The 55,863-nt window shown below is 57.1% G+C and carries 56 protein-coding genes and 1 pseudogene (1 of these 57 running past the window's edge); 32 read left to right on the top strand and 25 right to left on the bottom strand.

The features are described 5' to 3' along the window. The first annotated feature begins 3 nt into the window (after positions 1-3). From V1599_RS04060 to rluF, 3 genes are read left to right on the top strand one after another with little or no spacing between them, the layout of a single operon-like run. Positions 4-297: a type II toxin-antitoxin system CcdA family antitoxin gene (locus V1599_RS04060; RefSeq protein ID WP_112012096.1), complete on the top strand. Its 294-nt coding sequence runs from the start codon at positions 4-6 to the stop codon at positions 295-297. Further along, positions 297-614, top strand: coding sequence for a CcdB family protein (locus V1599_RS04065; protein WP_112012097.1), 318 nt, complete (start codon positions 297-299; stop codon positions 612-614). Before V1599_RS04060 ends, V1599_RS04065 begins: the two co-directional genes overlap by 1 nt. Positions 615-668: 54 nt before the next feature. Beyond that, a complete protein-coding gene (gene rluF / locus V1599_RS04070; protein ID WP_112012098.1) occupies positions 669-1,544 on the top strand; it encodes a 23S rRNA pseudouridine(2604) synthase RluF in 876 nt (291 codons plus the stop codon). On the opposite strand, the gene V1599_RS04075 is transcribed toward rluF, so the two are convergent. The 3 genes from V1599_RS04075 to lysC form a co-directional block, all read right to left on the bottom strand. Then, positions 1,545-1,817: a DUF3811 domain-containing protein gene (locus tag V1599_RS04075; protein WP_112012099.1), complete on the bottom strand. Its 273-nt coding sequence runs from the start codon at positions 1,815-1,817 to the stop codon at positions 1,545-1,547. Positions 1,818-1,867: 50 nt separating this feature from the next. Beyond that, positions 1,868-2,812: a ketopantoate/pantoate/pantothenate transporter PanS gene (gene panS, locus V1599_RS04080; protein WP_112012100.1), complete on the bottom strand. Its 945-nt coding sequence runs from the start codon at positions 2,810-2,812 to the stop codon at positions 1,868-1,870. 93 nt (positions 2,813-2,905) lie between these two features. Next, the gene (lysC, locus tag V1599_RS04085) at positions 2,906-4,255 is read right to left on the bottom strand and encodes a lysine-sensitive aspartokinase 3 (RefSeq protein ID WP_112012101.1); all 1,350 of its coding nucleotides are present in this window, start codon (positions 4,253-4,255) and stop codon (positions 2,906-2,908) included. 374 nt (positions 4,256-4,629) lie between these two features. On the opposite strand from lysC, the gene pgi reads away from it, so the two are divergent. The 6 genes from pgi (at position 4,630) to psiE (ending at position 11,011) form a co-directional block, all read left to right on the top strand. Beyond that, on the top strand, positions 4,630-6,279 hold the full coding sequence (gene pgi, locus V1599_RS04090) for a glucose-6-phosphate isomerase (RefSeq protein WP_112012102.1): 1,650 nt from the start codon (positions 4,630-4,632) through the stop codon (positions 6,277-6,279). 366 nt (positions 6,280-6,645) lie between these two features. Further along, on the top strand, positions 6,646-6,888 hold the full coding sequence (gene yjbE, locus V1599_RS04095) for an exopolysaccharide production protein YjbE (RefSeq protein ID WP_112012103.1): 243 nt from the start codon (positions 6,646-6,648) through the stop codon (positions 6,886-6,888). A 63-nt stretch (positions 6,889-6,951) separates the two neighbouring features. After that, complete coding sequence (locus V1599_RS04100) at positions 6,952-7,590, top strand: YjbF family lipoprotein (RefSeq protein ID WP_112012104.1); 639 nt, start codon at positions 6,952-6,954, stop codon at positions 7,588-7,590. After that, positions 7,587-8,324 carry a capsule biosynthesis GfcC family protein gene (locus tag V1599_RS04105; protein ID WP_112012105.1) on the top strand — a complete coding sequence of 246 codons (738 nt, stop codon included), beginning with the start codon at positions 7,587-7,589 and terminating at the stop codon, positions 8,322-8,324. Before V1599_RS04100 ends, V1599_RS04105 begins: the two co-directional genes overlap by 4 nt. Continuing rightward, positions 8,324-10,420 (top strand): YjbH domain-containing protein, encoded by a 2,097-nt coding sequence (locus V1599_RS04110; RefSeq protein ID WP_395301056.1) that lies wholly within the window; start codon positions 8,324-8,326, stop codon positions 10,418-10,420. Before V1599_RS04105 ends, V1599_RS04110 begins: the two co-directional genes overlap by 1 nt. A 180-nt stretch (positions 10,421-10,600) precedes the next feature. After that, on the top strand, positions 10,601-11,011 hold the full coding sequence (gene psiE / locus V1599_RS04115; RefSeq protein WP_112012107.1) for a phosphate-starvation-inducible protein PsiE: 411 nt from the start codon (positions 10,601-10,603) through the stop codon (positions 11,009-11,011). Between the two features lie 93 nt (positions 11,012-11,104). On the opposite strand, the gene malG is transcribed toward psiE, so the two are convergent. The 3 genes from malG to malE all read right to left on the bottom strand — a co-directional run bounded on the left by malG (position 11,105) and on the right by malE (position 14,809). Then, on the bottom strand, positions 11,105-11,995 hold the full coding sequence (gene malG / locus V1599_RS04120; protein WP_395301057.1) for a maltose ABC transporter permease MalG: 891 nt from the start codon (positions 11,993-11,995) through the stop codon (positions 11,105-11,107). A gap of 14 nt (positions 11,996-12,009) precedes the next feature. Then, positions 12,010-13,554, bottom strand: a complete 1,545-nt coding sequence (gene malF, locus V1599_RS04125) for a maltose ABC transporter permease MalF (protein ID WP_395301058.1) — start codon at positions 13,552-13,554, stop codon at positions 12,010-12,012. A 64-nt stretch (positions 13,555-13,618) separates the two neighbouring features. Continuing rightward, positions 13,619-14,809 carry a maltose/maltodextrin ABC transporter substrate-binding protein MalE gene (malE, locus tag V1599_RS04130; RefSeq protein ID WP_395301059.1) on the bottom strand — a complete coding sequence of 397 codons (1,191 nt, stop codon included), beginning with the start codon at positions 14,807-14,809 and terminating at the stop codon, positions 13,619-13,621. 370 nt (positions 14,810-15,179) lie between these two features. Between malE and malK the strand changes: the two genes are divergently transcribed. The 5 genes from malK (at position 15,180) to ubiA (ending at position 20,321) form a co-directional block, all read left to right on the top strand. Further along, on the top strand, positions 15,180-16,289 hold the full coding sequence (malK, locus tag V1599_RS04135) for a maltose/maltodextrin ABC transporter ATP-binding protein MalK (protein ID WP_112012111.1): 1,110 nt from the start codon (positions 15,180-15,182) through the stop codon (positions 16,287-16,289). A gap of 71 nt (positions 16,290-16,360) precedes the next feature. Continuing rightward, entirely contained in the window at positions 16,361-17,704 is a 1,344-nt protein-coding gene (locus V1599_RS04140) for a maltoporin (RefSeq protein ID WP_112012112.1), read from the top strand. A 113-nt stretch (positions 17,705-17,817) separates the two neighbouring features. Continuing rightward, positions 17,818-18,762, top strand: coding sequence for a maltose operon protein MalM (gene malM / locus V1599_RS04145; RefSeq protein WP_112012113.1), 945 nt, complete (start codon positions 17,818-17,820; stop codon positions 18,760-18,762). Between the two features lie 179 nt (positions 18,763-18,941). Then, positions 18,942-19,439 (top strand): chorismate lyase, encoded by a 498-nt coding sequence (ubiC, locus tag V1599_RS04150; protein ID WP_395301060.1) that lies wholly within the window; start codon positions 18,942-18,944, stop codon positions 19,437-19,439. A gap of 12 nt (positions 19,440-19,451) precedes the next feature. Continuing rightward, complete coding sequence (gene ubiA / locus V1599_RS04155; RefSeq protein WP_297122564.1) at positions 19,452-20,321, top strand: 4-hydroxybenzoate octaprenyltransferase; 870 nt, start codon at positions 19,452-19,454, stop codon at positions 20,319-20,321. Between the two features lie 76 nt (positions 20,322-20,397). On the opposite strand, the gene plsB is transcribed toward ubiA, so the two are convergent. Then, positions 20,398-22,818 (bottom strand): glycerol-3-phosphate 1-O-acyltransferase PlsB, encoded by a 2,421-nt coding sequence (gene plsB / locus V1599_RS04160; RefSeq protein WP_112012116.1) that lies wholly within the window; start codon positions 22,816-22,818, stop codon positions 20,398-20,400. Between the two features lie 153 nt (positions 22,819-22,971). Between plsB and V1599_RS04165 the strand changes: the two genes are divergently transcribed. The 5 genes and pseudogenes from V1599_RS04165 to V1599_RS04185 all read left to right on the top strand — a co-directional run bounded on the left by V1599_RS04165 (position 22,972) and on the right by V1599_RS04185 (position 25,786). Further along, positions 22,972-23,340, top strand: a complete 369-nt coding sequence (locus tag V1599_RS04165; RefSeq protein ID WP_112012117.1) for a diacylglycerol kinase — start codon at positions 22,972-22,974, stop codon at positions 23,338-23,340. Positions 23,341-23,448: 108 nt separating this feature from the next. Next, entirely contained in the window at positions 23,449-24,057 is a 609-nt protein-coding gene (gene lexA / locus V1599_RS04170) for a transcriptional repressor LexA (protein ID WP_112012118.1), read from the top strand. A 65-nt stretch (positions 24,058-24,122) separates the two neighbouring features. Beyond that, a complete protein-coding gene (gene dinF / locus V1599_RS04175; protein ID WP_395301061.1) occupies positions 24,123-25,448 on the top strand; it encodes an MATE family efflux transporter DinF in 1,326 nt (441 codons plus the stop codon). Positions 25,449-25,456: 8 nt separating this feature from the next. Further along, a pseudogene (locus V1599_RS04180) lies at positions 25,457-25,528 on the top strand (hypothetical protein); the annotation flags it as partial. 48 nt (positions 25,529-25,576) lie between these two features. After that, on the top strand, positions 25,577-25,786 hold the full coding sequence (locus V1599_RS04185) for a CsbD family protein (protein WP_297122561.1): 210 nt from the start codon (positions 25,577-25,579) through the stop codon (positions 25,784-25,786). Positions 25,787-25,853: 67 nt separating this feature from the next. Here the strand turns inward: V1599_RS04185 and zur are convergent, their stop codons facing one another. Next, on the bottom strand, positions 25,854-26,369 hold the full coding sequence (gene zur / locus V1599_RS04190) for a zinc uptake transcriptional repressor Zur (protein ID WP_112012121.1): 516 nt from the start codon (positions 26,367-26,369) through the stop codon (positions 25,854-25,856). Positions 26,370-26,483: 114 nt separating this feature from the next. On the opposite strand from zur, the gene V1599_RS04195 reads away from it, so the two are divergent. The 4 genes from V1599_RS04195 to pspG all read left to right on the top strand — a co-directional run bounded on the left by V1599_RS04195 (position 26,484) and on the right by pspG (position 29,912). Next, on the top strand, positions 26,484-26,972 hold the full coding sequence (locus V1599_RS04195) for a cupin domain-containing protein (RefSeq protein ID WP_395301062.1): 489 nt from the start codon (positions 26,484-26,486) through the stop codon (positions 26,970-26,972). 195 nt (positions 26,973-27,167) lie between these two features. Next, entirely contained in the window at positions 27,168-28,454 is a 1,287-nt protein-coding gene (locus tag V1599_RS04200) for a conjugal transfer protein TraF (RefSeq protein ID WP_395301558.1), read from the top strand. Between the two features lie 82 nt (positions 28,455-28,536). Then, positions 28,537-29,532, top strand: a complete 996-nt coding sequence (gene dusA, locus V1599_RS04205) for a tRNA dihydrouridine(20/20a) synthase DusA (RefSeq protein WP_395301063.1) — start codon at positions 28,537-28,539, stop codon at positions 29,530-29,532. Positions 29,533-29,669: 137 nt separating this feature from the next. Then, positions 29,670-29,912 (top strand): envelope stress response protein PspG, encoded by a 243-nt coding sequence (pspG, locus tag V1599_RS04210; RefSeq protein ID WP_112012125.1) that lies wholly within the window; start codon positions 29,670-29,672, stop codon positions 29,910-29,912. A 184-nt stretch (positions 29,913-30,096) separates the two neighbouring features. Here the strand turns inward: pspG and V1599_RS04215 are convergent, their stop codons facing one another. Beyond that, positions 30,097-31,080, bottom strand: a complete 984-nt coding sequence (locus V1599_RS04215) for a quinone oxidoreductase (protein ID WP_395301064.1) — start codon at positions 31,078-31,080, stop codon at positions 30,097-30,099. Between the two features lie 66 nt (positions 31,081-31,146). Between V1599_RS04215 and dnaB the strand changes: the two genes are divergently transcribed. Together dnaB and alr are read left to right on the top strand one after the other, a co-directional pair. Further along, complete coding sequence (gene dnaB / locus V1599_RS04220; protein WP_112012127.1) at positions 31,147-32,559, top strand: replicative DNA helicase; 1,413 nt, start codon at positions 31,147-31,149, stop codon at positions 32,557-32,559. Between the two features lie 8 nt (positions 32,560-32,567). Next, positions 32,568-33,647 carry an alanine racemase gene (gene alr, locus V1599_RS04225; protein WP_112012128.1) on the top strand — a complete coding sequence of 360 codons (1,080 nt, stop codon included), beginning with the start codon at positions 32,568-32,570 and terminating at the stop codon, positions 33,645-33,647. A 46-nt stretch (positions 33,648-33,693) separates the two neighbouring features. On the opposite strand, the gene V1599_RS04230 is transcribed toward alr, so the two are convergent. Beyond that, positions 33,694-34,188, bottom strand: coding sequence for a hypothetical protein (locus tag V1599_RS04230; protein WP_146745781.1), 495 nt, complete (start codon positions 34,186-34,188; stop codon positions 33,694-33,696). A gap of 312 nt (positions 34,189-34,500) precedes the next feature. Between V1599_RS04230 and V1599_RS04235 the strand changes: the two genes are divergently transcribed. After that, positions 34,501-35,121, top strand: coding sequence for a response regulator transcription factor (locus V1599_RS04235; protein ID WP_112012130.1), 621 nt, complete (start codon positions 34,501-34,503; stop codon positions 35,119-35,121). Between the two features lie 79 nt (positions 35,122-35,200). Here V1599_RS04235 and V1599_RS04240 read toward each other — a convergent pair whose 3' ends face one another. From V1599_RS04240 to V1599_RS04265, 6 genes are all read right to left on the bottom strand, one after another. After that, a complete protein-coding gene (locus V1599_RS04240) occupies positions 35,201-35,491 on the bottom strand; it encodes a hypothetical protein (RefSeq protein ID WP_112012131.1) in 291 nt (96 codons plus the stop codon). 1 nt (position 35,492) lies between these two features. Beyond that, entirely contained in the window at positions 35,493-35,900 is a 408-nt protein-coding gene (locus V1599_RS04245) for a hypothetical protein (protein WP_112012132.1), read from the bottom strand. Between the two features lie 52 nt (positions 35,901-35,952). Then, positions 35,953-36,435 (bottom strand): ribonuclease domain-containing protein, encoded by a 483-nt coding sequence (locus V1599_RS04250; protein WP_112012133.1) that lies wholly within the window; start codon positions 36,433-36,435, stop codon positions 35,953-35,955. A gap of 25 nt (positions 36,436-36,460) precedes the next feature. Next, positions 36,461-36,910 carry a lysozyme gene (locus tag V1599_RS04255; protein ID WP_112012134.1) on the bottom strand — a complete coding sequence of 150 codons (450 nt, stop codon included), beginning with the start codon at positions 36,908-36,910 and terminating at the stop codon, positions 36,461-36,463. Next, positions 36,910-37,512 (bottom strand): DUF2589 domain-containing protein, encoded by a 603-nt coding sequence (locus V1599_RS04260; protein ID WP_297122554.1) that lies wholly within the window; start codon positions 37,510-37,512, stop codon positions 36,910-36,912. The genes V1599_RS04255 and V1599_RS04260 overlap by 1 nt, the downstream gene beginning before the upstream one ends. Before the next feature lie 75 nt (positions 37,513-37,587). Continuing rightward, positions 37,588-38,145 (bottom strand): DUF2589 domain-containing protein, encoded by a 558-nt coding sequence (locus V1599_RS04265; protein WP_045335167.1) that lies wholly within the window; start codon positions 38,143-38,145, stop codon positions 37,588-37,590. 205 nt (positions 38,146-38,350) lie between these two features. Here V1599_RS04265 and tyrB point away from each other — a divergent pair, with 205 nt between their 5' ends. From tyrB to V1599_RS04285, 4 genes are all read left to right on the top strand, one after another. Next, a complete protein-coding gene (gene tyrB / locus V1599_RS04270; protein WP_395301065.1) occupies positions 38,351-39,544 on the top strand; it encodes an aromatic amino acid transaminase in 1,194 nt (397 codons plus the stop codon). A 952-nt stretch (positions 39,545-40,496) separates the two neighbouring features. Further along, positions 40,497-41,210, top strand: a complete 714-nt coding sequence (gene aphA, locus V1599_RS04275; RefSeq protein WP_112012137.1) for an acid phosphatase AphA — start codon at positions 40,497-40,499, stop codon at positions 41,208-41,210. Positions 41,211-41,323: 113 nt separating this feature from the next. Then, on the top strand, positions 41,324-41,740 hold the full coding sequence (locus V1599_RS04280) for a secondary thiamine-phosphate synthase enzyme YjbQ (RefSeq protein WP_297122552.1): 417 nt from the start codon (positions 41,324-41,326) through the stop codon (positions 41,738-41,740). Positions 41,741-41,742: 2 nt separating this feature from the next. Beyond that, positions 41,743-42,096, top strand: coding sequence for an MmcQ/YjbR family DNA-binding protein (locus V1599_RS04285; RefSeq protein ID WP_112012139.1), 354 nt, complete (start codon positions 41,743-41,745; stop codon positions 42,094-42,096). On the opposite strand, the gene uvrA is transcribed toward V1599_RS04285, so the two are convergent. Then, positions 42,097-44,922, bottom strand: coding sequence for an excinuclease ABC subunit UvrA (gene uvrA / locus V1599_RS04290; RefSeq protein ID WP_395301066.1), 2,826 nt, complete (start codon positions 44,920-44,922; stop codon positions 42,097-42,099). 246 nt (positions 44,923-45,168) lie between these two features. Here uvrA and ssb1 point away from each other — a divergent pair, with 246 nt between their 5' ends. Next, positions 45,169-45,699, top strand: coding sequence for a single-stranded DNA-binding protein SSB1 (ssb1, locus tag V1599_RS04295; protein ID WP_006810470.1), 531 nt, complete (start codon positions 45,169-45,171; stop codon positions 45,697-45,699). 45 nt (positions 45,700-45,744) lie between these two features. Here the strand turns inward: ssb1 and V1599_RS04300 are convergent, their stop codons facing one another. The 3 genes from V1599_RS04300 to V1599_RS04310 form a co-directional block, all read right to left on the bottom strand. Continuing rightward, complete coding sequence (locus V1599_RS04300) at positions 45,745-47,271, bottom strand: EAL domain-containing protein (protein ID WP_395301067.1); 1,527 nt, start codon at positions 47,269-47,271, stop codon at positions 45,745-45,747. Positions 47,272-47,280: 9 nt separating this feature from the next. Beyond that, positions 47,281-48,045 (bottom strand): EAL domain-containing protein, encoded by a 765-nt coding sequence (locus V1599_RS04305; RefSeq protein ID WP_112012143.1) that lies wholly within the window; start codon positions 48,043-48,045, stop codon positions 47,281-47,283. Between the two features lie 73 nt (positions 48,046-48,118). Beyond that, positions 48,119-49,624, bottom strand: coding sequence for a sensor domain-containing diguanylate cyclase (locus tag V1599_RS04310; protein WP_146745782.1), 1,506 nt, complete (start codon positions 49,622-49,624; stop codon positions 48,119-48,121). 772 nt (positions 49,625-50,396) lie between these two features. Here V1599_RS04310 and V1599_RS04315 point away from each other — a divergent pair. After that, positions 50,397-51,389, top strand: a complete 993-nt coding sequence (locus V1599_RS04315) for a lysozyme inhibitor LprI family protein (protein WP_112012145.1) — start codon at positions 50,397-50,399, stop codon at positions 51,387-51,389. A 38-nt stretch (positions 51,390-51,427) separates the two neighbouring features. Here the strand turns inward: V1599_RS04315 and V1599_RS04320 are convergent, their stop codons facing one another. The 5 genes in view from V1599_RS04320 to fliP are tightly spaced (at most 6 nt apart) and all read right to left on the bottom strand, a layout consistent with a single transcriptional unit that may run on beyond the window. Beyond that, positions 51,428-53,524, bottom strand: a complete 2,097-nt coding sequence (locus tag V1599_RS04320) for a flagellar biosynthesis protein FlhA (protein WP_395301068.1) — start codon at positions 53,522-53,524, stop codon at positions 51,428-51,430. Beyond that, the gene (flhB, locus tag V1599_RS04325; RefSeq protein ID WP_297122592.1) at positions 53,511-54,647 is read right to left on the bottom strand and encodes a flagellar biosynthesis protein FlhB; all 1,137 of its coding nucleotides are present in this window, start codon (positions 54,645-54,647) and stop codon (positions 53,511-53,513) included. The genes V1599_RS04320 and flhB overlap by 14 nt, the downstream gene beginning before the upstream one ends. Beyond that, positions 54,644-55,417: a flagellar biosynthetic protein FliR gene (fliR, locus tag V1599_RS04330; protein ID WP_112012148.1), complete on the bottom strand. Its 774-nt coding sequence runs from the start codon at positions 55,415-55,417 to the stop codon at positions 54,644-54,646. Before fliR ends, flhB begins: the two co-directional genes overlap by 4 nt. A 6-nt stretch (positions 55,418-55,423) precedes the next feature. Continuing rightward, complete coding sequence (fliQ, locus tag V1599_RS04335; RefSeq protein WP_045328838.1) at positions 55,424-55,696, bottom strand: flagellar biosynthesis protein FliQ; 273 nt, start codon at positions 55,694-55,696, stop codon at positions 55,424-55,426. A gap of 2 nt (positions 55,697-55,698) precedes the next feature. Next, positions 55,699-55,863, bottom strand: partial view of a flagellar type III secretion system pore protein FliP gene (gene fliP, locus V1599_RS04340; protein WP_395301069.1) — the 3' end only. 588 nt of this gene lie beyond the right edge of the window; only the last 165 of its 753 coding nucleotides appear in the window; the start codon falls outside the window, past its right edge; it ends in the stop codon at positions 55,699-55,701.

Below are 55,863 nucleotides of genomic sequence, written 5' to 3' on the forward strand. Positions count from 1 at the left end.
AAAATGCTCGTTTATTACGCTACACTTCGCCAATTCATGCGCATTCCAATGGGGGTTATCATGCGCACTGCTCATGGCATTAAAAAATCGGTCAATGTGTCGTTAGCGCCGGAGATTCTTGAGGAGGCGCGACGGCTTAAGCTTAATCTCTCCGCTGTACTGACGGCTGCGCTGCAGGAGCAGTTTCGCGCCCATCAGCGCGCAGAGTGGTTAGAAGAGAATAAAGCGTCTATCGAGGCCATTAACCAGTGGGTTGATGAAAACGGCTCTTTTAGTGATTTTCAGAGGTCGTTCTGATGGAGCAATTTTTTGCTTATGCCAATGAAGGTAATGGAAAAAAAGCCTATCCATGGTTAATCAACATGCAGCATTCCGTGGCCAATGTGATGAAGCATGTTCTCGTCGCTCCCGCTGTTGAACTTAGCCTCCTGGGAGGCATCCAGCCGCCTGCAAAAGTGTGCCCCGTGGTTGAGATAGCCGGTCAGCCCTGCGTGGTCATGATGCACATGCTGACAGGCATCCCTTCAAAAGAGCTAGGCGAACGTGTGGCCGATCTCACTGATAACAGCGCGTCGTTGCGGGATGCACTCGATTTTCTGATCAACGGTTACTAAGACTTTTTTGTCAGTCGCAAGGTGAGGTATATTTCGCCCTTCACAGGAGAAACTATGCTGCCAACTCAATCAACCCGATTAAACAAATACATTAGCGAGAGCGGGATCTGCTCACGTCGCGAGGCTGACCGTTACATTGAACAGGGTAACGTGTTTCTTAACGGCAAACGCGCCACGATTGGCGACCAGGTTGTGCCTGGCGACGTGGTCAAAGTCAACGGTCAGCTCATTGAGCCGCGTGACGCGGAAGACCTTGTATTTATCGCGTTGAACAAGCCGGTTGGCATCGTCAGCACCACCGAAGACGGCGAGCGCGACAACATCGTGGATTTCGTCAACCACAGCAGCCGCATCTTCCCGATTGGTCGTCTGGATAAAGACTCGCAGGGGCTGATTTTTCTCACCAACCACGGCGATCTGGTGAACAAGATCCTGCGCGCCGGTAACGACCACGAAAAAGAGTATATCGTGACGGTGAACAAGCCGGTGACGGACGAATTTATTCGCGGAATGGGCGCGGGCGTGCCGATTCTGGGCACCGTGACGAAAAAGTGCAAGGTAAAGAAAGAGGCGCCGTTTGCGTTTCGCATTACCCTGGTGCAGGGCTTAAACCGTCAGATCCGCCGCATGTGCGAACACTTTGGCTATGAGGTCACAAAGCTTGAGCGCACGCGCATCATGAACGTCAGCCTGTCCGGCATTCCGCTGGGCGAGTGGCGTGACTTAACGGACGATGAGCTGATTGAGCTGTTTAAGCTTATCGAGAATTCATCCTCCGAAGCGAAGCCTAAAGCCAAGGCCAGGCCGAAAGCCCAGGGAATTAAGCGCCCGGTGGTTAAGGGGCCGCAGGCTGAAGATAAAAATCGCGGTAAGCCCGCGAATAACGGCAAGCGCTTTGCCCAGCCGGGTCGCAAAAAGAAAGGGCGCTGATTAGCGCCTTCCACGGGTAGAGGTATTTGCCGACCAGGAAAAGGTCGCCTCTGCATCCGGTTTATAAGCCTGATCTTTCTTCAGCTTGCGGGCTTTCTTTGCTTCCGCTTCGCGCTGCGCCATCAGCTTGTCGATATACTCTTTTTTGACCTGATTGGTTTCGGCGTTCGTCAGCGTGCGGCCGTGTGCGATACGCGCGCGGTCGAGGAGCGTTTTAAGTTCACGCTGCTCGGCTTCCGTCATGTCTTTCTGGGTCAATCGTGGTGTCGCCATTGCTGAAGCCTCCTGTGGGGGAGGCTTCAGTGTAAAGCAACTGCCGCGAATTAACCCTGTTTAACCGCATCTTTTTTAGGTTGTTCATCAATCGGCTTGCCGGACCAGTAGCCCGCCAGCAGCGAGCCGGACAGGTTATGCCAGACGGAGAACAGCGCCCCCGGCAGCGCGGCCAGCGGTGAGAAGTAGATTTTACCGAGCGCTGCCGCCAGGCCGGAGTTCTGCATGCCCACCTCGATCGCCAGCGTGCGGCAGGTGGACTCATCAAAGCCAAACAGCTTCCCGCCCCAGTAGCCGCCGAGCAGGCCGATGGTGTTATGCAGCACCACCGCGATAATCACCACAACGCCTACGGACGCGATGTGCGACGCCGAGCCCGCGACCACGGCGCTGATAATGGCCAGAATGCAGACCATCGAAAATGCCGGCAGGTAAGGCTCAACCGCTTTCACCACGCGCGGGAAAAGGTGGTGGATCACCAGCCCCAGCGCAATCGGGATCACCACGATTTGCAGGATGCTCAGCAGCATTCCCATGACGTCCACCTGAATATGCGCATCGACGTAAAGGCGCGTCAGCAGCGGGGTGGCAACCACGCCCACCAGCGTGGAAACGGAAGAGATGGTGACCGACAGGGCAACGTCTCCTTTCGCCAGGTAAATCATCACGTTAGACGCCGTACCGCTGGCGACGCTCCCCACCAGCACCATCCCGGCGGACAGATCTGGCGGCATCTTAAAGGCCATTGCCAGCAGCCACGCGGCGAGCGGCATCACCAGGTAGTGCAGGAAAATGCCTGCGGCAACCGGCGCTGGGCGGGAAAGCACGCGTTTGAAATCATCGATTTTCAGGTGCACGCCCATGCCGAGCATAATCAGCATCAGCAGCGTGGTGACCCACGGGCCAATCCCCGTGAAGGTGGTTGGCGTGTAATAGGCGAGTACCGAGAGCAGCAGCGCCCACAGCGGGAACAGCCGGGTAATGGCGGATAACATAATGTATTCCTTGCAGTATTGTCGTGTTGTTTAGTTATGAAAAAGCCGGGTCTGCGCCCGGCTTATCGATATTGTTTAACGCGCTAACGAATTTTATTCAAACAAATTCTGATGAAGTTTCTGCACGACCTGCTCCGCCTGATCGGCAGGGACCAGGAAGCATAGGTTGTAGCTGGATGCGCCGTAGCAAATCATGCGGATGCTGAACGGGTCGAGCACGCCGAACACCTCTTTGCCCACGCCGCAGGCGCGGGACAGCTTGTTACCGATAATGGCAACCAGCGCCAGATCCTCTTCCACCTCCACGCGGCACAGCTCGGACAGCTCAATCAGCAAAGACTGCGTCAGCAGGGTGTCACCGGTAGAGGTGGAGCCGGTGGTATCCAGCGTCAGGGCAATGCTCACTTCCGACGTGGTAATCAGGTCCACGGAGATATTGTGGCGTGCCAGAATGCCGAACACTTCTGCCAGAAAGCCGCGGGAGTGCAGCATATTGTGGCTGTGCAGCGTGACCAGCGTCTGCTTGCGGCGCAGCGCCAGGGCGCGGAACAGCGGCGGGCTGTCGGTTTTCTTGCAGACCAGCGTACCGCCCGCTTTGGGATCTTTGCTCGAGCCAACGAAGACGGGAATGTCGCTGCGCACGGCGGGCAGCAGCGTGGCCGGATGAAGCACCTTCGCGCCGAAGGTCGCCATTTCGGCGGCCTCTTCAAAGGCGATCACGTCAATACGCTTTGCGGCAGAGACTATGCGCGGGTCGGTAGTGTAAATGCCGGGCACGTCGGTCCAGATATCCACGCGCGTCGCGTGCAGGGCTTCGCCCAGCAGCGCGGCGGTGTAGTCGCTGCCGCCGCGGCCCAGCGTGGTGGTGCGGCCTTTGGCTTCGCTGCCGATAAAGCCCTGGGTAATCACAATGCCTTCTTCCAGGCGCGGCGCCAGCTGCTGGCCGGTCAGTTCGGCCAGTGCTTCAACGTCCGGCTCGGCGCGGCCAAAGCGGTCGCTGGTGCGCATGATTTTACGCACGTCAAACCACTGGGACTGAACGTTGCGCTCGCGCAGGATCTCAACGAACAGCAGGGTCGACATCAGCTCGCCGTGGCTGACCAGCTCGTCCGTCAGGGCGGTTGAGGTCGCCAGCGACGCCGCTTCTGCCAGGGTGGTGATATTTTCCAGCAGGCGTTCAATTTCTTCGCGAATAACGTTTGGGTTTTGCAGGCGCTCGAGAATATCGAACTGAATTTTGCGCAGCGCGTCCAGCTTGACGAAACGTTCGGTCGCTTCCAGTCCTTCAGACAGTGAAACCAGCAGATTCGTCACGCCAGCGGAGGCAGAAAGCACCACCAGGCGAGTATTCGGATCGGCCAGCACCACATCGGCGCTGCGGTTCATGGCGTCGTAATCCGCCACGCTGGTGCCGCCAAATTTAGCGACCACAAAACTCGTCATAACAACCTCGTGTCAGGAAAAGAATAAAGCGACCGTGGCACAAGATTGAAACGATAACAGGTGCAGCCGCAAATACGGCCCTATAAATAAGATGTAGGGGGTGTCCTGTCAACGCTGGGATTATGCGGATTTTTCATGGGGGGGTACCCCTGAGAAACAGGACTTATAACAGGGCCATATTTTATGCTTCGTTTTACCGCGAAAGGGGGCACATTTCCCCGCCGCAGAGCGCCGGTCCAGCAGCTATACTTTTCGGGTCTTTTCACCTGCGTTTGATGCAGACCAGGCCAATGGCATAAAAACCATCACAATTTTTATTTGCAGGCGCTACAATCGACCGCAGTCACAATTCTCAAATCAGAAGAGTATTGCTAATGAAAAACATCAACCCAACGCAGACCGCTGCCTGGCAGGCACTACAGAAACATTTTGATGAAATGAAAGACGTCACCATCGCGGAGCTGTTCGCGAAAGATGGCGATCGTTTCAGCAAATTCTCCGCGACCTTCGACGACCTGATGCTGGTGGATTTCTCTAAAAACCGCATCACCGAAGAGACGCTGGCAAAACTGCAGGATCTGGCGAAAGAAACCGACCTGGCAGGCGCCATTAAATCCATGTTCTCCGGTGAGAAGATCAACCGCACTGAAGACCGCGCCGTGCTGCACGTTGCGTTGCGTAACCGTAGCAATACGCCAATCATCGTTGACGGCAAGGACGTGATGCCGGAAGTGAACGCGGTGCTGGAAAAGATGAAAACCTTCTCTGAAGCGATCATCTCCGGAAGCTGGAAAGGCTATACCGGCAAGGCGATCACTGACGTGGTGAACATCGGCATCGGCGGCTCTGACCTGGGCCCGTTCATGGTGACCGAGGCGCTGCGCCCGTACAAAAACCACCTCAACATGCACTTCGTGTCTAACGTTGACGGTACCCACATTGCCGAAGTGCTGAAAAAGGTCAACCCGGAAACCACCCTGTTCCTGGTGGCGTCTAAAACCTTCACCACGCAGGAAACCATGACCAACGCCCACAGCGCGCGCGACTGGTTCCTGAAAACCGCCGGCGACAACAAGCACGTGGCGAAACACTTCGCGGCGCTGTCCACCAACGGTAAAGCGGTGGGCGAGTTCGGTATCGACACCGCAAACATGTTCGAGTTCTGGGACTGGGTTGGCGGTCGCTACTCCCTGTGGTCGGCGATTGGCCTGTCCATCATTCTGTCCGTGGGCTTCGACAACTTCGTTGAGCTGCTCTCCGGCGCGCACGCGATGGACAAACACTTCTCCACCACCGCGCCTGAAAAAAACCTGCCGGTGCTGCTGGCGCTGATTGGCATCTGGTACAACAACTTCTTCGGCGCTGAAACCGAAGCAATTCTGCCGTACGACCAGTACATGCACCGCTTTGCGGCCTACTTCCAGCAGGGCAACATGGAATCCAACGGTAAATACGTTGACCGTAACGGCAACGCGGTGGATTACCAGACCGGCCCAATCATCTGGGGTGAGCCAGGCACCAACGGCCAGCACGCGTTCTATCAGCTGATCCACCAGGGCACCAAAATGGTACCGTGTGATTTCATCGCTCCGGCCATTACGCATAACGCGCTCTCCGACCACCACCAGAAGCTGCTGTCTAACTTCTTCGCGCAGACCGAAGCGCTGGCGTTCGGTAAGTCTCGCGAGGTTGTTGAGCAGGAATACCGTGACCAGGGTAAAGATCCGGCCACGCTGGACCACGTTGTGCCGTTCAAAGTGTTCGAAGGCAACCGCCCGACCAACTCTATCCTGCTCCGCGAAATCACGCCGTTCAGCCTCGGCGCGCTGATTGCCCTGTACGAACACAAAATCTTCACCCAGGGCGCGATCCTGAACATCTTCACCTTTGACCAGTGGGGCGTAGAGCTGGGCAAACAGCTGGCGAACCGCATTCTGCCGGAGCTGGGTGACGATAAAGCAATTGATAGCCACGACAGCTCAACAAATGGTTTGATTAACCGTTATAAAGCCTGGCGCGCATAATTAATATGCCATGAATAATGCCGGCAATATGCCGGCATTTTTTTATCGGATAATTCCGCATGTCTGTTATTCATCTCAAATTTCAGCTCTGAGTTTTATCTGAAAAAGGATGTTAACCCGATAGTCGCTACGGTTTACTTTAGGAATATACGGAGGCGTCCTTAATACAATATAAATTTTAACTTATTGATTTTAATGTTTTTAATATTATATCTTTTCATGTTATCTCTCTTGATTTTCTAATAGTCTGAAAACCCTTTCTCTATTTCCCCATACGGCAATCCCACCGCTTTAGTTGTGTATACTCGATTCCGCCTGAATTTCTTTTCAGGTAAATCTCCATTCATTCATTGAAGGGAAATTGTTATGAAGAAAGTACTGTATGGCATTTTTGCCATATCTGCGCTTGCGGCGACATCTGCCTATGCGGCTCCGGTTCAGGTCGGGGAAGCGGCAGGTTCGGCAGCGACGTCTGCATCTGCGGGGAGTTCTACCGCAGCCAGCACCAGCACCGTAAGTTCAGCCGTGGGTGTCGCGCTGGCGGCAACCGGTGGCGGTGATGGCTCCAATACCGGAACCACGACCACCACGACGACCAGCACCCAGTAATACCGGGTGTTTTAATCATAACCACACTTCGGTGTGGTTATTTCGCCCCTTCGGAGAAGAGTCGTGAAGCGACCTGCAATCATTCTGATTTGCCTGCTGCTGCAGGCGTGCTCGGCCACCACTAAAGGGCTGGGACATTCCCTGTGGGAAAGCCTGTTCGGCACGCCCGGCGTGCATCTGACCGATGACGAACTGCAAAACATGCCTTATGCCAGCCAGTACATGCAGCTTAACAACGGGCCGCAGCTGTTTGTGGTGCTCGCTTTCGATGAAAACGGGCAGCAGAAATGGGTGACGCAGGATCAGGCTACCCTCGTGACGCAGCATGGGCGCATCGTGAAAACGCTGCTGGGCGGTGACAACCTGCTGGAGGTGAACAACCTCGCAGCCGATCCGCTTATCAAGCCAAATCAGATTACCGACGGCGCGGGCTGGACGCGCACGATGGGCTGGACCGAGCACAAGCAGGTGCGTTACGCCACGGCCCGCTCGGTCTTCCGCTGGGACGGCACGGACAGCGTAAAGGTCGGCAGCGACGAAACCCGGGTCCGCGTGCTGGATGAAGAGGTCACGACCGACCAGGCGACGTGGCACAACCGCTTCTGGGTGGATGATGAAGGGCAAATCCGCCAGTCCTTGCAGTATCTCGGCGCCGATTTCTTCCCGGTGAAAACCACCCTGATCAAGGCGGCGAAATCATGAAAAAGCTCATCTCTGCGGCGCTCATCGCGAGCCTTGCCGCGCCGCTGGCGTGGTCGGCGGGAACGGTAAAGGTCTACACGCCGGACGGTGAAAAACCGAAAACCTTAACCAATGCCGGGCACTTGCTCGATCTCGTCGGCCAGCCGCGGCTTGCCAACAGCTGGTGGCCGGGCGCGGTGATCGCCGAGCGGCAGGCGAGCGTAGCGGCAGAACAGCAGCATAACGCCCTGCTGGCCAGGCTGACGGGGCTCGCCGGGCAGGAAGACGGCGACGACGCGGCGGCCATTAACGCCCTGCGCCAGCAGCTTGCGGCGGTGAAGGTCACCGGGCGGCAAAAGGTGAACCTTGACCCGGACGAGGTGCGCGTGGCGGAGATCGGCAATCCGGCGCTTGAGGGCGAATACACGCTCTGGCTTCCGGCGAAGCCCTCCACCGTGACCGTGATGGGGCTGATAAGCAGCCCCGGCAACAAGCCCTTCACGCCGGGGCGCGACGTGGCGAACTACCTTGACGAGCAAAGCCTGCTCAGCGGCGCGGATAACAGCTACGCGTGGGTGATCTACCCCGACGGGCGCACACAAAAAGTACCGGTAGCCTACTGGAATAAGCGCCACGTTGAGCCCATGCCCGGCAGCATCATTTTTGTCGGTTTTGCCGACCACTTCTGGACGAAGGCCTATGACGGCATTAACGCCGATATCCTTCGCTCCCTGACGCAGCGGATACCGGATTAATGAAAAAAACCTACTTCTACAGCATGCTGGCGCTGTGCGTAAGCGCGGCCTGCCATGCCGAAACCTTTCCGGCGCCCATTGGGCCCTCGCAGTCTGACTTCGGCGGCGTGGGCCTGCTGCAAACGCCCACCGCACGCATGGCCCGCGAGGGCGAGCTGAGCCTTAACTACCGCGACAACGATCAGTACCGCTACTATTCCGCCTCCGTACAGCTGTTCCCGTGGCTCGAAACCACCCTGCGCTACACCGACGTGCGCACAAAGCAGTACAGCAGCGTGGAGTCATTTTCCGGCGATCAGACCTATAAGGATAAAGCCTTTGACCTGAAGCTGCGCCTGTGGGAAGAGAGCTACTGGATGCCGCAGGTCTCCGTCGGCGCGAAGGATATCGGCGGGACCGGCCTGTTTGATGCGGAATACGTTGTCGCCAGCAAGGCATGGGGGCCGTTTGATTTCTCGCTCGGGCTGGGCTGGGGCTATCTCGGCACCAGCGGCAACGTAAAAAACCCGTTCTGTTCCTACAGCGACAAATACTGCTACCGCGATAACAGCTATAAGAAAGCCGGTTCGATTAACGGCGACCAGATGTTCCACGGTCCGGCGTCGCTGTTCGGCGGCGTCGAGTATCAAACGCCTTGGCAGCCGCTGCGCCTGAAGCTGGAGTATGAAGGGAACGATTACAGCCAGGAGTTTGCCGGGAAGATTGAGCAGAAGAGCAAGTTTAACGTCGGCGCCATTTACCGCGTCGCCGACTGGGCCGACGTTAACCTCAGCTACGAGCGCGGCAATACCCTGATGTTTGGCTTTACGCTGCGCACCAACTTCAACGACATGCGCCCGCACTACAACGACAACGCGCGGCCGAAATACCAGCCGGAGCCGCAGGATGCGATCATTCAGCACTCCGTGGTGGCGAACCAGCTGACGCTGCTGAAATACAACGCGGGCCTGGCGGATCCGAAGATCCAGACCAAAGGCGATACGCTGTACGTCACCGGCGAGCAGGTGAAATACCGCGACTCGCGAGAAGGGATCGAACGCGCCAACCGGATCGTGATGAACGATCTGCCGGAAGGGATCCGCACGATCCGCGTGACGGAAAACCGCCTCAACCTGCCGCAGGTGACCACTGAAACGGACGTTGCCAGCCTGAAGCGCCACCTTGAGGGCGAGCCGCTGGGGCACGAAACCGAGCTGGTGCAGAAGCGCGTTGAGCCGGTGGTGCCGGAGACCACCGAACAGGGCTGGTATATCGACAAATCCCGCTTCGATTTCCACATCGATCCGGTGCTTAACCAGTCCGTTGGCGGCCCGGAAAACTTCTACATGTATCAGCTGGGCGCGATGGCGACGGCGGATCTGTGGGTCACCGACCACCTGCTGACCACCGGCAGCCTGTTCGGCAACATCGCCAACAACTACGACAAGTTCAACTACACCAACCCGCCGAATGATTCAAAACTGCCGCGCGTGCGGACCCGCGTGCGGGAATACGTGCAGAACGACGTCTACGTTAACAACCTGCAGGCCAACTACTTCCAGTACTTCGGCAACGGCTTCTACGGCCAGGTCTACGGCGGCTATCTGGAAACGATGTTCGGCGGCGCGGGGGCGGAGGTGCTTTATCGCCCCGTCGACAGCAACTGGGCGTTCGGTATTGACGCCAACTACGTGAAGCAGCGCGACTGGCGCAGCGCGCAGGACATGATGAAGTTCACCGACTACAGCGTGAAAACCGGCCATCTGACCGCCTACTGGACGCCGTCGTTTGCGCAGGACGTGCTGATCAAAGCCAGCGTCGGGCAGTATCTGGCAGGCGATAAGGGCGGCACGCTGGACATCTCGAAACACTTCGACAGCGGCGTGGTCGTGGGCGGCTATGCCACTATCACCAACGTGTCGCCGGACGAATACGGGGAAGGGGATTTCACCAAAGGGGTGTATGTCTCGATTCCGCTGGATCTCTTCTCGTCAGGCCCAACCCGCAGCCGCGCGGCCGTGGGCTGGACGCCGCTGACCCGCGACGGCGGCCAGCAGCTTGGGCGTAAGTTCCAGCTGTATGACATGACCAGCGATAAAAACGTTAATTTCCGCTGATGCCCCTCACCCTAACCCTCTCCCCAAAGGGGAGAGGGGATCGCCCGGAGCCGTGTTTTCTCCCTCGCGCCTTTAGGGAGAGGGAATCCTCTCCATTGCTTCAAACATAAACAAAAAATATAGATCCCCGTCACACTTTTGCGTTATACAGGAACCTCGCCCTGAAGAATGAGGTGCCGTATGTCATCCCTGACGCGTCCGCGCGTTGAGTTTATCTCAACGATCCTCCAGACCGTGCTGAACCTCGGTCTGCTGAGCCTTGGCCTGATACTGGTCGTTTTTCTCGGCAAAGAGACGGTGCATCTGGCGGATGTGCTGTTCGCCCCCGAGCAAACCAGCAAATACGCGCTGGTGGAAGGCCTGGTCGTCTACTTCCTTTACTTCGAGTTTATCGCCCTGATTGTGAAGTATTTTCAGTCCGGCTTTCACTTTCCGCTGCGCTATTTTGTCTACATTGGGATCACCGCGATTGTGCGGCTGATCATCGTCGATCATAAATCCCCGCTCGACGTGCTGATCTACTCGGCGGCGATCCTGCTGCTGGTCATTACCCTTTGGCTGTGTAACTCGAAGCGCCTGAAGCGCGAATAAAAAAAGGGCGCTCCGAAGAGCGCCTAACAGTCACAAGGTGGTTCAATACAATACGTCTAAAGTTGAGGGTTGCAGTGGCATTACAGATGAAACTTAACCTTTCACACCGCCCGCCGTCAGGCCGTTAACTAGCCAGCGCTGGGCCAGCAGGAACACCACGGTGATCGGGATGGCGGAGAGCACGGCCGCTGCGGCAAAGTCGCCCCACAGGTAGTTTTGCGGGTTGAGGTATTGCTGCATACCCACGGCCAGGGTGTAGCTGTTCACGTCGCGCAGCAGCAGCGACGCGACCGGAACTTCGGTAATTGCGGCGATAAACGACAGGATAAATACCACCGCCAGAATCGGCACCGACAGCGGCAGCAGCACCAGGCGGAACGCCTGCCACGGGGTTGCGCCATCCAGCGCCGCCGCTTCTTCCAGCGAACCGTCGATAGTTTCGAAGTAGCCTTTAATGGTCCACACGTGCAGGGCGATGCCGCCAAGATAGGCGAAGATCACGCCGCCGTGGGTATTCAGGCCGATAAACGGCACGTACTGGCCCAGGCGGTCAAACAGGGCGTACAGCGCAACCAGCGAGAGGACCGCCGGGAACATCTGGAAAATCAGCATCCCTTTCAGCAGCACCGCTTTCCCCGGGAAGCGCATGCGGGCGAAAGCGTATGCGCAGGTGGTAGAGAGCGTGACGATGCCAATTGCGGTGATGCCCGCAATTTTCACCGAGTTCCACAGCCACAGCAGCACCGGAAACGGCGGCGGGGTTACGCGACCGTCGGCGTGTTCCACGCTGAAGCCCAGCGCCAGCTTCCAGTGCTCCCAGGAGATTTCATCCGGGATCAGGCTTCCGGTCGCAAAGTTACCGGAGCGCAGGGAGATGGCGATAACCATCAGCAGCGGGAACATAATCGCGGCGATGAAAATCAGCAGGCCTAAGTGCGTCGCCAGGAGGCGCAGCTTTTGAGATTTGGGTTGTACCATAGACATAGTCAGCGCCCTCCTTAGTCGAATTTCATGCGCGTAGCTTTCAGGTTCACAATCGCCAGCGCGCCTACCAGCAGGAAGATCAGCGTGGCAATCGCGGCCGCCAGGCCGAAGTCCTGCCCGCCGCCCCCTTCAAAGGCGATGCGGTAGGTGTAGCTCACCAGAAGGTCGGTATAGCCTGCTGGCGTGGTGGTACCCAGACGGTCCGGGCCGCCGTTGGTCAACAGCTGAATCAGCACGAAGTTGTTAAAGTTAAAGGCAAAGCTGGCGATCATTAGCGGCGTCAGCGGCTTGATGAGCAGCGGCAGCGTAATCTTGAAGAAGTTCTGGAACGGACCTGCGCCGTCCATCGCCGAGGCTTCGTACAGGTCGTCCGGAATCGCCTTCAGCAGGCCCATGCACAGGATCATCATGTACGGATAGCCCAGCCAGGTATTGACGATGATAATCATCGAGCGGGCGGTGGTCGGGTCGCTGAACCAGGCCGGCTTGATGCCGAACAGCGCGCTCAGCATCATGTTGATTTCACCGAAGCTCTGGTTAAACAACCCTTTGAAGATCAGAATCGAGATAAACGACGGTACGGCGTACGGCAGAATCAGCAGCACGCGGTAAATCGCTTTGCCCTTCAGGGACTCCCACTGCACCAGACACGCCAGCACCATGCCCACCGCAACGGTCAGGATCACCGTCAGCACCGAGAAGACCACGGTCCAGACAAAGATGGCGAAGAACGGCTTCTGGATGCCTTCGTCGGTAAATACGCGGGTAAAGTTGTCCCAGCCGATGGTGACGGTGTAGCCCGGGCTGAGCTTGTCATCGCCCCATTTGCCGTCGGCAGTGATGGACTGATAGAAGCCGATATCGTTGTTCGGACGGTACTTCACGCCGCTCTGGTTGTTGGTGAGCGTGCCGTCATCCGCCAGGGTGTAGAGCGGCTGCGTGCCGGAGAACTGGCGCAGCGAGCTCATGGTCACTTTGCTCTCGTCCGGCAGTACGGCGGTAAGCTGGGTCAGCGCCTGACGGTTCTGGGTAATGACGCGCAGGTTGGCGCGTTCGCCTTCCGGCAGGGCGGTCGCCTCTTTTAAGGCCAGCTTCTGCTCGCCGCCGAATTTGAACGCGTCAGAAATAAACACCTTCTGCGTCTCCTGGTCCGTGAGCGCGAGCTTCCACTCATCACCCGCAGGATAAAGGCCGAAGTTAAACGTTTTGCCCGCCTGATAGGACCGGTCCAGAAGCACCTGGGTGGCGCGCTCCTGTGCAAGCTGGTTGGTACTGCTGTAGTTGGTGAACGCAATGGCGATGGTGCAGATCAGCGGGAACAGGACAAACAGCCCCATTCCGGCCACGCCCGGATAGACATAGCGCCAGGCATAGGCTTTGCGGTTAGCGAAAATATACAGGCCAGCAGAGCTTAAAATCAGCGTCATGATGGCGAACAGATATTCCCCCTGCACGTACATTAAAACAACAAGGTAACCCACCAGCAGACACAGCAGACCTATCACTGACCACTTCAGCGCGTCGCTTTGCCACCAGCGTTTCTTTTTAATGACATCCATGGGGTTCTTCCTCTACAGCATGTGATCTTTTCTCCCTCTCCCAAAGGGAGAGGGAACTACGGCATTACTTGGTAATACGACCCTGTGCATCCTTCAGCGCGGCGTCGACGGTCTGACGACCGCTGGCAGCATTGATTACCGCGGTACGGGTGGCGTACCAGAACGCGGCCATCTGAGGGATGTTCGGCATGATTTCGCCTTTCTGGGCGTTATCCATGGTGGCCGCAATACGCGGGTCTTTCGCCAGCTGATCCTGGAAGGATTTCAGCGCGACGGCGCCCAGCGGTTTGTCCTTGTTCACTTCATCCAGACCCTGATCGGTCAGCAGGTAGTTTTCCAGGAACTCTTTCGCCAGCTCTTTGTTCGGGCTGGCGGCGTTGATGCCCGCGCTCAGCACGCCCACGAACGGTTTAGACGGCTTGCCTTTGAAGGTTGGCAGCAGCGTCACGCCGTAGTTAACTTTGCTCTTATCAATGTTGGTCCAGGCCCACGGACCGTTGATGGTCATCGCGGTTTCGCCCTTGTTGAACGCCGCTTCCGCGATGGAGTAATCGGTATCCGCGTTCATGTGTTTGTTCTTGATAAGGTCAACCAGGAAGGTCAGGCCCGCTTTCGCGCCCGCGCTGTCCACGCCGACGTCCTTCACGTCGTATTTGCCGTTTTCAAACTTGAACGCGTAACCGCCGTCGGCAGCAATCAGCGGCCAGGTGAAGTACGGTTCCTGCAGGTTGAACATCAGCGCCGATTTGCCTTTCGCCTTCAGCTCTTTGTCCAGCGCCGGGATCTCTTCCCAGGTTTTCGGCGGGTTAGGCACCAGGTCTTTGTTGTAAATCAGCGACAGCGCTTCAACGGCGATGGGGTATGCAATCAGCTTGCCGTTATAGCGAACGGCGTCCCAGGTGAACGGGAACAGCTTGTCCTGGAAGGCTTTGTCCGGCGTCACTTCAGCCAGCAGGCCAGACTGCGCGTAGCCGCCGAAACGGTCATGCGCCCAGAAGATGATGTCCGGACCGTCGCCCGTCGCCGCGACCTGCGGGAACTTCTCTTCCAGCTTGTCAGGGTGCTCAACGGTGACCTTGATACCGGTGTCTTTCTCGAATTTTTTGCCCACTTCGGCCAGGCCGTTATAGCCTTTGTCGCCGTTAATCCAGATAACCAGCTTACCTTCTTCAATTTTGGCGAGAGCCGGTGCGGAAATCATCATTGCTGCCAGGGCGGACAATGCGAAAACGCGTGCGCCAGTCTTGATCTTCATATCTGCCATCCTTTTTGGTGATGTGCTCGTGGATACATGAGGTGGTTCAACGTGGCTCAGTCTCCTTATTTGACATCCTCTTTCCATCCTCCCGGCCCCTACGCCCCACCCCCGCGTTGTGTGATCTCCGTTGCATAAATTTAAGTTATGAGTGCTGGCGCACATAAAACCCCTCTGAATTTTGCAGGCGGGGTCACGATTTTCGCCTCAGCCTGCCAGATGCGGTCGCAGAGCGTCATCTCTCATCCTCCCGCCTCCTCCCCCATAAAAAAGGCGGGGGGTGGAGGATTCACGAAAGTAATGGATACCCCATAGTGAACTTATGTTGAATGTTTCTGTCGGTGACAGGTTGTAACGAAGGGAGAAGGGCATGGCGAGCGTACAGCTACGTAATGTAACGAAGGCCTGGGGCGACGTAGTGGTGTCTAAAGACATCAATCTGGACATCCACGAAGGTGAGTTCGTGGTGTTCGTGGGTCCTTCAGGCTGTGGTAAATCTACCCTGCTGCGTATGATTGCCGGTCTTGAAACGATCACCAGCGGCGATTTGTTTATTGGTGATGCCCGGATGAACGACACCCCGCCAGCCGAGCGCGGCGTGGGCATGGTGTTCCAGTCTTATGCGCTTTATCCCCACCTGTCCGTTTCCGAGAACATGTCTTTCGGCCTGAAGCTGGCCGGTGCGAAGAAAGAGGTTATCAACCAGCGCGTGACCCAGGTCGCCGAGGTGTTACAGCTGGCGCACCTGCTGGAACGCAAGCCGAAAGCGCTCTCCGGCGGCCAGCGCCAGCGCGTGGCGATTGGTCGTACGCTGGTGGCAGAGCCGCGCGTGTTCCTGCTCGATGAACCCCTTTCCAACCTGGATGCCGCCCTGCGCGTCCAGATGCGTATCGAAATTTCCCGTCTGCACAAGCGTCTTGGCCGCACGATGATTTACGTCACCCACGATCAGGTCGAGGCGATGACCCTGGCCGATAAAATTGTGGTGCTGGACGCCGGCCGCGTGGCGCAGGTGGGTAAACCGCTGGAGCTGTATCACTACCCGGCAGACCGCTTTGTTGCGGGCTTTATTGGCTCGCCAAAGATGAACTTCCTGCCCGTCAAAGTGACCGCAACGGCGATTGAACAGGTACAGGTCGAGCTGCCAAACCGCCAGCAGGTCTGGCTACCGGTGGACAGCGCGAACGTACAGGTCGGGGCAAATATGTCCCTCGGCATTCGTCCGGAACATTTGCTGCCGAGCCACATCGCGGATGTGACCCTCGAAGGTGAAGTTCAGGTCGTCGAACAGCTTGGTCACGAAACACAGATTCATATCCAGATCCCCGCCATCCGTCAAAACCTGGTCTACCGCCAGAATGACGTGGTGTTGGTAGAAGAGGGTGCCAAATTCGCTATCGGCTTGCCGCCAGAGCGCTGCCATCTGTTCCGTGAAGATGGCTCCGCATGTCGTCGGCTGCATCAAGAGCCAGGCGTTTAAGCAATCCCAAAAGAAAACACGAAGCCGACAGGTGAAGTGTTCAAAGAAAAGCAATGATCTCAGGAGATAGAATGATGATTACTCTGCGCAAACTTCCTCTGGCAGTTGCCGTCGCAGCGGGCGTAATGTCTGCTCAGGCGCTGGCAGTGGATTTCCATGGTTATGCTCGTTCCGGTATCGGCTGGACGGGAAGTGGCGGCGAACAACAATGTTTCCAGGCAACGGGTGCACAAAGTAAATACCGTCTCGGTAACGAATGTGAAACCTATGCCGAACTGAAGCTGGGCCAGGAAGTATGGAAAGAAGGCGATAAGAGCTTCTATTTCGATACTAACGTCGCGTACTCCGTGGCGCAGCAGAATGACTGGGAAGCGACCGATCCCGCGTTCCGTGAAGCTAACGTGCAGGGTAAAAACCTGATTGAATGGCTGCCGGGCTCTACCATCTGGGCCGGTAAGCGCTTCTATCAGCGTCACGACGTTCACATGATCGACTTCTACTACTGGGATATCTCTGGTCCTGGTGCGGGTCTGGAAAACATCGACGTCGGCTTCGGTAAACTCTCTCTGGCAGCAACCCGTTCTTCTGAAGCGGGCGGCTCTTCCTCCTTCGCCAGCAACAGCATTTATGATTACACCACGCGCACCGCGAACGACGTCTTTGACGTGCGTTTAGCGCAGATGGAAGTTAACCCGGGCGGCACCCTGGAGCTGGGCGTTGACTACGGCCGTGCCAACCCGCGTGATGACTATCGCCTGGTTGACGGCGCGTCTAAAGACGGCTGGATGTTCACCGCTGAACACACCCAGAGCATGCTGAAAGGCTACAACAAGTTTGTGGTTCAGTACGCCACCGACTCCATGACCTCTCAGGGTAAAGGCCTGTCTCAAGGTTCTGGCGTAGGCATTGACGGCAACTCCGGCTTTGCGTATGACATCAACAACAACGGCAGCCTGCTGCGTATCCTCGACCACGGTGCAATCTCCCTGGGCGATAGCTGGGACCTGATGTACGTCGGTATGTATCAGGACATCGACTGGGATAACAACAACGGCACCAAGTGGTGGACCGTGGGCGTACGTCCAATGTACAAATGGACGCCAATCATGAGCACCCTGCTGGAAGTGGGCTACGACAACGTCAAATCCCAGGAAACTGGCGACACCAACAACCAGTACAAAATCACCCTGGCACAACAGTGGCAGGCTGGCGACAGCATCTGGTCTCGTCCGGCTATCCGCGTCTTCGCAACCTACGCGAAGTGGGATGAGAAGTGGGGCTACGACTACAACGGTAACCCAGGAAATAACCCTAACTACGGTAAAGCGTTTAAAGATGGCTTCAACGGCGGTTCCTTCGGCCGCGGCGACAGCGACGAGTGGTCCTTCGGCGCCCAGATGGAAATCTGGTGGTAATCCCGTCTTAACCTGACGTAATGACCAAACTGAGGGGCGAAAGCCCCTCAATCCTTGGGGCAGCGCGCTATTGCCTGGCTACCGCTGAACCCGTGCTTTCTGAGGTGATAACAATGAAAATGAACAAAACTCTCCTTGCCGTTTGCCTGTCTGCAGGCCTGCTGGCGAGCGTACCTGCCGTTACGCTGGCTGACGTGAATTTCGTCCCCCAGAACACGACCTCCGCACCGTCTATTCCTGCCGCGTCGCTCCAGCAGCTCACCTGGACGCCGGTCGATCAATCTAAAACGCAGACCACCCAGCTTTCAACGGGCGGCCAGCAGCTGAACGTGCCGGGCATCACCGGCCCGGTTGCCGCCTATAGCGTTCCGGCCAACATTGGCGAGCTGGCCATTACCCTGACCAGCGAAGTGAACAAACAAACCAGCGTGTTTGCGCCGAACGTGCTGATTCTCGATCAGAACATGACGCCATCGGCGTTTTTCCCAAGCGAATACTTTACCTACCAGGAGCCGGGCGTGATGAGCGCTGACCGCCTGGAAGGGGTGATGCGCCTGACGCCTGCGCTGGGACAGCAAAAACTCTACGTGCTGGTCTTTACCACCGAGCAAGATCTGCAGAAAACCACCACATTGCTCGATCCGGCAAAAGCCTATGCGAAGGGTACCGGCAACGCCGTGCCGGATATTCCGGACCCGATTGCCCGCCACGTGACCGACGGAACGCTGAAGCTGAAGGTGAAAACCAACAGCGGCTCCAGCGTGTTGGTTGGCCCGCTGTTTGGCTCCTCCGGCAATGGTCCTGTGACCGTGGGCAACACTGCCGCACCGGTTTACGCCGCACCGGCTGCCCCTGTCGCCGCCGCGCCAGCCGCTGCGCCGGCGAAGAAAGCGGAGCCGGTACTGAACGACACCGAAGCATACTTCAACAACGCGATTAAGCAGGCCGTGAAGCGCGGCGATGTCGATAAGGCGCTGAAGCTGCTTGATGAGGCCGAACGTTTAGGTTCAACCACTGCCCGTTCCACCTTTATCAGCAGTGTAAAAGGCAAGGGGTGATCGTCTCCCCGCAGTGCTGATTTGTTAGTTTTAGTGCGCCTGAGTGGGCGCACTTTTTTTCATGCCGTCCGTGTCTGTTGCACCGTTGTTGCGATAGTGATCGTTAAATAACGTTTGACCGCCCCCAAGCCGCGTTTCTGCGATACAATGCCATTACGTTATGTATCGGAGAGTCTGGCATGTCACACCCTGCGCTAACGCAATTGCGTGCGCTGCGCTATTTAGACCACATACCCGCGCTTGAACCGGCGCAGCTTGACTGGCTGCTGCTGGAAGATTCCATGACAAAACGTTTTGAGCAACAGGGTAAAACGGTCACGGTGACGATGATCCGCGAAGGATTTGTCGCTGCCGATGAGGTTGCCAGCGAGCTGCCGCTGCTGCCGTCTGAAGAACGCTACTGGCTGCGCGAGATCCTGCTCTGCGCTGACGGCGAGCCGTGGCTTGCCGGACGGACGGTGGTACCAGAATCCACCCTTTCCGGGCCCGAGCTCGCGCTGCAGCGGCTGGGAAAAACGCCGCTGGGGCGCTATCTTTTCACCTCGTCCGAGCTTACCCGAGATTTCATTGAGATTGGTCGCGATGCCGATCTGTGGGGGCGCCGTTCCCGCCTTCGCCTGAGCGGTAAGCCGCTCATCCTGACGGAACTGTTTTTACCAGCATCGCCGCTGTACTAAGAGGAAGAGAAAATGGAGTGGAGTCTGACGCAGAACAAGCTGCTGGCCTTTCACCGCCTGATGCGCACGGATAAACCGATCGGCGCGCTGCTGCTGCTGTGGCCGACCCTGTGGGCGCTGTGGGTTGCTACGCCGGGCGTACCGCCCCTGTGGATCCTGGCAGTGTTCGTTGCGGGCGTTTGGCTGATGCGCGCGGCGGGCTGCGTGGTCAATGACTATGCGGACCGCAAGTTTGACGGGCACGTGAAGCGCACGGCCCATAGACCGCTGCCGAGCGGCCAGGTTTCCGAGAAAGAGGCCCGCACGCTGTTTGTGGTGCTGGTGCTGCTCTCCTTCCTGCTGGTGTTAACGCTTAACACCATGACCATTCTGCTTTCGGTTGCCGCACTGGCGCTGGCCTGGGTGTATCCGTTTATGAAGCGCTACACCCATCTGCCGCAGGTGGTGCTGGGCGCTGCGTTTGGCTGGTCGATCCCGATGGCGTTTGCCGCGGTGAGCGAATCTGTGCCGCTGAGCTGCTGGCTCATGTTCCTGGCCAACATTCTCTGGGCCGTGGCGTACGATACGCAATATGCCATGGTTGACCGCGACGACGACCTGAAGATCGGTATCAAATCGACGGCGATTTTGTTCGGGCGTCAGGACAAGCTGATCATCGGTATTCTGCAGGTTGCGGTGCTGGCGCTGATGGTGGCCATTGGTCGCCTTAACGGCCTGAACTGGGAGTTTTACTGGTCCGTGCTGGTGGCGGGGCTGCTGTTTGCGTATCAGCAAAAGCTGATTGCGAAGCGGGAACGCGAAGCGTGCTTTAAGGCGTTTATGAACAATAACTACGTGGGCCTGGTGCTGTTTTTGGGGCTGGCGATGAGTTACTTTTCATAAAAGTACGGCAGCCGAATGGCTGCCGTTTTGTTTTCTCCCTCTCCCCGTGGGTGAGGGCATCAGTCCGCTGATAACATCACTCGCCCTGCGTCGAGCTCTCAATCGTTAAACGCACGTCGGCGGTAATCAGCTCTGCCAGCATCTGATAGATCTTCATCGTCTCTTCCGGCTCGGCATCGCCCGTGTCGCTAATGAACCCTTCGTCACGCAGCGTCAGCACCAGCGAGCTGAACACCGCCTTGTCAAAGAACTCAGGCGCATTGATACCGTGCAGAACGGAGAGGCGCTGTGCCAGCGTGCGGCTCTCTTTTTCCAGCGTGCCGCGGTTAATGGACGGATTCGCGCTCAGCAGCCAGAAGGTGATGGCGTAGCGTTGCAGCGTTTCGCGCGCGCCAGCGGCCAGCAGCTGCAGAGTTCTGGAGCGTGACGGGTTGATGAGCAGCTCGTTCTCATTAACCGTAATCAGCCCCTGACGACGCATCTCTTCCGTCATCTTAGCCAGCTCGGCGGCCAGCTCGTCTTTGCTCCAGCGCAGGAACAGCTCCGCTTTCAGCATCGGATAGATGGCTTCAATGTGGCGTAACAGCTCCTGATGCGAAATGCGGCGGTGCTGGGTCAGAATGGCGGCCATCAGGGACGGCAGCATCAGCATATGCGTGATGTTGTTGCGATAGTAGGTCATCAGCACCGCCTGCTCGCGCGGCAGAATGATGATGTCACCAATCGTATCCTTCTCGACTTCAAACTTGTTCATCTGCAGCGCGTGGTCGATAAGCTCGCTGGCGGTAGCAGAAGGAACGGTCGAATCGACGGAGTACGGCACGTTGCGCATGATGCTCAGGTAGCAATCGAGCTGCTCGGTCAGCTGCTCGCGGGTGAGCGAGCGCTGGCGCGAGGCCAGAAGCGCCGTGCAGCACAGGTTCATGGCGTTTGCCGCACCGGCGCTGTTGATACGCACCATCAGCTCTGACGCAATGCCGTTGACGGTCGGCGTCAGCCACGCTGGACGCACCGCTTCGATGGGATCGATGGATTCACGCCACTCGGGAACGTGGGTATTCAGGTACGTCATCAGCGGCATTGGCTCGCCGAAGTTCACGTAGCCCTCGCCCAGGTTGCGCAGCTTGCTGAGGCCGCGCAGCATCTGCGGCAGGCTCTCTTTCTCTTTGGTTGCCCCGCGCAGCTCTTTGGCGTAGGTGCCCACTTCCATCACGTGCTCATAGCCAATATAGATTGGCACCAGTGTGATAGGGCGCGTACCGCCGCGCAGCATCGCCTGGATAGTCATCGACAGCGTGCCGGTCTTTGGATCGAGCAAACGTCCGGTGCGGGAACGTCCGCCCTCGACGAAGTATTCTACGGAATAGCCGCGGCTGAAAAGCTCGCCGAGGTATTCACGGAAGACGGTCGAGTAGAGCTTGTTGCCCTTAAAGGTTCGACGAATAAAGAATGCGCCCAGGCGGCGGAAGATCGGGCCCGCTGGCCAGAAGTTCAGGTTAATACCGGCCGCAATATGCGGCGGCACCAGCCCCTGGTGGTAAAGCACGTAGGAGAGCAGCAGGTAGTCCATATGGCTACGGTGGCAAGGCACGTAGACAATTTCATGGCCGTCATGTGCCAGCTGGCGCACGCGCTCGGCGTTATGGACGTTAATCCCCTGATAGAGCCGGTTCCAGGTGAAGCCCAGAATGCGGTCAGACAGGCGAATCATCTCGTAGGAGAAGTTCGCGGCGATCTCTTCCATCAGCGCGATGGCGTTCTGCTGGGCCTTCTCGTGGGAGATTTTCTTGCTGCGCGCCTCGTCTTCGACGGCGCGGGCAATCGCTTTAGAGGCCAGCAGCTTGTTGAACAGATCCTGGCGCGCAGGCAGGCGAGGGCCAACCGCGGCGAGACGCTGACGCGCAAAGTGCATACGCGCCACGCGCGCGAGCTTTTGTGCGATGATCTTGTCCGTTCCGTGCTCGTCCGCCATGCGGCGCAGCGAAACAGAAGGGGAGAAACGCACGAAGCTGTCGCGTCCCAGCCAGGAGACGGCGAAGAATTTTTGAATGCCGTTAAGCATGCGCAGCGGCGGATTCTCTTCACCCTTTTCACGGCCCGGTCGGCGGCCAAACATCACGGAGACCGGCACCATCTGCACGTCCAGATCGGGATTGCTGCGGTGCAGATCGAGGTAGTCGTGGAACAGCTTGATCGACTCTTCTTTCGGCGTGTAATAGGTAAACACGCGCGGCCCGCCGTGAATGAACACATAGCGCGGCAGCAGCGTACCGTCGACTTCCAGCGGTTCAAGCGGGTCAGGCAGATCGTGCGCCAGGCACTGCGCGCGAAGCGTTAACAGGTCAGCCTTCGAGTTATAAGGCAAAACGTACATAATGGGGCGCGAGGTATCGAGCCCTAATTCCAGCGCGGGTTCTGCTGGGATAGACTTACTTTTTACCAGTACGCTTAATGGTAAATTAAGTAATTTGTAGTAAATTCGTGGCCAGCCGGACATAAACGATGTAAAGCCTCTGGTTAATAATGCAATTGCGGCGCAAGGATAACAGAAAGCGCGCAAAATTTCTGTTGTTACCCGTCATACTTCAGGTGGCAGCAAACGCGCTGCGGCTGTAGTTATTGACGCTCTTTCCAATAAAAGGTTCTTTTAATGGCCAATAATACCACTGGGTTAACCCGAATCATCAAAGCCGCCGGCTATTCATGGAAAGGTTTCCGTGCCGCATGGCTCAATGAAGCCGCTTTTCGCCAGGAAGGGGTCGCCGCTATCGTCGCGGTTATCATCGCCTGTTTCCTGGATGTTGATGCAATAACTCGCGTACTTCTCATCGGTTCGGTGCTTTTGGTGATGATAGTGGAAATTCTCAATAGCGCTATTGAGGCGGTTGTTGACCGTATCGGTTCCGATTTCCACGAGCTTTCCGGACGCGCAAAAGACATGGGGTCTGCTGCTGTACTGCTGGCGATTATCGTCGCGGCGATAACCTGGGTCACGCTGCTTTGGTCGCATTTCCGATGAGCCTCGAGAAATAATTAAGTCCCTGGTTTTTTGTGCAGTTTTTGGTTCCAAATTCGCCTTTGACTGTATATACTCACAGCATAACTGTATATACACCCAGGGGGCGGAATGAAAGCGTTAACGACCAGGCAGCAAGAGGTGTTTGATCTCATCCGGGATCATATCGGCCAGACGGGTATGCCACCCACGCGTGCGGAAATCGCGCAGCGTCTGGGCTTCCGTTCTCCAAACGCTGCCGAGGAACACCTGAAAGCGCTGGCACGTAAAGGCGTGATTGAGATCGTCTCCGGCGCGTCTCGCGGTATTCGTCTGCTTGTCGAAGAAGAGACGGGTATTCCGCTGGTTGGCCGCGTTGCAGCCGGTGAGCCGCTGCTGGCGCAGCAGCATATTGAAGGCCACTATCAGGTCGATCCTGGGATGTTCAAGCCAAGCGCTGACTTCCTGCTGCGCGTTAGCGGGATGTCCATGAAAGACATCGGGATTCTTGACGGTGACCTGCTGGCCGTTCACAAGACGCAGGACGTGCGCAACGGGCAGGTTGTTGTCGCGCGTATTGATGACGAAGTGACCGTTAAGCGCCTGAAAAAACAGGGCAACACCGTGCAGCTTCTGCCGGAAAACAACGAGTTCACGCCGATTGTGGTAGACCTGCGCGAACAGAGCTTCTCCATCGAGGGCCTGGCGGTTGGCGTTATCCGCAACGGCGAATGGCTGTAATCTCTTCCTGACGGGCTGCGGTTTCTCCGCGGCCCGTTTCGTATTATCGTCCCCGGTATTTTCCCATGTCTCTGCTGACGGCTTCCGATAAAGCATTGTGGCGTCTTGCGCTGCCGATGATCTTCTCCAATATCACCGTTCCTCTCCTGGGGCTTGTTGATACGGCGGTGATTGGCCACCTTGACTCTCCCGTGTATCTGGGCGGCGTCGCGATTGGCGCAACGGCGACCAGCTTCCTCTTTATGCTGCTGCTCTTTTTGCGCATGAGCACCACCGGGCTGACGGCGCAGGCGTATGGCGCGAAAGATCCGCTGCGCCTGGCGCGCGCGCTGGTGCAGCCGTTAATCCTGGCGGTGGGCGCAGGAATACTGATTGTCCTGCTGCGCTCTCCGCTTATTGATTTAGCGCTGCATATCGTCGGCGGCAGCGAGGCGGTGCTTGAGCAGGCGAGGCGTTTTCTGGCGATCCGCTGGCTTAGTGCGCCCGCGTCGCTGGCAAACCTCGTTTTGCTCGGGTGGCTGCTGGGCGTTCAGTATGCCCGCGCCCCGGTGATCCTGCTGGTGGTGGGCAACCTGCTTAATATCGTCCTCGATCTGTGGCTAGTCATCGGCCTGCACATGAACGTGCAGGGAGCGGCTCTTGCGACGGTAGTGGCGGAGTACGGCACGCTTCTCATCGGATTAGGGATGGTCTGGCGCGTGCTGGCGATGCGCGGGATCTCGGTTGCGCTGCTGAAAAAGGCCTGGCGCGGCAATATTCGCAAGCTGCTGGCGCTCAACCGCGACATCATGCTGCGTTCGCTTCTGCTACAGCTGTGCTTTGGCGCGCTGACCGTCTACGGCGCGCGGCTTGGGCCTGAGATTGTCGCGGTCAATGCGGTTCTGATGACGCTGCTGACCTTTACGGCCTATGCGCTGGACGGCTTTGCCTATGCCGTTGAGGCGCACTCCGGTCAGGCCTATGGCGCAGGGAAAAGCGGCCAGCTGCGCGACGTCTGGCGTGCCGCCTGTCGTCAGGCAGGGCTGGTAGCCCTCGCATTCGCAGTGGTTTACGCCGGTTTTGGCCAGTCAATCGTTGCCTTGCTTACCTCACTGCCCGCGCTGCGTGAACTGGCCGGTCATTACATCGTCTGGCAGGTAGTGTTGCCGGTGGTCGGCGTCTGGTGTTATCTGCTGGATGGCATGTTTATTGGGGCAACGCGCGGGGCTGAAATGCGTAACAGCATGGCGGTAGCGGCGGTCGGGTTTGGCCTTACGTTGCTCACCGTTCCGTACCTGGGCAACCATGGCCTATGGCTCGCGCTGGCCGTTTTTCTCTCCCTGCGCGGGCTGTCGCTGGCCTTTATCTGGCATCGCCACTGGCGCAACAACACCTGGTTTGTGTCTTCGTAATCGTCGCGATGGTTAAAGATTCTGAATATGAAAACGGCCGCCGAATCCTTAACTACAATTATTATCACGTCCAGCAGAAAAGCACGTTACGGACGCTACTCAATGACGCTTAACACGAGGACACGATTATGAATAAAGACGAAATCGGCGGCAACTGGAAGCAGTTTAAAGGTAAAGCGAAAGAACAGTGGGGTAAGCTGACGGACGATGATATGACCGTCATCGAAGGTAAGCGCGATCAGCTTGTCGGGAAAATTCAGGAACGTTACGGCTACGAGAAAGACAAAGCTGAATCCGAAGTGAAAGACTGGGAAACCCGCAACGACTATCGTTGGTAACCCGGTAAACCCGCAGGTACAAGGATGTACTGTCAGAGGGCGGCGCTAAGCCGCCTTTTCTGTATGCCTAGCGCGGTTTCTTCTTTACCAGAATGGAGTGATCGTGCTGGCAAGCATCCTGATGCTTACAGGATTCAACCTCCACGCAGGCTGAACACAGGCCGTGCGCTTCAATCACATTATGCCGCAGGGCAAAGCCCATTCTGGCCGCCAGAGTTTGCATAATGTCCTCCACGCCTTCCGCGCCTTCTTCCTTTACGGCGCCGCAGCGGTCGCAGATAAACATCGCCGACGTATGGGTTGGCTGGTCGAACAGGTGGCACAGCACGTAGCTGTTCGTGGATTCGACCTTATGCACAAATCCTTGTTCCAGCAGAAAATCCAGCGCCCGATAGACGGTTGGCGGTTTCGCCTGCGGCTCGCTTTCGCGCAGCAGGTCGAGCAAATCGTACGCGCTGATGGCGCCCTGTTGCAGGCTCATCAGGCGCAACACCTCAAGGCGCTGCGGGGTCAGGCGCACATTGCGTTGCGCGCACAGCTTTTCAGCTTGCGCTAACAGCTCCTGCGTTGTGGTCTTATCCATTGGGCACCTCGGATGACGTCAGTGATAAAGACTCACTTTATCATGTTCTGCTTAAAACGCCGAGATCCGCCGGGCTGTGCTATACCTGACGCATCACATTCCGGGAAATGACCTATGAAAAGACCTGACTGTATTCGGCACTGGCGCGACGTAGAAGGCGCAGATGACTCCACCTATCCCGACAGCGATGAGCGTTTTTCCATCGGCGCGCCGCTGGCGCGTCAGCTGGGGCTGAGGCGAATGGGTATCCATCACGAGCGCCTCCCGCCCGGCCGACGCACCTCTTATCCGCATGCCGAAAGCGATGAAGAGGAATTTATCTACGTGCTGGAAGGCTATCCTGAAGCCTGGATCAACGGATATCTGTGGAAGCTGGAGCCGGGCGACAGCGTGGGGTTCCCAGCCGGAACGGGCGTTTGCCACACCTTTATCAATAATACCGACGAAGAGGTTCGCCTGCTGGTGGTTGGCGAAGCAAACAAAAAGCACAACCGCATCTACTATCCGCTTAACCCGGTGTATGCGGCAACGCGTGAGGACCGCTGGGTTGATCATCCTCCTCAGTTTTTTGGCCCGCACGACGGAAAACCTGGGCGAAAATAATTTCCTCTTCTATAAATATTGAGGGCCGTCACATATTACAACAGGCCGCACGGGAAATTTAACTTAGGGAAATAGCGGGTCTTTTGCGTCTTATTCACAGCAATAGTTCGTCCCTGTCTGGGTGATAACAGACAGGGGTTAATTCATAACAAAATTTATGACGAGCATACTGTGAAAAAACATTTTAAATTTTCGATGGTTAGCATTGCTGTCTCCTTTTTTATGGCAAATCAGGCGGGAGCAGCCAATACCTGGGCGGAAGCGCGCAGCGACGCGATGGGCGGTACGGGCGTTGCGGCGGGCAGCTACGGCAGCGGGGCGTTAATCAACCCGGCGCTGCTGGCGAAAGCGAAGCCTGATGATGATGTATCGGTGATCTTGCCTTCAGTCGGCGCGCAAATTACCGACAAGGACAATCTTCAGGACGAGATTGATAACATCAACGACAAAATCAATCACTATAAGGACGTGGTGGACAGCCTTACCCCTGGCGAAATCATTACCAACCCGTTAGGTTCAATCAACCAGTTCCAGGGCGCAGCGAAAGATCTCGCTGATGAACTCGACTACCTCAACGGGAAAACCGCCCGCGCCACGGCGGGCGCGGGAATTGCGGTGAGCATTCCTAACGATGTGTTGTCAGTGGCCTTTATGGCGAAAGGCTATGCCCACGGGCGGGTCAGTTCTTCAATCGATCCGCAGGATATTGATTACCTGCGCGGTATTCAAAACAGCGATCTCGTGGCGGCAGGCGTAGCGCTGGATGCTGCGCTCAACGGCACGGACCAAATTACCAAAAATCTCAACTCAACGGCGTCTGGCCGGGCGGCGATTGTCTCCGACTACGGTATTGCCGTTGCCCGTCAGTTTGACCTGGGTGGCGTGCCGGTATCCGTGGGCGTGACGCCGAAGCTGCAGAAAACCTGGGTTTATAACTACACCACGTCCATTTACGATTACGACAGCAATAAATGGAACGATAGCCGCTACCGCACTGACGATACGGGCTTTAACGTTGACGCCGGTATTGCTGCTGATTTCGGTGAGCACTGGACGGTAGGCCTGAGCGGGCAAAACCTGATGTCGCGCGACATCGATACAAAAGATGTCCGTATCCGCAACGGGCGCACAGGCGAAGTGGTGAGCTATAAAGATACGTATCAGATCCGTCCGCTGGTGACCGCCGGTGCGGCCTGGCACAACGATCTCGTGACCTTAACCGCCGACGGCGATCTCACCGAAACCAAAGGCTTCAAGAGCGAAGATACCTCGCAGTACGCGGGCGTCGGTGCCGAGATTACGCCGCTAAGCTGGCTGGCCGTGCGTGCCGGTTTCCGGGCGGATATGAAAGGAAACGACAGCAACGTCTTTACCGGCGGCCTCGGCTTCGCGCCGTTCAACACGGTCCACGTAGACCTGATGGGCCTGTACGGGGAAGACGAAACCTGGGGCGCAGGCGCGCAGCTCAGCATGACGTTTTAAAGTGCACCGGAGGCGCTGCGCCTCCGGCTTTCCTTTGTGCTATAGTAGCGCCCCTTTTCCACCAGATGCTTAAAACTTCGCCATGTCGTCAGAATTACAGACCGCTTTCCCTGCACACCGTTTCTCCATTGCGCCGATGCTCGACTGGACGGACAGACACTGCCGCTTTTTCCTGCGCCAGCTCTCCCGCCACACGCTGCTGTACACCGAAATGGTGACCACCGGGGCGATTATTCACGGTAAGGGCGACTACCTGGCGTATAGCGAAGAAGAGCATCCGGTTGCGCTGCAGCTTGGCGGCAGCGATCCGGCGGCCCTGGCGCAGTGCGCGAAGCTGGCGGAAGAACGTGGTTACGACGAGATCAACCTTAACGTCGGCTGTCCGTCCGACCGCGTGCAAAACGGCATGTTCGGCGCGTGCTTGATGGGCAACGCGCCGCTGGTCGCTGACTGCATCAAAGCCATGCGCGACGTGGTGTCCATTCCGGTGACGGTGAAAACCCGCATCGGCATCGACGACCAGGACAGCTACGCGTTTCTGCGCGATTTCATCGACACGGTTTCAGGGAAGGGCGAGTGCGAGATGTTCATCATCCACGCGCGCAAAGCCTGGCTTTCCGGCCTGAGCCCGAAAGAGAACCGCGAGATCCCGCCGCTGGACTACCCGCGCGTGTACCAGCTGAAGCGTGACTTCCCGCATCTGACGATGTCGATTAACGGCGGCATTAAATCGCTTGAAGAGGCCAAGGCGCACCTGGCGCACATGGACGGCGTGATGGTAGGCCGCGAGGCGTATCAAAACCCGGGCATTCTGGCGACGGTGGATCGTGAAATCTATGGCGTCGAGGGCGCTGATACTGACCCCGTATCCGTGGTGCGCGCCATGTACCCGTACATTGAGCGCGAGCTGAGCAACGGCACTTATCTCGGCCACATTACCCGCCATATGTTGGGCCTGTTCCAGGGCATACCGGGGGCGCGCCAGTGGCGTCGCTACCTGAGCGAGAACGCGCACAAGGCGGGGGCGGACATCGAAGTGCTTGAACACGCGCTGCGTCTGGTTGCCGACAAGCGCTAAATTTCGCTAAAAGATCGTCAAATTCACCACGCCCTGCACAACGTTGCGGGGCGTTTTGCTTTTAGAACAACGAGTTATTTTTGGCACGTTTCTTGTAATGACAACGGTATCATTCGGGATACGCGTGGGAGAGAACCATGTTAGAACTGCTTTTTGTGATTGGCTTTTTCATGATGCTGCTGGTGACGGGCGTTTCGCTGTTCGGCATTCTGGCCGCCATCGTCGTGGCGACGGTAGTGATGTTTATCGGTGGCCTGTTTGCTCTGACGATTAAGCTGCTGCCGTGGCTCCTGCTGGCGGTTGCCGTGGTGTGGGTAATACGGGCGATTAAATCGCCAAAACTTCCTACTTATCAGCGTAATAACCGATTCCGTTACTAAGGTATTGAGGGGTTCGTCACATACCTGCAACTTTTCCGGCAGCGCGGCTAAGAACAGAATAGGATTTACTTATCGAATCTGTCACTATGTCTGCCGCTACAGAATTCATCGAGCTGTACCCTACATACGGCCGAACTAAAAAAAGAAAGGGCTTCCCACGGGAAGCCCAATTTCTTTTTAGGGCCTAGGGGATCAGCAGGCTCGATCCCTGCGTCGCCCGGCTTTCCAGCACCTCATGCGCGCGCTGCGCCTCGGTCAGCGGGTACTTCTGCGCATCCGCCACGTCCACTTTAATCACGCCGCTGGCGATCAGCGAAAACAGTTCGTTGCTGGCCTCTTCCAGCTCTTCCCGACAGGTGATGTAGCCCTGCAGGGAAGGACGCGTGACGTACAGCGACCCTTTCTGATTAAGAATGCCCAAATTCACGCCGGTCACCGCGCCTGACGCGTTGCCGAAGCTCACCATCAGGCCGCGGCGCTGCAGGCAGTCCAGCGACGATTCCCAGGTGTCTTTACCCACCGAGTCATACACTACGCGCACCTTCTTCCCGCTGGTGATCTCCTTAAGGCGTTCGACGATGCTCTCTTCACGGTAGTTAATGACCTGCCAGGCGCCTGCGTCGAGCGCCCGCTGCGCCTTCTGCGCGCTGCCCACGGTGCCAATCAGCTTCGCGCCGAGCGCTTTCGCCCACTGGCAGGCAATCAGCCCTACGCCGCCTGCGGCCGCGTGGAACAGGAACTGCTCGTCGGGTTTAATTTCGTAGGTTTTGCGCAGCAGGTAATAGACCGTCAGCCCTTTCAGGAATGAGGCCGCGGCCTGTTCAAAGGAGATCGCATTCGGCAGCAGGGCGGCTTTATCCGCCGGAACGTTGTGGACAGAGCTGTACGCGCCGAGCGCCGACTGGGCGTACACCACGCGATCGCCCTCTTTAATATGCTTAACGGCGCTGCCCACTTTCATCACCACGCCTGCCGCCTCGGTTCCCAGCCCGCTCGGCATCGACGGCGGCGGATAGAGGCCGCTGCGAATGTAGGTATCAATGTAGTTGATACCGATAGCTTTGTTTTCGACCTGAACCTCGTTTTCGCCAGGCGCGGCGGGGGTAAACTCCACCGCTTTCAGTACGTCTGGCCCACCATGCTTCTGAAATTCAATGCGCGTTGCCATGCTCCCTCCGTAAGAAAAATATGGTAATCTTTCGACCCACTCTTTATCTCGGTAACTCCATTCACTATGGCAGGAAATAAACCCTTCAACAAACAGACTGAGCCACGCGACCGTGATTTCCAGGTTGCCGGGCTAAAAGTCCCGCCGCACTCGATTGAAGCGGAACAGTCGGTGTTGGGCGGTTTAATGCTGGATAACGAACGCTGGGACGACGTCGCCGAGCGCGTCGTGGCGGAAGATTTTTACACCCGCCCGCATCGCCACATTTTCACCGAAATGGCGCGTCTGCAGGAGTCTGGCAGCCCGATTGACCTGATCACGCTGGCGGAATCGCTGGAGCGTCTGGGGCAACTCGACAGCTGCGGCGGCTTCGCCTATCTGGCTGAACTGTCGAAAAACACGCCAAGCGCGGCGAACATCAGCGCCTACGCCGACATCGTGCGCGAACGCGCGGTGGTGCGCGAGATGATTTCGGTGGCGAATGAGATCGCCGAAGCGGGCTTCGATCCGCAGGGTCGCACCAGCGAAGATCTGCTCGATCTCGCCGAGTCCCGCGTCTTTAAAATCGCCGAAAGCCGTGCAAATAAGGACGAAGGCCCGAAAAACATCGCCGACGTGCTCGACGCCACCGTTGCGCGTATCGAACAGCTCTTCCAGCAGCCGCACGACGGCGTCACCGGCGTCAACACCGGCTATGACGACCTCAACAAGAAAACCGCGGGCCTACAACCCTCGGATCTGATTATCGTTGCGGCGCGTCCGTCGATGGGTAAAACCACCTTTGCGATGAACCTCGTTGAAAACGCGGCGATGCTTCAGGATAAGCCTGTGCTGATTTTCAGCCTTGAGATGCCCTCAGAGCAGATCATGATGCGTTCCCTGGCGTCGCTGTCGCGCGTCGACCAGACCCGTATTCGTACCGGCCAGCTCGACGACGAGGACTGGGCGCGCATCTCCGGCACCATGGGCATTCTGCTGGAAAAACGCAATATCTACATTGATGACTCCTCCGGCCTGACGCCAACGGAAGTGCGCTCCCGCGCGCGCCGCATCGCGCGCGAGCACGGCGGCATCGGCCTGATCATGATCGACTACCTTCAGCTGATGCGCGTCCCGTCACTCTCCGACAACCGTACGCTGGAAATCGCCGAGATCTCCCGCTCGCTTAAGGCGCTGGCAAAGGAGCTGCACGTGCCGGTGGTGGCGCTGTCGCAGCTTAACCGCTCCCTGGAACAGCGTGCCGACAAGCGTCCGGTCAACTCCGACCTGCGTGAGTCTGGCTCCATCGAGCAGGATGCCGACTTAATCATGTTCATCTACCGTGATGAGGTTTATCACGAGAACAGCGACCTGAAAGGGATCGCCGAAATTATCATTGGTAAGCAGCGTAACGGCCCGATCGGGACGGTGCGTCTGACCTTTAACGGACAATGGTCGCGCTTTGATAACTATGCGGGACCGCAGTACGACGACGAATAAGGATTCACATGCAAGCGGCAACTGTTGTTATTAACCGCCGCGCTCTGCGACACAACCTGCAACGTCTGCGAGAACTGGCGCCCGCCAGCAGGCTCGTTGCAGTCGTGAAAGCGAACGCTTACGGACACGGTCTTCTTGAGACCGCGCGAACGCTCCCCGATGCCGACGCCTTTGGCGTCGCCCGTCTTGAAGAAGCCCTCCGCCTGCGCGCGGGCGGGATTACCCAGCCGATCCTGCTGCTCGAAGGCTTTTTTGAAGCATCGGACCTGCCGACCATCGCGGATCAACATCTGCACACCGCGGTGCACAACGAAGAGCAGCTGGCCGCGCTGGAAACCGCCGAGCTGAGCGAGCCGGTGACCGTCTGGATGAAGCTCGACACCGGCATGCACCGCCTGGGCGTGCGCCCGGAAAAGGCGGAGGCGTTTTATCAGCGCCTGTGCCAGTGCAAAAACGTGCGCCAGCCGGTGAATATCGTCAGCCATTTTGCCCGCGCGGACGAGCCAGAGTGCGGGGCGACCGAGCAGCAGCTTGATATCTTCAACACCTTCTGCGAAGGCAAGCCCGGCGCGCGCTCGATTGCCGCGTCCGGCGGCATTCTGCTGTGGCCGCAGTCGCACTTCGACTGGGCGCGCCCGGGGATTATTCTTTACGGCGTATCGCCGCTGGAGAACAAGCCGTGGGGGCCAGACTTTGGCTTCCAGCCGGTGATGTCGCTGGTGTCTAACCTGATCGCCGTGCGCGATCACAAGGCGGGCGAGCCGGTGGGCTACGGCGGCACGTGGACCAGCGAGCGCGATACGCGTCTCGGCGTCGTCGCGATGGGCTACGGTGATGGCTATCCGCGCGCGGCACCGTCCGGCACGCCGGTGCTGGTCAACGGCCGTGAAGCGAAGATTGTCGGCCGCGTGGCGATGGACATGATCTGCGTTGACCTGGGGCCAGAGGCGCAGGACAAGGCGGGCGATCCGGTGGTGATGTGGGGTGAAGGGCTGCCCGTTGAACGCATTGCTGAAATGACGGGAGTGAGTGCTTACGAACTTATTACCCGACTGACGTCGCGCGTGGCGATGAAGTACGTCGACTAAGCCAGGGGCGGCGTCGCAGAGCGCGGGCCGCCCGAAAGTTTACCCGCTAGCGGCGCGCCCGAATCGCATCCAGAATGGCGTCGCGCAGCGTTTCCGCAGAAGCATCGCGTGCGGTCAGCTGGACGCGAGCCGCAGGGCGTTCAAGCATCACCAGCCGCGCCAGTTCCACCATATCCTCCTGAGTAATTCCCGCCGGTAGGCGCGGCGTGACGGTGATCGCGTTGCCGCGATGGACAAATCTTGCCGGCGTCGTGCTGTCGAACACGGTATAGCCTTCACGGGGATCCTGAGGCAAAACCGTACCGTCGTAGCGCAGGCGGTGCTCGTCGTTTATGCTCCAGCGCGCGTTCTGGCTGGTGCGGTAATTTTGCCCATCCGCCACAAACCCCACCGCACGCGACGGATAAAAGGAGACAAACGTGCCGTCCTCATCGTTACGATTAAGCTCAATGCGCACCCGGCAAAATGCGTGCGTTTCAGTATTGTATAAATAGCAGGAAGCATACGAGTTTTGAGGTTGTGTAAACCAATGAATATTCATATTAATATCCTCTTCAAATAATTTAATTTATTAACATTCTCATACAGAATGCGTTATGACAGTATTAAAATCCTGCTGCGCTGAAAATATGCCTTACGGCATAAAGTGCCGTTTATTCCATAAATTAATTCCAATGTAATAAAGCAATCCTTAATGCTGAATTAGCGTGGCTTAAATATGCAGGTAAATATAATGCGTATGTCATATGACAAATGCTGTTTTCTCACTTTGTTTTTAAGATTCATACTCAGTGCGAATAGGTATAGTGACAAAGAGCTAATGGGAAAATAGACATTAAGAGGTTTATTTGTTATGAATATTCTTATGATTGACGAGCTGCCGTTGTATATTTCGGGTATGAGAGTAGAGCTTGAGAAGCTCATACCAGAATGCCATGTTGCAGCCGCGCACAGCTGTGATGATGCGATGAATCTATTACGCGACGCATCATACAATCTGATACTGCTGGATGGCGATATGGACTGCATGCAGTTTTTACCGGCACTCCATCAGGCGCATCCTAAAATCCCGGTTGTCGTTATGTTCCGGAAGACGACGGGAAAAATGTTTAGCGATTATCTTAAGCAAAATATTAAGGGCGTGGTGACGAAAGATCAGCCCGTTGAGAAGATTGGCCTGGTCCTGAAGATGGCCCTGGCGGGCGTTATCTGCTTCCCGGAGCAGGTGGTGTTGGTGGATGATAAGATGGCAAACGATGCCTCGGTCACGCTCCTCAGCCACCGTCAGCAGCAAGTGCTTGAGCTTCTGGCAAGGGGAGGCACGAATAAGCAAATTGGCCGTCAGCTGAATATTAGCGCCGGTACGGTGAAGGTCCATCTGGAATCTATTTTTAATCGCCTACAGGTAAATAACCGAACGCAGGCGGCAAGGCTTTATTTTAACTACGTCACAAATCACGAAATTTTTAAATAATATATTGTATATTTTCTTCGCACAGACAGACCGCTTTATTGTTATGGCGCGAGCGCGTTCGCAATCTCGCGCCGTTTCATTATTTTATTTTAAAGATGAAATACCCGAAGATGATAAGTAACGTGCCAAAATCCTGTAGCAGCCAGAACGGTACGCTATCGGTGACGTCATCTACGCCAGTAAAAAGAAAATTAATATTAATCCCGCTTTGTGCAAACAGACCAAACGCCACGGCCGCTAACCCCACTTTATAAGCGATGTGGAGATGCGCTATGCGGCGGCTGTAGGCACAAAAGAGAATAATTAACGAGGTGGAAAGATCGACCATAATGGTAAAAAACAATAGCCACCATTGAGAAACGCTATTCATGTTATTCTCCGCTTTGTTTACGGCCTGATGTCCCTGCCACGGGTAATTTATCCCGGCTCACGCGTTTTTTAAGCTCACTGGCAACGTCAAAGATATCCTGCTGCTCGTGGCGCCGAAAAAAGTTGGCCAGCCAGACAATCAGCCCATTGCTTATGGCCCCGACGATGTAGCCCAGCCCCAGCGTGATATCCGAATCGTTAAGATCGATTTTTAGCCATCGCGCGGTGAAGCCTCCGAGGGCGAACGCCGCGCACATGCTGATGCTGCCGATGATGACGCCAGCAATAAACCGGCTGTGCTGCTGGAGCTTTCGCGGCTGCCAAAAAAAAGACACACTTACGCCGCCAAAAAGGCCAGCCACGGCCAACAGGCCTTCATTAATCAGGGTTGGGGTCACAATGCTGCTCATGGAGAACTCCTCGTGAATCGTCTCCACGCCGGTTCAGGCGTGGAGACGATGCTTACCGGCAGGGACTGATTTCAACAAAATGCTGATTCTTATCCGGGGAGTAAAAGCGCTGCGGGCCGGAGAGGGTATAGGCCAGGCGCTTTTCACCGCGAAAACCCTTCAGCACGTCAACGTCGGCGCTGTACCACGCCGCGTTGGCAGGCAGCGTGTTGTTCTGAAGGCTATCCCCACCGATCCATTTGCCATTGGTGGGCGTTAATCCCCACAGGCCGTCCGTGTCCTTGCCCGACCAGCCCAGACGCCGTGCTTCATCGCTGGTGATGTATTTAGGCGGTAGTCGACCGGTGGTGTTCAGCGTGCGAAGCGTGGTGGCGAAATCGGCCACGTTAACGATCGCGGGCGAGCCGCTGTGGCTCAGAAAAGCGTTTACCGCATTGATTTCCTGCTCGCAGGTCTGCATCTCTGCCGCTGCGACGCTATGGCTGAACAGCGCCATAGCCAGAACGAACGAGCCGGTTTTGATCGTATTTTTCATGCCGTATCCTTTAAAATTCGATGGGTTAATTGAGGAAAAGCTTCATCTCGGCTTCGCGCCGACGCGTCAGGCCCGCCAACACTTTTCCTCCCGCTTTATTCCAGCTTTTGAACTGCAGGGCGGCCCCCTGGATATCGCCCGCGTTGAATTTTTTCAGCAGCGTAGATTTCTTTAAATTGCCGACGCCGAGGTTAAAGGCGAAGGAGACCAGCGCATCGAACTGGCTTTGCGTTGCCGACTGGCTCAGCAGCTTTTTCACGCCGTCTTCCGTGCGCTTGAGATCGTTTCGCAGCAGCTGTTTGGCTTCTCCGGTCGTCACTTTGGTCAGCTTTTGCATCTCCTCCTTCAGGATCAAATGGCCGTAGCCGATGGTCCACAGGCCTACCGCGTCGCGGTAGCGTTCCAGCTTCAGCCCCTCAAACTGGCAAATAAGCTGCACGCCCTTATCACCTGTACGTTCTGGTTGTTTTTGCATTACGGAGTCTCCTGTACTTTCGGACGGGGAATCACCTTGTTGGTATATTCGTCAATCAAACGCATGACGCTTTCCGGCGGTTCGAGCGCGGTAAACTGCATCTCGACGTCAACGTGGCGGCTGTCGCGCCCGCCTTTGCTCTCGCTGGAAGGAGAAAGGCTGACGTGAAAACGGCCAAACTCGTTTTCGCCCGACTGCCGGGAAGGGGCCTGCATCCCTTCCGTGCGGATAGTCAGGTTGACCTTCATTTTTTCCAGCATCAGCCCCCGCGGCGTTGAAAGCGCCACCAGGGGCAGATCGAAATAGTGGTTTTCATCGAGCGCCAGCTGTACGGTGCGCGGAATTAATGATCCGTCTTCTGCGGGTTCGAAAAAGGGGTCCAGCGCCTTCATATACTGCTGAGCGATAAGCTCATTGGCGGCCGTGGCGGCGTATTGCATCCCGCGCGTAATATCCTCAAGCGACACGGGCGTGCCCGGGATACCGCCGGACGGCGGCGGGGCAGCGTCCGGTATCGGAGGTGGCGTTCCGTCAGCCTCTTTACCGGCTTTGTTTTGTGGATCTTCATCCCTGTCGCCGCGTAACCATGTTTTAAAAGACATCATTCGCTCCTGAAAAAGGGCCGCCTCAGGCGGCCCCTGCGTTATGGAATCGCGCGCTTATCGCTGCGTGAAGGATTACTGCGCGGCGACAGGCTTGGTTTTAGCGTTGGTGAGATAGTCAATCACGCGCTGCAGCGCTTCAGGCGGTTCCTGACGCTTAATCTGCGTGTGGATGGAGTATTTAGCGCGCGTATCGGTTGAGCGGGTTTGCTCTGATTTATGCGAAACTTTGCCGGTCATTTTCGCTTTGAACACGCCCCAGCCCACGGACGCTTCGACGGAGGCTTCCGCTTCCGTGCTGCTGGAGCTGGCTTCGCTCTGGCTGACTTCCAGCTCGAAATCAATCGTACCGTCTTCGATACAAATGATGGGGTGGGTGATCGCCGCCAGCAGCGGAATGCTCATTTTTCGCGTAACGCTGCCCTTGTTGACGCCCTGCTCGTCGACCACGGTTTCGTCGTAATCAAACTCGATCGCGACGGCCTTGCCGTCCTTAATACAGACGGAGAGCAGAAAATCGGTGTAGGACTTGCTGGCCTGCACCTGCGCTTTGATCATCGCCTGCAGCGGACCGCCGATCATATGCTCCAGCGGCAGGGCGTTAATAACTGAACCGATAAATTGTGAATCCATAATGTGAACTCCTGAATCGATGATTGCGCGGTTGCGCAGGAGCTACATTACGGGAGTGAATCAGGGCACAGAATTAGGTAAACGGCAGGGGAAAGGGGCGCATAAAACCTATGCCGATCGCAGGATAGGGCGAAAGGGTGGTGTTACGTCATGTTCCGGTTTATTGTTGAATTTCCTGCCTCATAATAACCCGGAGAATCATCGCGTGTTTCAGAAAGTAGACGCCTACGCCGGCGACCCCATTCTCTCCTTGATGGAGCGTTTTAAAGAAGATCCCCGCAGCGATAAAGTGAACCTGAGCATCGGCCTTTATTACAACGAGGACGGCATTATTCCCCAGCTGAACGCGGTGGCTCAGGCCGAAGCGCGCCTGAATGCGCAGCCGCACGGCGCTTCGCTTTATCTGCCGATGGAAGGGTTAAACACCTACCGCAACACGATTGCGCCGCTGCTGTTTGGCGCCGATCACGCGGTGCTCGCGCAAAAACGCGTGGCAACGATCCAGACGCTGGGCGGCTCGGGCGCGCTGAAGGTCGGCGCGGACTTCCTGAAAAAATACTTCCCGGATTCCGGCGTGTGGGTCAGCGACCCGACGTGGGAAAACCATGTGGCTATCTTCGAGGGCGCGGGCTTTACGGTCGCGACCTACCCGTGGTTTGATAGCGAAACCAACGGCGTGCGCGTTGACGCGCTGCTGGAAAAACTGAACACCCTGCCGGCGCGCAGCATCGTGCTGCTGCATCCGTGCTGCCATAACCCAACCGGCGCCGATCTCACCAACGCCCAGTGGGATGCGGTCATCGAGGTGCTGAAGGCGCGTAACCTGATCCCGTTCCTCGATATTGCCTATCAGGGCTTTGGTGCGGGCATGGAAGAAGATGCCTACGCGATCCGCGCGATTGCCAGCGCGGGCCTGCCGGCGCTGGTCAGCAATTCGTTCTCGAAAATTTTCTCTCTGTACGGCGAGCGCGTGGGCGGTCTGTCCGTGGTGTGTGAAGACGCCGAAGCGGCAGGTCGCGTGCTCGGCCAGCTTAAGGCGACGGTGCGCCGCATTTACTCCAGCCCGCCAGCATTTGGCGCGCAGGTGGTGGCGACGGTTCTCGGTGACGAGCAGCTTAAGGCGTCCTGGCTTGCGGAAGTGGAAGCGATGCGCAAGCGCATCCTGTCGATGCGGCAGGAGCTGGTTAACGTGCTGAAAGAGGCCGTGCCGGGGCATAACTTTGACTACCTGCTCAAGCAGCGCGGCATGTTTAGCTACACCGGCCTGAGCGCCGCTCAGGTCGACAGGCTGCGCGAAGAGTTCGGCGTCTACCTGATCGCCAGCGGCCGTATGTGCGTGGCGGGTCTGAATGCCAGCAACGTTCATCGCGTGGCGCAGGCGTTTGCCGCAGTAATGTAAGTACTCACTATCGATTCTCTGTCCCAGGAGCCCGGATGGTTAAGGAGGCGGCGGTGAGCCTCCTTAACACGTTCACGAGCCGTGTGATTTCAGAGTGCCAAGGCTCGTAAAGCGAACGGAATTACCGCCACAGCTGTATGTTCCCCCTCACCCCAGCCCTCTCCCTCAAGGGAGAGGGAGTATTCTGTGCCGGAGTGAGGGCAACAGGCCGCAGAAATCTTGCCCGGCGGCGCGGCGCTAACCGGGCCTGCGGGCTGTATTTTCTCCCTCTCCCCGTGGGAGAGGGCCGGGGTGAGGGCAACAGGCCGCAGAAATCTTGTCCGGCGGCGCGGCGCTAACCGGGCCTGCGGGCTGGGTGTTCTCCCTCTCCACGTGGGAGAGGGCCGGAGTGAGGGCAACAGGCCGCAAAAATCTTGCCCGGCGGCGCGGCGCTAACCGGGCCTGCGGGCTGGGTGTTCTCCCTCTTCCCGTGGGAGAGGGCCGGGGTGAGGGCAACAGGCCGCAGAAATCTTGCCCGGCGGCGCGGCGCTAACCGGGCCTGCGGGCAGGGTGTTCTCCCTCTCCCCATGGGAGAGGGCCGGGGTGAGGGCAACAGGCCGCAGAAATCTTGTCCGGCGGCGCGGCGCTTACCGGGCCTGCGGGCTGGGTGTTCTCCCTCTTCCCGTGGGAGAGGGCCGGAGTGAGGGCAGCAGGCCGCAGAAATCTTGTCCGGCGGCGCGGCGCTAACCGGGCCTGCGGGCTGTATTTTCTCCCTCTCCCCGTGGGAGAGGGCCGGGGTGAGGGCAACAGGCCGCACGTAAACGTTTCCCATCACTCTGTGATCTTCTTCTTTTTATTCAACTTCATAAGCAAAAACTCCTTCCCTTCACCTCACGGTGGGGTTATGGTCGGAATGCTTTTTGACCATCCGCTCAAAATAAAAAGATAACGATCTGAATATTCAGGGGAAAATATGCGCAAGATCACACTGGCGCTCAGCGCCGCCTGCTTATTGTTCTCGCTTAATAGCGCCGTTGTTGCGCGCGCCTCCGCGCCGACGCCGCTCTACGCCGGCACCACCGCCGCCATCCTCGCTGAACAGGCGCCTATTCACTGGGTCTCCGTCGCGCAAATCGAAAACAGCCTGATGGGGCGTCCGCCGATGGCCGTCGGTTTCGACATTGACGATACCGTGCTGTTCTCAAGCCCCGGCTTCTGGCGCGGCAAGAAAACCTACTCGCCGGAGAGCGAAGACTATCTGAAGAACCCGGAATTCTGGGAAAAGATGAACAACGGCTGGGACGAATTCAGCATTCCGAAAGAGGTGGGCCGCGCGCTCATTGCCATGCACGTGAAGCGCGGAGACAGCATCTACTTCGTTACGGGGCGCAGTCAGACCAAAACCGAAACGGTCTCTAAAACTTTGCAGGACGATTTCCTGATCCCCGCAGCCAGCATGAACCCGGTGATTTTCGCCGGCGATAAAGAGGGGCAAAACACCAAAACCCAGTGGCTGGAGCAGAAAAACATCAAGGTGTTCTACGGTGATTCGGATAATGACATCACCGCCGCGCACGACGTCGGTGCCCGAGGGATCAGGGTGCTGCGCGCCTCTAACTCGACTTACCGACCGCTGCCGATGGCCGGGAAGTTTGGCGAAGAGGTGATTGTTAACTCGGAGTATTAACGCACGCGCGGCGAGACTGATTCTTTTTTACTCAAATCTCGCCGCTGCGGGTTTTACCTTTCGTTTTCTTGCTGCACACTTAGAAAGATTCATCTTTCAAAACGGAGCAGCCCATGTGGTATCAACAGACCCTGACCTTAAGCGCAAAGCCGCGCGGATTTCACCTGGTGACGGATGAAGTCGTCGGCCAGCTCCGCGATCTGTCGCGCATCAAAACGGGTTTGCTCCATCTGCTGCTTCAGCATACTTCCGCCTCTCTCACGCTCAATGAAAATTGCGATCCCACGGTTCGCGCCGATATGGAGCGTCATTTTCTGAACGCCGTTCCGGACGATGCGCCCTATGAGCATGACTATGAGGGGGCGGACGACATGCCCTCGCACATCAAATCCTCCCTGCTGGGCGTATCCCTCACGCTTCCGGTGCGCAACGGACGGCTAATGCTGGGAACGTGGCAGGGGATTTGGCTCGGAGAGCATCGCATTCACGGCGGGTCGCGTCACATTATCGCAACGCTACAAGGGGAATAAAGATGACAATTTCGGAGATACTTCAGTACTGCATGAGCAAGACGGGCGCGGAGCAGAGCGTCCACAGCGACTGGAAAGCTACGCAGATTAAAGTGGCCGACGTGCTGTTTGCGATGGTGAAGGAGGTGGAAGGGCGCCCGGCCGCATCGCTCAAAACCAGCCCGGAGCTGGCAGAGCTGTTGCGCCAGCAGCACAGCGACGTTCGCCCGAGCAAGCATCTCAACAAGGCGCACTGGAGCACCGTCTATCTTGACGGCTCAATCCCGGATTCGCAGATTTACTACCTGGTGGACGCCTCTTATCAGCAGGCGGTTGAGCTGCTGCCTGAACAGGTCAGACAGCAGCTATCGGTATAACTACTTCAGAAGTGGCTTAAGGAAGCGCGCGGTGTGCGAGGCTTCGCACTCAGCAACGGTTTCTGGCGTGCCGGCGACGAGAATTTCGCCGCCGCCGCTGCCGCCTTCCGGGCCGAGATCGACAATCCAGTCCGCGGTTTTAATCACGTCCAGGTTGTGCTCAATCACCACGATGGTGTTGCCCTGATCGCGCAGCTGGTGCAGCACGTCCAGCAGCTGCTGGATATCCGCAAAGTGCAGGCCGGTGGTCGGCTCGTCGAGGATGTAGAGCGTCTGGCCGGTACCGCGCTTGGACAGCTCGCGCGCCAGCTTCACGCGCTGCGCCTCGCCGCCGGAGAGCGTGGTGGCTGACTGCCCCAGGCGGATGTAGGTCAGACCGACGTCCATCAGGGTTTGCAGCTTACGCGCCAGCGCAGGAACGGCGTCGAAGAACTCGCGCGCCTCTTCGATGGTCATGTCCAGCACTTCGTGGATGGTTTTGCCCTTGTACTTAATCTCCAGCGTTTCACGGTTATAGCGCTTGCCTTTGCACTGGTCGCACGGCACGTAGATATCCGGCAGGAAGTGCATCTCTACCTTGATTACGCCGTCGCCCTGACAGGCCTCACAGCGCCCGCCGCGCACGTTAAAGCTGAAACGCCCCGGCGTGTAGCCGCGAGAGCGGGATTCCGGTACGCCGGCAAACAGCTCGCGCACGGGCGTAAACACGCCGGTGTAGGTCGCCGGGTTGGAGCGCGGGGTGCGTCCAATCGGGCTTTGGTCGATATCGATAACCTTGTCGAAATGCTCCAGACCCTGAATGTCGCGATACGGTGCGGGTTCAGCCAGCGTCGCGCCGTTCAGCTGCGTCTGGGCAATCGGGAACAGCGTATCGTTAATCAGCGTCGATTTACCGGAACCGGACACGCCGGTGATGCAGGTAAACAGGCCGACCGGCAGGGTCAGCGTGACGTCCTTCAGGTTGTTGCCGCGCGCGCCGGTGAGCTTGAGCACTTTTTCCGGGTTGGCCGGAACGCGCTGCTTCGGCACGTCAATTTTGCGCTTGCCGCTCATGTACTGCCCGGTCAGGGACTCTGGTACTGCCATGATCGCATCCAGCGGGCCTTCCGCAACCACCTGGCCGCCGTGAACGCCCGCGCCCGGGCCGATGTCGATAACGTGGTCAGCGGCGCGAATCGCGTCTTCGTCGTGCTCCACGACAATCACCGTGTTGCCGAGGTTGCGCAGGTGGATCAGCGTGCCGAGCAGACGTTCGTTGTCGCGCTGGTGCAGGCCGATGGACGGCTCATCCAGCACGTACATCACGCCGACCAGGCCTGCGCCAATCTGGCTTGCCAGGCGGATACGCTGGGCTTCGCCGCCGGAGAGGGTTTCCGCCGAGCGGGAAAGCGTCAGGTAGTTCAGGCCCACGTTGACGAGGAACTTCAGGCGATCGCCAATCTCTTTCAGCACTTTTTCGGCGATTTTCGCGCGCTGGCCGGAGAGTTTGAGATTGTTGAAGAAGTCCATTGCGTGGCCGATGCTCATGTCTGAGATGGTCGGCAGCGCGGTGTTTTCTACGAACACGTGGCGCGCTTCGCGACGCAGGCGCGTCCCTTCGCAGGTGGCACAGGAGCGGTTGCTGATGAACTTCGCCAGCTCCTCGCGCACCGCGCTGGATTCGGTCTCTTTGTAGCGGCGCTCCATGTTGTGCAGCACGCCTTCGAACGGGTGGCGGCGCACGGAGGTATCGCCGCGATCGTTCATGTACTTGAACTCGATGTTCTCTTTGCCGGAGCCGAACAGGATCACTTTGTGCACGTTCGCGCTCAGGCTGGCCCAGGGGGCTTCCACGTCGAACTTATAGTGCTCCGCCAGCGATTTCAGCATCTGGAAATAGTAAAAGTTACGCTTGTCCCAGCCGCGGATCGCGCCGCCCGCCAGCGACAGCTCCGGGTTCTGGATCACGCGGTCCGGGTCGAAGTATTGCTGCACGCCCAGGCCGTCACAGGTCGGGCACGCGCCCGCCGGGTTGTTGAAGGAGAACAGGCGCGGTTCCAGCTCGCGCATGCTGTAGCCGCAAATCGGGCAGGCAAAGTTGGCGGAGAAGAGCAGTTCTTCCGCTTTGGCGTCGTCCATATCGGCAACCACCGCCGTACCGCCGGAAAGCTCCAGCGCGGTTTCAAACGATTCTGCCAGGCGCGTCGCCATATCTTCGCGGACCTTGAAGCGGTCAATCACCACTTCGATAGTATGTTTCTTTTGCAGCTCAAGCTTCGGCGGGTCGGAGAGATCGCACACTTCCCCGTCAATACGGGCGCGGATATAGCCCTGGCTTGCCAGGTTTTCCAGCGTTTTGGTGTGCTCGCCTTTACGCTCTTTAATGATGGGCGCCAGCAGCATCAGGCGTTTGCCTTCCGGCTGCGACAGCACGTTATCCACCATCTGGCTGACGGTTTGCGCCGCCAGCGGGACGTCGTGGTCCGGGCAGCGCGGCTCGCCTACGCGCGCGTACAGCAGGCGCAGGTAGTCATGAATTTCGGTAATCGTACCCACCGTGGAGCGCGGGTTATGCGACGTGGATTTCTGCTCGATGGAAATCGCAGGAGATAACCCTTCAATGTGGTCAACATCCGGTTTTTCCATCAGCGACAGGAACTGACGCGCGTACGCCGAGAGCGACTCAACGTAGCGGCGCTGCCCTTCGGCATACAGCGTGTCGAAAGCCAGTGAGGATTTGCCAGACCCCGAAAGCCCGGTCACGACGATGAGTTTGTCGCGAGGGATGACGAGGTTGATATTTTTGAGATTGTGGGTGCGTGCGCCCCGTACTTCGATCTTATCCATTCACCTTTCCCGGTAGAAACTCGGATGCCTGGTATGTTTGAAGGACAACCGGCAGAAACGGCTAATTATGACACAATTTAACCTGTCTGGATATACAGTATTGGAATGCAATTTCTGATTCACTGTGTAACAATGTCGAGTCCGCGCGAGAACTCTGGAATCCATCTCGCAGCTATCAAAATGCCTCATGGAAATGGTACACTCGCGCGTTTACACTATTAAGAAACGTATTCAGGAGACACGAACATGGCCAGCAGAGGCGTAAACAAGGTGATTCTCGTCGGTAATCTGGGCCAGGACCCGGAAGTACGCTACATGCCGAGTGGTGGCGCAGTTGCCAACATTACGCTGGCTACTTCCGAATCCTGGCGTGATAAAGCGACCGGCGAAATGAAAGAGCAGACCGAATGGCACCGCGTTGTGCTGTTTGGCAAGCTGGCGGAAGTTGCCGGTGAGTACCTGCGTAAAGGTTCTCAGGTCTATATCGAAGGCCAGCTGCGTACCCGCAAGTGGACCGATCAGTCCGGTCAGGAAAAATACACCACGGAAGTGGTGGTGAACGTTGGCGGCACCATGCAGATGCTGGGTGGCCGTCAGGGCGGCGGTGCACCGGCAGGCGGCGGCCAGAACCAGCAGCAGGGCGGTTGGGGTCAGCCTCAGCAGCCGCAGGGCGGCAACCAGTTCAGCGGCGGCGCGCAGTCTCGTCCGCAGCAGCAGTCCGCTCCGGCACCGTCTAACGAGCCACCAATGGACTTCGACGACGACATCCCGTTCTAAGCCAGCCTCTCCTTAGAAAACAAAAAAGCCCCTTACGGGGCTTTTTTATTGCTCAATCGCGGCGGCGTTTAAGTATCCGGCGAAATCGCTAAAGCTGAGCGGTTTTGAGAAAAAGTATCCCTGCAGACAATCTATCTGGTTCGCTTTCAGGTAATCCGCCTGGTAGCCATATTCAACCCCTTCCGCCGTCGTCAGGATGTCCATCCGCTTTGCCATATCAATCACGCAGTCGATCAGCGGCGTGGCCGCCTCTTGCGAAATCTGGCGGGTAAACATCCGGTCAATCTTAATGCTGTCGGGGCTGAGGTTGCTGATGAAGGCGAGGTTTGAAAAGCCTGTACCAAAATCATCCAGCGCAATCCGGATGCCGCTGCGCTTGATGTGGTCAATCCTTTGCGTCAGGGCGTCGCAGATATCAATATTTTCACGTTCCGTAATTTCGAACACCAGCGTAATGCCCAGCGCGCGAAAAATGGGGGACCAATGGTCGATGAACAGATCGAAGGAGCTGTCGCTAACGTGCGCATGGCTAATGTTCAGGTTGAGCTTAAAACCCGGCGGGAAGGTGGCTATATCCTGTTGAAGGTCGTCAACCACCTGCTTAAGCAGGCTTTCCGTCAGGTCGATAATCAGGCCGGTGCTTTCCGCCACCGGAATAAAGACGTCGGGAGGCACAAAGCCCAGCTCGTTGTGATGCCACCTCGCCAGGATCTCCGCGCCGGAAACGGCGTTGGTTTTGGCGCAGATAATCGGCTGGTAGTGGGGGTGGATCTGATGGTGCCTGATGGCATACGCCAGCTGGGTATGAAGAGAGTGGCGGCGTATCGCCAGCTGCCAGGCCAGCGCGGCCATGATGGTCGACGTGGACAGAATAAAGCCTATCGAGAGCCACGAGTCGAGGGTATAACCGACAATTTCGCCTATTTCCGGCTTTCGCCACGCCAGGGTATACAGCGGCGAACGTGCGGGGAGAGCCTCGTAGCGGCGGAACTGCGCAGAGGCCAGCGAGTCTTTAACCAACCCTGCTGCGGTTAATGTTTTCCCCGAAACTTCAATAATTAGGTCGTTTCCCAACATTTCATACAGGAAGCGCAGGTCGGACGCTACGTAAAGGGTGCCCTGCGGAAGATGGGTGATCAGCGAGATAACGTAAATATCCGGTGAGCTGACGGTACGCGACATCCACAGCGCTTTATCAAGCGGCAGAATGAAGCCGATATCGGCGTTCTTATTGGCCAGCAGCGAGGAACAGCTGATGTGCTGATTACGGATAAAGTTGATTGAGTAAATATGCTTGTACTGGCCGGGCAGCATATTCAGCGCTTTCTCAACGTTGAAATCACACGGCCTGCCGAGCAGCGGAGACGCTTTGTGTGCTGCTTCATGCGCGTCCCTCAGCATGCTGTTCATGCTCGACTGCACGAGCTCCGCCTGTTCCGCAACCCGCTTTTCATGATTATTCAGACCGTTTATCGTCGCCAGCGTGGTGGTCACGATTAACGTCAGTACAAACGCAATGGCGGCGGCAAGGAGGCGATTTTTCTTATTACGCAAAAAGTTTTGCTGATCCATAGTGGCCGCCTAGGCGCGTTCCGGCTGCATATAGTGTAAATGAAAGGCTTCTTTACTGACCGGGCGTGAGAAAAGATACCCCTGACCATACTTCACGCCGCGGCGCAGCATGCTGGAGACATGGGTATAGTTTTCGATGCCCTCAACGATCGCGTCCATGTCGAATGACTCGAGGTACGCCAGCATCTCGTACGTACTGTCTATATGGCCTGGCGCCAGGCAGCTTCTGTCGAGCTTGACGTAATCAGGCGGGTAGAGCGCGAGCCGGGACTGAAGCGTTTCCATGCTGTCAATGCCATCCCAGGCCAGATTCAGCCCCGCGCCGCGCAGTGCGTCAAGGTTCTGCTTAACCGCCTCGTCGAGCTGAACGTCGCAGTCGGTGATTTCAAAGACCAGGCTACGCGGCGTTAGCGCGTGCGCGGCAATCAGCGCCAGAGCGCGCTTGGCGAAATGGGCGTCCTGAAGCTGAACCCAGGAGATATTGAACGTAAAGAGCTGATTTTCCAGCCGCTCGCGCGGCTGGCTGGCTAAAAACGTAAAGGCCTGCGCCAGGATGTAGTCGCCCATTGGCAAAATCCCGCCGCTTTTCTCCAGCTCGCTGATAAACAGATGCGGCGGCACGACATTGCGCCGGTGCGTACCGCGAACCAGAACTTCGCCGCCGATGCAGGCAAACCGTGAGAGATCGAAAATCGGCTGGATAACAAAATCGATACCCGAATCGAGCCTGTTCTTTTCGACACACTGAACGACAAAATGCGTACTCTTTTCCATGCCACCCTCGTAGCCACACCAATAAAGCGTTAAACGACACAACTTTCACAAAACTTAAGCGGGCTACGGGCGGCTATTCGGCAACGATCCTGTTTTTACCGTTTTTCTTGGCCTGATAGAGCCGCCTGTCGGCACAGGCCAGGGTTTCCGACAGCGGTGCGCCGCCCATCCTGCATAGCCCCGCGCTGAAGGAGACCTTAAGATCTTTTTCCCTGAACGAGCGCGTATTCACCGTGATTCGCCATTTTTCGAGAAAGCTTTGCGCTTTTTCAGCGGAGATCCCCTGAAAGAGGACCGCGATCTCCTCTCCGCCGTAGCGATAGAGAAAGATATTCTCCAGGCCGCGCAGCCGTGAGCCCAGGTCAGCCACGGTTTTCAGCACCATATCGCCGACCGTATGGCCCCAGGTGTCGTTAATATTTTTGAAGTTATCGATATCAATCATCGCAATCCAGGCGTGCGGATCGGCGCTCAGGCGCGCGGCATCGGCATCAAACGCGCGGCGATTCTTCAGCCCGGTGAGGCCGTCGGTTAAGGCCTCATGCGCGATGAGCGTCTGGCGCTGCTGCGAGCTGTGGATCTCTTCGTAGATGATCTCCTCCACGCTGGCGGGAGTGATGTCGCCGCTGCGGATGCTGGCTGCGATGCGCATAAAGATGGCGTTTAGCGCGGCGCGGGTCGACCACCAGCAGAAAAGCACCACGATAAGCGCGGCCAGCGTGCACAGCACGATGCTCATGCACTGGCGAAAGGCGATGTCGCCCAACACGCTCTCGTCCACCTCGTGGACAACCAGCCAGGACTGGGAGCCGATTGTACGGTAGGTGTAATACCTGTTGTTCATCACAAAATCGCCCCGGTACTCTCGGGCGTTCAGCGCGATGGCCTTCAGTACTCCGGGCGCGAACTCATACCCGGGATTGATGATCGGCTCGCCCTGACGGTTCATCACAAACGTCCGGCTTTTTACCGGAGGCAGCGCGGTGTTGAGGATCTCGGTGCTTTTCTCCAAATCCAGGTTCAGGGCCAGAACACCGGTATTCGTCCCGTCCGTCCCGTCAATAATGGGCAGCGAAATGGTGATGACACGCTCGCGATTGGCGAACGGGTCACGGCTGATGCTGTAATGCGCTTCGTCTGAATCCTCAACGGAGAGCGTAAACCACGGCTCTTTGCGCGGATCCCACGCGTTTTTCTCCCCGCCGTTTAGCGGTATGTAGGGCAGGCGGATGTAGTGGCCGTTATTGCTCACGTGAATGATTGAAAGCGCGTCCGGCATGATTCGCAGCCGCTCAATCATCCAGTTACGTAGCGCCAGGTCATTTTCATTTTGTTTGTCGAAGGTATGCCTTTCGGCCGCAATGCGCGTCATCTCTCTCATAATATTTTCGTAGCCGTCCAGATACTTATCCATAAACGCGGCGACATTATCGAGATAGATGCGGTTCTGCGTTTTTTTGGCTTCCTGAGTGGCAGACCATTGCGACAGACTTTCCACGATGCCAATAAACAAAAGCGTCACGGCAATCACCGAGAAACTTATATTTAGCGGCCTTCTGAAATTCAAACGTTCAATCACTGAAAACTCCGGATTGCTTTGTATTTACCCAACGTAAGGTATTAATAACGCGTAACTCATAGAGGAGGTGGTTAAGACATCTAGACTACAGGCGCTTTTTGTAAACAATAAATTAACAACATAAGATTTATCGCAGGAAATAAAGGGTAACCGCTCAATTTCCGATTGTCAAAGTCGATCGAATGATAAAAATCGATCGATGAAATCAATCGTGATGCGGGCGTGGGGAAATTATTAATAATATCGATCGATAAATTACCATTGATTGGTTAAAACGATCTGTAAAGTAAATTAAATATTATTAATTGTTTTTAATCAGTGAGTTGTAATTATAGATGCGACAGGCAGTGGACTAAAAGAAGTGCGATATTTTCAGGGCGAAACTATAATATAAGCGTTGTGCGATCGGTGGAGAAATGAAGCTTCCTCTTAACGGGAAATGAAATTTCCCGCGCAGGGCGGCGTGTTAATTATTCGTAATCTTAAATCATATTCTGGTTGCGTAAAGTTAACGGCAGAACCTTATTTAAGAGGATTGCTTCTCCTTTTTAACATCCACAACATTATTCACAACAGAAAGATCGAATTTGCAGTTACCGCTTTATGGGTAAATAGGTTACAGGCACGTAAAATACCGAAAGGACGATGAGGTAAAACCGGCTGTGAATGCCGCTCGATCCCTGCGTGATATAAGTCTGGTGAATGGTTTATATTGCAAACCGGCGTCGCCTTCGCCACAATAGCCGCCCTTTTGAATAAAACTTGAGCAGAGATGAGCCGTCGTATTTTTAGCAGCCTGTTTTTCCTGACATTATTTTTCTGCGGCAGCGCCATGGCAGTCAATTGCCAGCGGGCCGTTACGCCCCTGGAAAACACGATTTGTAATAACGACAATCTGCACTGGCTGGACAGCACGCTGTCGGTCATTTACAACCAGGCGATCCTGCGCGAGAACGTCGAGCACATCGACAAAAAGTATTACGAGTGGGAAAAGCTGCTGGAGAAATGCACTTCGGATGCCTGCATCGAACGTGCGTACTACGCCGGGATCAGCGCCATCTCTGATACCAACCGCGACTTCAAGTGGGAAGGAAAGTGGTGGAACATGCTGGCGCCCAACATGAGCGGCGGCGTGATCCAGTTCAGCCGAAACGCCCAGTGGAGCGTAACGCTCGACATTCGCGCCTGGGCGGGGCTTAACCACGACGAATTTACCGCGGAAGCGCGCCGCCTGTACGGCATGCTGGTGGTGGAAAAGGTGGTCGATACCAGCAACTGCAAGGCGCTGCTGATCCCGCGAAAAGACGACTATTTGCAGGTTTACAGCAACACCGACTGGGGCTGCCGTTTATCCATGCCGACGGGCGTTTTCCTCGACGGTGCCTACAAGCTCTCCGACACCGACCCCCGGCCAAAGGCCACGCTGCTGTCGCTGGGAATTTTTCCGGACGCCGCGCTGGATGACAAATTCCGCAGCCTGGTCGGCGCGGATTATCAAAATTTCGTCGACAGCGCCAACGTCTACATCTACCAGAATGATATCGATAATATCGGCGCCCGCGTGCTCTCCATGTGGGTTCAGGGGGCCGCGAACAGCCGCACGGCGATAATCATGTATACGCCAAAAGGGGAAATTTGGGCGGGACGCATCTCCCCCGTTAAGGGCGGCGGGCTGGAGCTGCACTACTACAGCACCGACGGGAACGACCAGCGCAAAATGCCGCGCACGCTGGCCGCCTGGAAGCTGCGCTTTCTCGATGAATAATCGCGCTAGCCTGCGCGCAGGCTAGCGCCGCGCCGACATTACGCCAGCGTCCCCACGATGGTTAAATCGGTTTCGTCCGGCACTTCGTTATAGGAAAGCACGTGCAGGTTGCTGGCAAACAGCCTGGCGTAGCGTGAAATCAGCGGCCGCAGCTGCGGCGTCACCAGCAGCAGCGGCGGCATTCCCTTCGCCTTCATCTGCTCCTGAATCACCGGCATGGTGTTCTGCAATTGCGTCAGTATGTTCGGATCGACGGCAAAGCTGTCCAGCGCCACTTTACCCGCCTGCTGCGCCTGGTTTAGCGCCCCAAGCAGGATATTTTCCAGCGCGTTATCGATGGTGTAGGCCGACAGCTTCTGGCGGTCGCCGTTAATGGCGTGAATGATCGCCCGGCGCAACGCATAGCGAACGTCTGAAGTCAGCAGGAGCGGGTCTTTGGTCACCGCCGAGCTCTCAAGCAGCGTCGAGGCGATGGTCACAATATCCTTCAGCGAAACCTGCTCCAGCAGCAGCTGGCGATAGACGCGAAGCAGCACGCTAAAGTTGAGCGCATTAGCGAGATCGTCCGCCAGCTTCGGCGCCTGCTGCGCCAGGCGCGCGTGCAGGTGCGTGATGTCGTCATAGTTAAACAGGTCCGGCAAATGCTCACGCGCGACCTTATTGACGTGCGTCGCCACCACGCTGGCACAATCCACCACCTGATAGCCATAGTTCAGCGCCGTTGCTTTCTGCTCGGGGTCGATCCAGACGATCGCCATTCCGTAGGCCGGATCGGTATCCAGCACGCCGTCAATTTCGCCGTACAATTCCGCCCCCGGGATCGCCATCAGCTTTTCGGCATACACTTCGCCCATCGCGGTACGGATGCCGTTGATGTAAATCGCGTACTGGGCGGGCTTCAGGCGGAAGTTCTCGCGCACGCGGATCTCGGGCAGCAGCACGCCGCACTGTTCGGATACCACCTGGCGAACGCCGCGTATGCGCTGGGAGAGCGGGCTGCCTTTCGCGGTGTCGATCAGCGACACCAGCTTATAGCCGAGGTTCAGGCCAATCGGCTCGACCAGCGGAATACTCTCCCAGCCGATGGTTGGCGTGGCGTCGGTGGCGAGCGCTTCGCTGATGGCGTCGTAATCGGCCTCCTTGCTGGCGGGCGCAACGACTTTGCTCTGCCGCCAGGCGGCAAACAGCAGCAGCCCGGTGAAGCAGAGGAAGGCGATGTGCGGCATGCCGGGCACAATCGCCAGCACGAACATGACGAACGCTGCGGTATACAGCACTTTCGGCTTCGCCAGCAGCTGCGCCTTGATTTCATCGCTTACGTCGTCGCCGTCGCTAACGCGCGTGACGATAATCGCCGCCGCGGTGGCCAGCAGCAGGGAAGGGATTTGCGCCGCCAGGCCGTCACCGATGGTTAGCAGAACGTACTGCTGGAAGGCGTGGCTGGCATCGAGATCGTATTTGAAAATCCCGATGCAAATCCCGCCGATGACGTTGATGACCAGCACCATGATCCCGGCGATGGCGTCCCCGCGCACAAACTTCGACGCCCCGTCCATCGCGCCGTAGAAGTCGGCCTCTTTCGCCACCTCTTTACGGCGATCCCGCGCCTGGTTCTGGTTTATCAGCCCGGCGTTCAGATCCGCGTCGATCGCCATCTGTTTGCCCGGCAGGGCGTCCAGCGTAAAGCGCGCCGACACTTCTGAAATACGCTCTGCCCCTTTGGTCACCACCACGAAGTTGATGATCATCAGGATGATAAAGACCACGAAGCCGACGACGAAATCGCCGCCGATCACCACCTGACCAAAGGCTTCGATAACCTTACCGGCCGCACCTTCGCCCTCGTGGCCGTGGAGCAGCACCACGCGGGTGGAGGCCACGTTCAGGGTCAATCGCATCAGGGTGGTGATCAGCAGCAGCGTCGGGAAGACGGCAAAGTCCAGCGGGCGCTGCATGTTGACCGCCACCAGCAGCACCACCACCGCCAGCGCGATGTTGAAGGTGAATAAGATATCCAGCATCAGCGGCGACAACGGCAGCATCACCATTGCCAGAACGCTAAGCAGGAGTATCGGAACGCCTACGCGTCCGTTGCGGAGTATGGCAAGCGTCTGCTGTAACTTACTGTTCGCCATCTGCTTTTAAGACCTCTTTTGGAATGTTTATCTGCCTGTTCAGGCGGGGTTTTTGTTCAAGCTGGCCGGTGCGCCAGGATTTAAGCTGCATGACGTAGGTCAGCACGTGCGCAATGGCGCGAAAAAGCTGCGCGGGGATTTGCTGGTTAACCCGCGTGGTGTGATAGACCGCGCGCGCCAGCGGCGGAAACTCTACGATTTCTATCTGGTGGGTGCGCGCCACGTCGCGGATGTGCAGGGCAATATCGTCCATCCCTTTCGCCACGATGTAGGGCGCTTCGGCTTTTTTCGGGTCGTATTTCAGCGCCACCGCGTAGTGCGTCGGGTTGGTAATAATGACGTCCGCATCCGGTACGGTGCGGTTGATTTGCCCCATCGCCATCTGGCGCTGCAGCTGGCGAATACGCCCCTTAATCTGCGGGTTACCGTCGTTGTTCTTATGCTCTTCCTTAACCTCCTGCTTGGTCATGCGCATTTTTTTGGTGAACATAAATTTCGCCAGCGGCACGTCGAGCAGGGCAAAGATGACGATCACGGTGATGAAGTAGACCAGCACGTGGTGCAGGATGCCAAACCCGTGATGAATGGCCTGGTTCAGGTTCAGGCGCTGCAGGTGCAGCAGCGGGTTCAGCGAGCTGTGAACCATGCTGTAGAGCACCGCCAGAATAATGCCGCACTTGAGCATCATCTTGCCGACGTCCACGTAGTGGCTGCTGGAAAACAGGCGCTTTGCGCCGCTGATAGGGCTGAGCTTTTTGAAGTCAGGCTTGAGCTTTGAAACGGTAAACATCCAGCCGCCGGGCACCAGGCTTGCCAGGATGCAGGCAACGGGGATCGGCACCAGCGTGCCGATAAAGCGGACGATCACCCACACGTTGAGCAGCAAGAACTGGCTTAGCGCCCCGTCGTCGTCGATGCGCCCGGCCATCATGCCGACCGCGTTAAACGACTCGCCGACCAGCTGCTTGTAGTAGGGGAAAAAGGTGCTCATGGTGATAAACGAGGCCAGCAGCCCCACTGCCATGGTGAGGTCTTTCGAACGCGGCAGGTCCCCTTTTTCACGCGCCTTACGCAGCTTTTGCGCTGTGGGTTTTTCGCTTTTATCGCCGCCGCCGGACATCAGTGCGTCCTCACGGCTTCAAGCCTGGCCAGAATGTCGTTGGTCAGGTTGAGATAGTGGTCGGGAATATTGGTCATCATCATCGAAATACAGAGCAGGCCAAACAGCATGCTGATCGGAAAGCCCAGCGAGAACAGGTTGAGCGTGGGCGATACGCGGTTCAGCAGCCCAAAGCCGCCCTGAACGATCAGCATCACAAAGGTGGTGGGAAGGGCGATAAGCGTCGCCGACGACATAATCCAGCCCAGGCTCTGAACGATAAGCAGCAGCGTCGGCCTGTTGATCGCCTGGCCGATAGGCCACCAGACGAAGCCCTTGTAGAGAATGGTTACCACCAGCAGGTGCCCGTCCATCACGAAAAACAGCAGGCCGCAGAAGGTGTAAATCATCTGCGAAATCACGGTGGTCGAACTGCCGTTCACCGGGTCGTTCATCATCGCCATGCCGAGGCCCATATTCATGGAAAGAATATGCCCGGCGGTTTGCAGGGCCACGAAAACCAGCTGCATCGCCATGCCAAACAGCATGCCCCACATCAGCTGTTCGCCCGTCAGCAGGATTGTGCGCATCGACATCAGTTCGGTAATCAGCACTTTTTCCGGCAGCATCGGCGTGATGATGACGGCGAGCGCGAGGGCGAGAACGGTTTTAATGCGTCGGCTAAAGGCGCGGTTGTCCAGCACCGGGCAGAAGTGCAGAAACGCGAGTACGCGAAAGAAGGGGAAGACCAACGCCAGCAGGGGGTTAATCAGCGTATGAATATCAATACCCATCGCCCGCTAGCCCACCAGCGCCGCCGCCTGCTGAAAAATATTGACGGTGAAATCCACCAGCTGGGTAAGCATCCATTTACCGCCAATAATCAGCACCGCCAGGGTCACCAGAAGGCGCGGCAGGAAGCTTAGCGTTTGTTCGTTAATTTGCGTGGTCGCCTGAAAAATACTGACGCACAGGCCGACGATCAGGCTCGGCACAATCGCCACGGCGGAGATAATCAGCACCAGCTTGATGCCGGTGGCCATGATGTCCCCGGCGATATCCATCGTCACCATCGCTAAAGCCCCTGCACGCTGGAGGTGAGCGTACCGACAATCAGCGTCCAGCCGTCGCACAGCACGAACAGCATCAGCTTGAAGGGCAGCGACACGATCAGCGGCGACAGCATCATCATCCCCATCGCCATCAGGATGCTGGCAACAATCAGGTCAATGACCAGGAA

The organism is Enterobacter sp. ECC-175 (genome assembly GCF_043968675.1).
Lineage (GTDB): Bacteria > Pseudomonadota > Gammaproteobacteria > Enterobacterales > Enterobacteriaceae > Enterobacter.

Excerpts from the sequence above, each read along its gene's own strand:
- V1599_RS04060 (WP_112012096.1), top strand. The coding sequence starts at position 4 with ATGCTCGTTTATTACGCTACACTTCGCCAATTCATGCGCATTCCAATG.
- V1599_RS04065 (WP_112012097.1), top strand. The coding sequence starts at position 297 with ATGGAGCAATTTTTTGCTTATGCCAATGAAGGTAATGGAAAAAAAGCC.
- rluF (WP_112012098.1), top strand. The coding sequence starts at position 669 with ATGCTGCCAACTCAATCAACCCGATTAAACAAATACATTAGCGAGAGC.
- V1599_RS04075 (WP_112012099.1), bottom strand. The coding sequence starts at position 1,817 with ATGGCGACACCACGATTGACCCAGAAAGACATGACGGAAGCCGAGCAG.
- panS (WP_112012100.1), bottom strand. The coding sequence starts at position 2,812 with ATGTTATCCGCCATTACCCGGCTGTTCCCGCTGTGGGCGCTGCTGCTC.
- lysC (WP_112012101.1), bottom strand. The coding sequence starts at position 4,255 with ATGACGAGTTTTGTGGTCGCTAAATTTGGCGGCACCAGCGTGGCGGAT.
- pgi (WP_112012102.1), top strand. The coding sequence starts at position 4,630 with ATGAAAAACATCAACCCAACGCAGACCGCTGCCTGGCAGGCACTACAG.
- yjbE (WP_112012103.1), top strand. The coding sequence starts at position 6,646 with ATGAAGAAAGTACTGTATGGCATTTTTGCCATATCTGCGCTTGCGGCG.
- V1599_RS04105 (WP_112012105.1), top strand. The coding sequence starts at position 7,587 with ATGAAAAAGCTCATCTCTGCGGCGCTCATCGCGAGCCTTGCCGCGCCG.
- V1599_RS04110 (WP_395301056.1), top strand. The coding sequence starts at position 8,324 with ATGAAAAAAACCTACTTCTACAGCATGCTGGCGCTGTGCGTAAGCGCG.
- psiE (WP_112012107.1), top strand. The coding sequence starts at position 10,601 with ATGTCATCCCTGACGCGTCCGCGCGTTGAGTTTATCTCAACGATCCTC.
- malG (WP_395301057.1), bottom strand. The coding sequence starts at position 11,995 with ATGTCTATGGTACAACCCAAATCTCAAAAGCTGCGCCTCCTGGCGACG.
- malF (WP_395301058.1), bottom strand. The coding sequence starts at position 13,554 with ATGGATGTCATTAAAAAGAAACGCTGGTGGCAAAGCGACGCGCTGAAG.
- malE (WP_395301059.1), bottom strand. The coding sequence starts at position 14,809 with ATGAAGATCAAGACTGGCGCACGCGTTTTCGCATTGTCCGCCCTGGCA.
- malK (WP_112012111.1), top strand. The coding sequence starts at position 15,180 with ATGGCGAGCGTACAGCTACGTAATGTAACGAAGGCCTGGGGCGACGTA.
- V1599_RS04140 (WP_112012112.1), top strand. The coding sequence starts at position 16,361 with ATGATGATTACTCTGCGCAAACTTCCTCTGGCAGTTGCCGTCGCAGCG.
- malM (WP_112012113.1), top strand. The coding sequence starts at position 17,818 with ATGAAAATGAACAAAACTCTCCTTGCCGTTTGCCTGTCTGCAGGCCTG.
- ubiC (WP_395301060.1), top strand. The coding sequence starts at position 18,942 with ATGTCACACCCTGCGCTAACGCAATTGCGTGCGCTGCGCTATTTAGAC.
- ubiA (WP_297122564.1), top strand. The coding sequence starts at position 19,452 with ATGGAGTGGAGTCTGACGCAGAACAAGCTGCTGGCCTTTCACCGCCTG.
- plsB (WP_112012116.1), bottom strand. The coding sequence starts at position 22,818 with ATGTCCGGCTGGCCACGAATTTACTACAAATTACTTAATTTACCATTA.
- V1599_RS04165 (WP_112012117.1), top strand. The coding sequence starts at position 22,972 with ATGGCCAATAATACCACTGGGTTAACCCGAATCATCAAAGCCGCCGGC.
- lexA (WP_112012118.1), top strand. The coding sequence starts at position 23,449 with ATGAAAGCGTTAACGACCAGGCAGCAAGAGGTGTTTGATCTCATCCGG.
- dinF (WP_395301061.1), top strand. The coding sequence starts at position 24,123 with ATGTCTCTGCTGACGGCTTCCGATAAAGCATTGTGGCGTCTTGCGCTG.
- V1599_RS04185 (WP_297122561.1), top strand. The coding sequence starts at position 25,577 with ATGAATAAAGACGAAATCGGCGGCAACTGGAAGCAGTTTAAAGGTAAA.
- zur (WP_112012121.1), bottom strand. The coding sequence starts at position 26,369 with ATGGATAAGACCACAACGCAGGAGCTGTTAGCGCAAGCTGAAAAGCTG.
- V1599_RS04195 (WP_395301062.1), top strand. The coding sequence starts at position 26,484 with ATGAAAAGACCTGACTGTATTCGGCACTGGCGCGACGTAGAAGGCGCA.
- V1599_RS04200 (WP_395301558.1), top strand. The coding sequence starts at position 27,168 with ATGGTTAGCATTGCTGTCTCCTTTTTTATGGCAAATCAGGCGGGAGCA.
- dusA (WP_395301063.1), top strand. The coding sequence starts at position 28,537 with ATGTCGTCAGAATTACAGACCGCTTTCCCTGCACACCGTTTCTCCATT.
- pspG (WP_112012125.1), top strand. The coding sequence starts at position 29,670 with ATGTTAGAACTGCTTTTTGTGATTGGCTTTTTCATGATGCTGCTGGTG.
- V1599_RS04215 (WP_395301064.1), bottom strand. The coding sequence starts at position 31,080 with ATGGCAACGCGCATTGAATTTCAGAAGCATGGTGGGCCAGACGTACTG.
- dnaB (WP_112012127.1), top strand. The coding sequence starts at position 31,147 with ATGGCAGGAAATAAACCCTTCAACAAACAGACTGAGCCACGCGACCGT.
- alr (WP_112012128.1), top strand. The coding sequence starts at position 32,568 with ATGCAAGCGGCAACTGTTGTTATTAACCGCCGCGCTCTGCGACACAAC.
- V1599_RS04230 (WP_146745781.1), bottom strand. The coding sequence starts at position 34,188 with ATGAATATTCATTGGTTTACACAACCTCAAAACTCGTATGCTTCCTGC.
- V1599_RS04235 (WP_112012130.1), top strand. The coding sequence starts at position 34,501 with ATGAATATTCTTATGATTGACGAGCTGCCGTTGTATATTTCGGGTATG.
- V1599_RS04240 (WP_112012131.1), bottom strand. The coding sequence starts at position 35,491 with ATGAATAGCGTTTCTCAATGGTGGCTATTGTTTTTTACCATTATGGTC.
- V1599_RS04245 (WP_112012132.1), bottom strand. The coding sequence starts at position 35,900 with ATGAGCAGCATTGTGACCCCAACCCTGATTAATGAAGGCCTGTTGGCC.
- V1599_RS04250 (WP_112012133.1), bottom strand. The coding sequence starts at position 36,435 with ATGAAAAATACGATCAAAACCGGCTCGTTCGTTCTGGCTATGGCGCTG.
- V1599_RS04255 (WP_112012134.1), bottom strand. The coding sequence starts at position 36,910 with ATGCAAAAACAACCAGAACGTACAGGTGATAAGGGCGTGCAGCTTATT.
- V1599_RS04260 (WP_297122554.1), bottom strand. The coding sequence starts at position 37,512 with ATGTCTTTTAAAACATGGTTACGCGGCGACAGGGATGAAGATCCACAA.
- V1599_RS04265 (WP_045335167.1), bottom strand. The coding sequence starts at position 38,145 with ATGGATTCACAATTTATCGGTTCAGTTATTAACGCCCTGCCGCTGGAG.
- aphA (WP_112012137.1), top strand. The coding sequence starts at position 40,497 with ATGCGCAAGATCACACTGGCGCTCAGCGCCGCCTGCTTATTGTTCTCG.
- V1599_RS04280 (WP_297122552.1), top strand. The coding sequence starts at position 41,324 with ATGTGGTATCAACAGACCCTGACCTTAAGCGCAAAGCCGCGCGGATTT.
- V1599_RS04285 (WP_112012139.1), top strand. The coding sequence starts at position 41,743 with ATGACAATTTCGGAGATACTTCAGTACTGCATGAGCAAGACGGGCGCG.
- uvrA (WP_395301066.1), bottom strand. The coding sequence starts at position 44,922 with ATGGATAAGATCGAAGTACGGGGCGCACGCACCCACAATCTCAAAAAT.
- ssb1 (WP_006810470.1), top strand. The coding sequence starts at position 45,169 with ATGGCCAGCAGAGGCGTAAACAAGGTGATTCTCGTCGGTAATCTGGGC.
- V1599_RS04300 (WP_395301067.1), bottom strand. The coding sequence starts at position 47,271 with ATGGATCAGCAAAACTTTTTGCGTAATAAGAAAAATCGCCTCCTTGCC.
- V1599_RS04305 (WP_112012143.1), bottom strand. The coding sequence starts at position 48,045 with ATGGAAAAGAGTACGCATTTTGTCGTTCAGTGTGTCGAAAAGAACAGG.
- V1599_RS04315 (WP_112012145.1), top strand. The coding sequence starts at position 50,397 with ATGAGCCGTCGTATTTTTAGCAGCCTGTTTTTCCTGACATTATTTTTC.
- V1599_RS04320 (WP_395301068.1), bottom strand. The coding sequence starts at position 53,524 with ATGGCGAACAGTAAGTTACAGCAGACGCTTGCCATACTCCGCAACGGA.
- fliR (WP_112012148.1), bottom strand. The coding sequence starts at position 55,417 with ATGGGTATTGATATTCATACGCTGATTAACCCCCTGCTGGCGTTGGTC.
- fliQ (WP_045328838.1), bottom strand. The coding sequence starts at position 55,696 with ATGGTGACGATGGATATCGCCGGGGACATCATGGCCACCGGCATCAAG.